The organism is Puerhibacterium sp. TATVAM-FAB25 (genome assembly GCF_046535855.1).
Lineage (GTDB): Bacteria > Actinomycetota > Actinomycetes > Actinomycetales > Cellulomonadaceae > Puerhibacterium > Puerhibacterium variabilis_A.
The window spans coordinates 1-56,355 of sequence record NZ_JAXUAK010000002.1; the positions used below are offsets into that span (position 1 = coordinate 1).

General features: G+C 74.3%; 52 protein-coding genes (1 of these 52 only partly in view). 26 read left to right on the forward strand and 26 right to left on the reverse strand.

Going from position 1 to position 56,355, the window contains the following annotated elements; all coding sequences use genetic code 11:
• Position 1: 1 nt before the first annotated feature.
• Complete coding sequence (locus tag U5M74_RS02325; RefSeq protein ID WP_410905789.1) at positions 2–379, reverse strand: Rv2175c family DNA-binding protein; 378 nt, start codon at positions 377–379, stop codon at positions 2–4.
• A 116-nt stretch (positions 380–495) separates the two neighbouring features.
• Here U5M74_RS02325 and U5M74_RS02330 point away from each other — a divergent pair, with 116 nt between their 5' ends.
• Positions 496–2,655, forward strand: a complete 2,160-nt coding sequence (locus U5M74_RS02330) for a protein kinase domain-containing protein (protein ID WP_410906367.1) — start codon at positions 496–498, stop codon at positions 2,653–2,655.
• A 63-nt stretch (positions 2,656–2,718) separates the two neighbouring features.
• Here the strand turns inward: U5M74_RS02330 and U5M74_RS02335 are convergent, their stop codons facing one another.
• From U5M74_RS02335 to U5M74_RS02345, 3 genes are all read right to left on the reverse strand, one after another.
• Positions 2,719–4,080, reverse strand: a complete 1,362-nt coding sequence (locus U5M74_RS02335) for a class II 3-deoxy-7-phosphoheptulonate synthase (RefSeq protein ID WP_410905791.1) — start codon at positions 4,078–4,080, stop codon at positions 2,719–2,721.
• Between the two features lie 147 nt (positions 4,081–4,227).
• On the reverse strand, positions 4,228–5,448 hold the full coding sequence (locus tag U5M74_RS02340; RefSeq protein WP_069983950.1) for a pyrophosphate--fructose-6-phosphate 1-phosphotransferase: 1,221 nt from the start codon (positions 5,446–5,448) through the stop codon (positions 4,228–4,230).
• Between the two features lie 174 nt (positions 5,449–5,622).
• On the reverse strand, positions 5,623–6,465 hold the full coding sequence (locus U5M74_RS02345) for a lysophospholipid acyltransferase family protein (RefSeq protein ID WP_410905793.1): 843 nt from the start codon (positions 6,463–6,465) through the stop codon (positions 5,623–5,625).
• Positions 6,466–6,541: 76 nt separating this feature from the next.
• On the opposite strand from U5M74_RS02345, the gene U5M74_RS02350 reads away from it, so the two are divergent.
• A complete protein-coding gene (locus U5M74_RS02350; protein WP_410905795.1) occupies positions 6,542–7,165 on the forward strand; it encodes a hypothetical protein in 624 nt (207 codons plus the stop codon).
• Positions 7,166–7,233: 68 nt separating this feature from the next.
• Here the strand turns inward: U5M74_RS02350 and U5M74_RS02355 are convergent, their stop codons facing one another.
• Complete coding sequence (locus U5M74_RS02355) at positions 7,234–8,178, reverse strand: ROK family glucokinase (RefSeq protein ID WP_410905797.1); 945 nt, start codon at positions 8,176–8,178, stop codon at positions 7,234–7,236.
• A gap of 303 nt (positions 8,179–8,481) precedes the next feature.
• Here U5M74_RS02355 and U5M74_RS02360 point away from each other — a divergent pair, with 303 nt between their 5' ends.
• The 3 genes from U5M74_RS02360 to U5M74_RS02370 are packed head-to-tail and all read left to right on the forward strand — an operon-like array spanning position 8,482 to position 12,462.
• A complete protein-coding gene (locus U5M74_RS02360; protein ID WP_410905799.1) occupies positions 8,482–10,305 on the forward strand; it encodes an AMP-dependent synthetase/ligase in 1,824 nt (607 codons plus the stop codon).
• A gap of 58 nt (positions 10,306–10,363) precedes the next feature.
• On the forward strand, positions 10,364–12,187 hold the full coding sequence (locus U5M74_RS02365; protein ID WP_410905801.1) for a DEDD exonuclease domain-containing protein: 1,824 nt from the start codon (positions 10,364–10,366) through the stop codon (positions 12,185–12,187).
• The gene (locus U5M74_RS02370; protein ID WP_410905803.1) at positions 12,181–12,462 is read left to right on the forward strand and encodes an Lrp/AsnC family transcriptional regulator; all 282 of its coding nucleotides are present in this window, start codon (positions 12,181–12,183) and stop codon (positions 12,460–12,462) included. The genes U5M74_RS02365 and U5M74_RS02370 overlap by 7 nt, the downstream gene beginning before the upstream one ends.
• A 158-nt stretch (positions 12,463–12,620) precedes the next feature.
• On the opposite strand, the gene trpD is transcribed toward U5M74_RS02370, so the two are convergent.
• Positions 12,621–13,643, reverse strand: coding sequence for an anthranilate phosphoribosyltransferase (gene trpD, locus U5M74_RS02375; RefSeq protein ID WP_410906369.1), 1,023 nt, complete (start codon positions 13,641–13,643; stop codon positions 12,621–12,623).
• A gap of 149 nt (positions 13,644–13,792) precedes the next feature.
• Positions 13,793–14,224: a hypothetical protein gene (locus U5M74_RS02380; protein ID WP_410905805.1), complete on the reverse strand. Its 432-nt coding sequence runs from the start codon at positions 14,222–14,224 to the stop codon at positions 13,793–13,795.
• 239 nt (positions 14,225–14,463) lie between these two features.
• Between U5M74_RS02380 and U5M74_RS02385 the strand changes: the two genes are divergently transcribed.
• The 6 genes from U5M74_RS02385 to U5M74_RS02410 all read left to right on the forward strand — a co-directional run bounded on the left by U5M74_RS02385 (position 14,464) and on the right by U5M74_RS02410 (position 21,056).
• Positions 14,464–15,111 carry a heme-copper oxidase subunit III gene (locus U5M74_RS02385; RefSeq protein WP_410905807.1) on the forward strand — a complete coding sequence of 216 codons (648 nt, stop codon included), beginning with the start codon at positions 14,464–14,466 and terminating at the stop codon, positions 15,109–15,111.
• A 70-nt stretch (positions 15,112–15,181) separates the two neighbouring features.
• Entirely contained in the window at positions 15,182–15,961 is a 780-nt protein-coding gene (locus tag U5M74_RS02390; RefSeq protein ID WP_410905809.1) for a c-type cytochrome, read from the forward strand.
• On the forward strand, positions 15,958–17,010 hold the full coding sequence (locus U5M74_RS02395) for a Rieske 2Fe-2S domain-containing protein (RefSeq protein WP_410905811.1): 1,053 nt from the start codon (positions 15,958–15,960) through the stop codon (positions 17,008–17,010). The genes U5M74_RS02390 and U5M74_RS02395 overlap by 4 nt, the downstream gene beginning before the upstream one ends.
• Positions 17,007–18,710 (forward strand): cytochrome b, encoded by a 1,704-nt coding sequence (locus tag U5M74_RS02400; RefSeq protein ID WP_069983666.1) that lies wholly within the window; start codon positions 17,007–17,009, stop codon positions 18,708–18,710. The genes U5M74_RS02395 and U5M74_RS02400 overlap by 4 nt, the downstream gene beginning before the upstream one ends.
• A 210-nt stretch (positions 18,711–18,920) precedes the next feature.
• Entirely contained in the window at positions 18,921–19,550 is a 630-nt protein-coding gene (locus U5M74_RS02405; protein ID WP_410905813.1) for a superoxide dismutase, read from the forward strand.
• Positions 19,551–19,916: 366 nt separating this feature from the next.
• The gene (locus U5M74_RS02410) at positions 19,917–21,056 is read left to right on the forward strand and encodes a pyridoxal phosphate-dependent aminotransferase (protein WP_410905815.1); all 1,140 of its coding nucleotides are present in this window, start codon (positions 19,917–19,919) and stop codon (positions 21,054–21,056) included.
• 96 nt (positions 21,057–21,152) lie between these two features.
• Here U5M74_RS02410 and U5M74_RS02415 read toward each other — a convergent pair whose 3' ends face one another.
• From U5M74_RS02415 to U5M74_RS02435, 5 genes are all read right to left on the reverse strand, one after another.
• Positions 21,153–21,554, reverse strand: a complete 402-nt coding sequence (locus U5M74_RS02415) for a cytochrome c oxidase subunit 4 (RefSeq protein WP_410905817.1) — start codon at positions 21,552–21,554, stop codon at positions 21,153–21,155.
• On the reverse strand, positions 21,551–23,383 hold the full coding sequence (gene ctaD, locus U5M74_RS02420) for a cytochrome c oxidase subunit I (RefSeq protein WP_410905819.1): 1,833 nt from the start codon (positions 23,381–23,383) through the stop codon (positions 21,551–21,553). Before ctaD ends, U5M74_RS02415 begins: the two co-directional genes overlap by 4 nt.
• Complete coding sequence (coxB, locus tag U5M74_RS02425) at positions 23,383–24,303, reverse strand: cytochrome c oxidase subunit II (RefSeq protein ID WP_410905821.1); 921 nt, start codon at positions 24,301–24,303, stop codon at positions 23,383–23,385. The genes ctaD and coxB overlap by 1 nt, the downstream gene beginning before the upstream one ends.
• 383 nt (positions 24,304–24,686) lie before the next feature.
• On the reverse strand, positions 24,687–25,037 hold the full coding sequence (gene erpA / locus U5M74_RS02430) for an iron-sulfur cluster insertion protein ErpA (RefSeq protein ID WP_069983660.1): 351 nt from the start codon (positions 25,035–25,037) through the stop codon (positions 24,687–24,689).
• 40 nt (positions 25,038–25,077) lie between these two features.
• Positions 25,078–25,692 carry a hypothetical protein gene (locus tag U5M74_RS02435; protein ID WP_410905823.1) on the reverse strand — a complete coding sequence of 205 codons (615 nt, stop codon included), beginning with the start codon at positions 25,690–25,692 and terminating at the stop codon, positions 25,078–25,080.
• A 116-nt stretch (positions 25,693–25,808) separates the two neighbouring features.
• On the opposite strand from U5M74_RS02435, the gene U5M74_RS02440 reads away from it, so the two are divergent.
• A complete protein-coding gene (locus U5M74_RS02440) occupies positions 25,809–26,354 on the forward strand; it encodes an acyl-CoA thioesterase (RefSeq protein ID WP_410905825.1) in 546 nt (181 codons plus the stop codon).
• Between the two features lie 80 nt (positions 26,355–26,434).
• Here the strand turns inward: U5M74_RS02440 and U5M74_RS02445 are convergent, their stop codons facing one another.
• Entirely contained in the window at positions 26,435–27,838 is a 1,404-nt protein-coding gene (locus U5M74_RS02445; RefSeq protein WP_410905827.1) for a M20/M25/M40 family metallo-hydrolase, read from the reverse strand.
• A gap of 106 nt (positions 27,839–27,944) precedes the next feature.
• Here U5M74_RS02445 and U5M74_RS02450 point away from each other — a divergent pair, with 106 nt between their 5' ends.
• Entirely contained in the window at positions 27,945–28,550 is a 606-nt protein-coding gene (locus U5M74_RS02450; RefSeq protein ID WP_410905829.1) for a DUF3043 domain-containing protein, read from the forward strand.
• Between the two features lie 109 nt (positions 28,551–28,659).
• Positions 28,660–29,673, forward strand: coding sequence for an aldo/keto reductase family protein (locus U5M74_RS02455; RefSeq protein WP_410905831.1), 1,014 nt, complete (start codon positions 28,660–28,662; stop codon positions 29,671–29,673).
• A 92-nt stretch (positions 29,674–29,765) separates the two neighbouring features.
• On the opposite strand, the gene U5M74_RS02460 is transcribed toward U5M74_RS02455, so the two are convergent.
• Complete coding sequence (locus U5M74_RS02460; RefSeq protein ID WP_410905833.1) at positions 29,766–30,410, reverse strand: YczE/YyaS/YitT family protein; 645 nt, start codon at positions 30,408–30,410, stop codon at positions 29,766–29,768.
• 62 nt (positions 30,411–30,472) lie between these two features.
• Here U5M74_RS02460 and U5M74_RS02465 point away from each other — a divergent pair, with 62 nt between their 5' ends.
• Positions 30,473–31,960: a PLP-dependent aminotransferase family protein gene (locus U5M74_RS02465; protein ID WP_410905835.1), complete on the forward strand. Its 1,488-nt coding sequence runs from the start codon at positions 30,473–30,475 to the stop codon at positions 31,958–31,960.
• A gap of 49 nt (positions 31,961–32,009) precedes the next feature.
• On the opposite strand, the gene U5M74_RS02470 is transcribed toward U5M74_RS02465, so the two are convergent.
• Genes U5M74_RS02470 through U5M74_RS02485 form a run of 4 tightly spaced genes read right to left on the reverse strand, consistent with a single transcriptional unit; the run spans position 32,010 to position 34,170 of the window.
• Entirely contained in the window at positions 32,010–32,225 is a 216-nt protein-coding gene (locus U5M74_RS02470; protein ID WP_410905837.1) for a hypothetical protein, read from the reverse strand.
• Complete coding sequence (locus tag U5M74_RS02475) at positions 32,222–33,304, reverse strand: quinone-dependent dihydroorotate dehydrogenase (RefSeq protein ID WP_410905839.1); 1,083 nt, start codon at positions 33,302–33,304, stop codon at positions 32,222–32,224. Before U5M74_RS02475 ends, U5M74_RS02470 begins: the two co-directional genes overlap by 4 nt.
• 3 nt (positions 33,305–33,307) lie before the next feature.
• Positions 33,308–33,814: a hypothetical protein gene (locus U5M74_RS02480; RefSeq protein WP_410905841.1), complete on the reverse strand. Its 507-nt coding sequence runs from the start codon at positions 33,812–33,814 to the stop codon at positions 33,308–33,310.
• Positions 33,811–34,170 (reverse strand): hypothetical protein, encoded by a 360-nt coding sequence (locus U5M74_RS02485; RefSeq protein ID WP_410905843.1) that lies wholly within the window; start codon positions 34,168–34,170, stop codon positions 33,811–33,813. The genes U5M74_RS02480 and U5M74_RS02485 overlap by 4 nt, the downstream gene beginning before the upstream one ends.
• A gap of 74 nt (positions 34,171–34,244) precedes the next feature.
• Here U5M74_RS02485 and U5M74_RS02490 point away from each other — a divergent pair, with 74 nt between their 5' ends.
• On the forward strand, positions 34,245–35,747 hold the full coding sequence (locus U5M74_RS02490) for a leucyl aminopeptidase (protein ID WP_410905845.1): 1,503 nt from the start codon (positions 34,245–34,247) through the stop codon (positions 35,745–35,747).
• Positions 35,748–35,819: 72 nt separating this feature from the next.
• Here U5M74_RS02490 and U5M74_RS02495 read toward each other — a convergent pair whose 3' ends face one another.
• Positions 35,820–36,587 (reverse strand): class I SAM-dependent methyltransferase, encoded by a 768-nt coding sequence (locus tag U5M74_RS02495; protein WP_410905847.1) that lies wholly within the window; start codon positions 36,585–36,587, stop codon positions 35,820–35,822.
• Between the two features lie 302 nt (positions 36,588–36,889).
• Between U5M74_RS02495 and sucB the strand changes: the two genes are divergently transcribed.
• The gene (sucB, locus tag U5M74_RS02500) at positions 36,890–38,767 is read left to right on the forward strand and encodes a 2-oxoglutarate dehydrogenase, E2 component, dihydrolipoamide succinyltransferase (protein ID WP_410905849.1); all 1,878 of its coding nucleotides are present in this window, start codon (positions 36,890–36,892) and stop codon (positions 38,765–38,767) included.
• Positions 38,768–38,898: 131 nt separating this feature from the next.
• On the opposite strand, the gene U5M74_RS02505 is transcribed toward sucB, so the two are convergent.
• From U5M74_RS02505 to U5M74_RS02515, 3 genes are all read right to left on the reverse strand, one after another.
• A complete protein-coding gene (locus U5M74_RS02505) occupies positions 38,899–40,344 on the reverse strand; it encodes a hypothetical protein (RefSeq protein WP_410905851.1) in 1,446 nt (481 codons plus the stop codon).
• Positions 40,345–40,441: 97 nt separating this feature from the next.
• On the reverse strand, positions 40,442–41,482 hold the full coding sequence (locus U5M74_RS02510; RefSeq protein WP_410905853.1) for a Gfo/Idh/MocA family protein: 1,041 nt from the start codon (positions 41,480–41,482) through the stop codon (positions 40,442–40,444).
• Positions 41,483–41,533: 51 nt separating this feature from the next.
• Positions 41,534–43,795 (reverse strand): MMPL family transporter, encoded by a 2,262-nt coding sequence (locus U5M74_RS02515; RefSeq protein WP_410905855.1) that lies wholly within the window; start codon positions 43,793–43,795, stop codon positions 41,534–41,536.
• Positions 43,796–43,831: 36 nt separating this feature from the next.
• Here U5M74_RS02515 and U5M74_RS02520 point away from each other — a divergent pair, with 36 nt between their 5' ends.
• The 4 genes from U5M74_RS02520 to U5M74_RS02535 all read left to right on the forward strand — a co-directional run bounded on the left by U5M74_RS02520 (position 43,832) and on the right by U5M74_RS02535 (position 46,980).
• Positions 43,832–44,383 carry a MarR family winged helix-turn-helix transcriptional regulator gene (locus U5M74_RS02520; RefSeq protein WP_410905857.1) on the forward strand — a complete coding sequence of 184 codons (552 nt, stop codon included), beginning with the start codon at positions 43,832–43,834 and terminating at the stop codon, positions 44,381–44,383.
• A gap of 20 nt (positions 44,384–44,403) precedes the next feature.
• On the forward strand, positions 44,404–45,093 hold the full coding sequence (gene lipB, locus U5M74_RS02525) for a lipoyl(octanoyl) transferase LipB (protein ID WP_410906371.1): 690 nt from the start codon (positions 44,404–44,406) through the stop codon (positions 45,091–45,093).
• A gap of 64 nt (positions 45,094–45,157) precedes the next feature.
• Entirely contained in the window at positions 45,158–46,159 is a 1,002-nt protein-coding gene (gene lipA, locus U5M74_RS02530) for a lipoyl synthase (protein WP_410905859.1), read from the forward strand.
• 98 nt (positions 46,160–46,257) lie between these two features.
• Positions 46,258–46,980 carry a DUF4191 domain-containing protein gene (locus tag U5M74_RS02535; protein WP_410905861.1) on the forward strand — a complete coding sequence of 241 codons (723 nt, stop codon included), beginning with the start codon at positions 46,258–46,260 and terminating at the stop codon, positions 46,978–46,980.
• An 88-nt stretch (positions 46,981–47,068) separates the two neighbouring features.
• Here U5M74_RS02535 and U5M74_RS02540 read toward each other — a convergent pair whose 3' ends face one another.
• Positions 47,069–47,524, reverse strand: coding sequence for an RDD family protein (locus U5M74_RS02540; protein WP_410905863.1), 456 nt, complete (start codon positions 47,522–47,524; stop codon positions 47,069–47,071).
• A 233-nt stretch (positions 47,525–47,757) separates the two neighbouring features.
• On the opposite strand from U5M74_RS02540, the gene glnA reads away from it, so the two are divergent.
• From glnA to U5M74_RS02555, 3 genes are all read left to right on the forward strand, one after another.
• The gene (glnA, locus tag U5M74_RS02545) at positions 47,758–49,182 is read left to right on the forward strand and encodes a type I glutamate--ammonia ligase (protein ID WP_410905865.1); all 1,425 of its coding nucleotides are present in this window, start codon (positions 47,758–47,760) and stop codon (positions 49,180–49,182) included.
• A gap of 176 nt (positions 49,183–49,358) precedes the next feature.
• Positions 49,359–49,784: a hypothetical protein gene (locus U5M74_RS02550; protein WP_410905867.1), complete on the forward strand. Its 426-nt coding sequence runs from the start codon at positions 49,359–49,361 to the stop codon at positions 49,782–49,784.
• Positions 49,781–51,268: a hypothetical protein gene (locus U5M74_RS02555; protein WP_410905869.1), complete on the forward strand. Its 1,488-nt coding sequence runs from the start codon at positions 49,781–49,783 to the stop codon at positions 51,266–51,268. Before U5M74_RS02550 ends, U5M74_RS02555 begins: the two co-directional genes overlap by 4 nt.
• Positions 51,269–51,797: 529 nt before the next feature.
• On the opposite strand, the gene U5M74_RS02560 is transcribed toward U5M74_RS02555, so the two are convergent.
• Complete coding sequence (locus U5M74_RS02560; RefSeq protein ID WP_410905871.1) at positions 51,798–53,351, reverse strand: ribbon-helix-helix protein, CopG family; 1,554 nt, start codon at positions 53,349–53,351, stop codon at positions 51,798–51,800.
• A 114-nt stretch (positions 53,352–53,465) separates the two neighbouring features.
• Here U5M74_RS02560 and U5M74_RS02565 point away from each other — a divergent pair, with 114 nt between their 5' ends.
• Both U5M74_RS02565 and U5M74_RS02570 read left to right on the forward strand, forming a co-directional pair.
• Positions 53,466–53,678 (forward strand): hypothetical protein, encoded by a 213-nt coding sequence (locus U5M74_RS02565; protein WP_410905873.1) that lies wholly within the window; start codon positions 53,466–53,468, stop codon positions 53,676–53,678.
• Between the two features lie 72 nt (positions 53,679–53,750).
• A complete protein-coding gene (locus U5M74_RS02570) occupies positions 53,751–54,851 on the forward strand; it encodes a hypothetical protein (RefSeq protein ID WP_410905875.1) in 1,101 nt (366 codons plus the stop codon).
• Positions 54,852–54,917: 66 nt separating this feature from the next.
• Here the strand turns inward: U5M74_RS02570 and U5M74_RS02575 are convergent, their stop codons facing one another.
• On the reverse strand, positions 54,918–55,529 hold the full coding sequence (locus tag U5M74_RS02575) for a hypothetical protein (RefSeq protein ID WP_410905877.1): 612 nt from the start codon (positions 55,527–55,529) through the stop codon (positions 54,918–54,920).
• Positions 55,530–56,142: 613 nt separating this feature from the next.
• A protein-coding gene (locus tag U5M74_RS02580) for a hypothetical protein (protein ID WP_410905879.1) crosses the window boundary here: on the reverse strand, positions 56,143–56,355 show its 3' portion. 36 nt of this gene lie beyond the right edge of the window; the window shows 213 of its 249 coding nt (coding positions 37–249); its start codon lies off the right edge, out of view; its stop codon occupies positions 56,143–56,145.

Here is a 56,355-nt window from a genome sequence, read left to right on the forward strand (position 1 = left end):
TCTAGCCCAGCGCCTGCGCCGCCCGGCGGACCTCCGCCTTGCGGCCGGCGCGCAGCGCCTCGACGGGCGTGCTGCCGAGCGCGTCGTTCGGGGCGAACAGCCACTCGACGATCTCCTCGTCCGGCAGCCCCTGGTCCGCGAGGACGAGCACGGTGCCGCGCAGCGACGGCAGCACCTGCTCGGCGCCGCCGTCCTCGGCCGGGACCAGGAACGCGGCGGGCACCTGGAAGACGGCTCGCTCGCCGCGGCGCACCCCGACGACGTACCGGTCGCGCACCAGGTTGCGGGCCTGGGAGAACCCGACGCCGATCCGGTCGGCGAGGTCGGGCAGGGGCAGCCACTCGGGGACGAGGGCGTCGAGGTCCGGGGTCGTGCTCACGGCCGCCAGCCTACGCGGCGGGCCGGGTCTCCCGGACGGCCCCCCGTGTCGCGCAGAATCGTCGGGCGCGGGTCATCCCCAGGCCGCACGCCGCCGCCTACACTCGCCCCGTGGCCATGGCGACGACCGATCCGCTCCTCGGCCGCCTGGTGGACGGGCGGTACGAGGTCCGCTCGCGCATCGCCCGGGGCGGCATGGCCATGGTGTACCTGGCCCACGACCGGCGCCTGGAGCGCGACGTCGCGCTGAAGGTGATGCACCCGCACCTGGCCGAGGGGGTCGAGGGCGCGGAGTTCGTCTCGCGCTTCCGCCGCGAGGCGCGCGCCGCCGCACGGCTCACCCACCCCGGCGTCGTCGCCGTCTACGACCAGGGGCTCGACGGCGACACGAGCTACCTGACGATGGAGTACGTGCCCGGCTCCACCCTGCGCCGCGAGCTGCGCACGCACGGGACGCTGTCCCTCCGGCGCACCCTGCAGATCCTCGGGCAGGTCCTGGGCGCGCTCGGCGCCGCCCACCGCAAGGGGCTGGTGCACCGCGACGTCAAGCCCGAGAACGTGCTCATCACCGCCGACGGCGAGCACGTCAAGGTCGCCGACTTCGGGCTGGCGCGGGCGGTCACCGAGGTGACCAGCACGACCACCGGGACGATCCTCGGCACCGTCGCCTACCTGGCGCCGGAGGTCATCGCCACGGGGGGCTGCGACGCGCGCACGGACCTGTACGCCGTCGGGATCCTCGCCTACGAGATGCTCACGGGCGCCCTCCCCCACGCCGGCAGCACGCCGATCCAGGTGGCGTTCCAGCACGTGCACGAGGACGTGCCGCCGCCCTCGGGGCGCGTGCCGCGGCTGCCGGCGGAGATCGACGCCCTGGTCGGCGCGCTGACCGCCCGCGACCCCGCGCGGCGCCCCGCCGACGGCGGCGCCGCGTTCGAGCTGGTGCGGCACCTGCTCCTGGTGCTCGACCCCGCCGTGCTCGACCGGCGCGCCGAGCCGCCGGCCCGGCCCGCGCCGGCGGCCGCCGACGACGGCCCGACCGGCGGCGGCCCGACCGGCGGCGGCCCGACCGGCGGCGGGGCCGACGCGGGCTCCGGCGGGACGTCCGACGGCGACGCGCTCGACGGCGCGCCCGAGGAGGCCGCCGCCGACTCCGGCGACCTGGACGACACCGGCGAGCTCGACGCCATCCCCGCCGGCGTCTTCGCCACCGCCACGCCCGGCGACGGGATCCACCTCACCGGCGAGCTCGCCGACGGCACGGCGACGGCGCGGCTCGTCGAGCACCGCACGGTCGCCCTGGCCGCGGCCGGCGCGGGCCCGGGCCCCGGCAAGGTCATGGAGGCGGCGGCAGACGGCGTCGCAGGAGACGGGCGCCCGCGCCGGCGCCGCGCCGTCGTCGCCTCGACCCTCGCGCTGCTCGTCGCGCTCGGCGGGGCCGGCACGGGGACGTGGTGGTGGTTCGAGGACGGTCCCGGGGCGTGGACGCGGGTGCCGTCCGGGGTCGAGGAGGTGCCGCTCGCCGACGCCCGGGAGCGGCTCGCCGCGCACCGGCTCGACGTCGAGACGGCGGAGGCCTACAGCGACGACGTGCCGGAGGGCGCCGTCGTGGAGGCGGTCCCCGCGGAGGGCGACCAGGTGCGCAAGGACGGCAGCGTGCGCCTCGTCGTGTCGCTCGGCGTGCGCATGCTCACGGTGCCCGACGGGCTCGCGGGACAGTCCCAGGAGGCGGCGACCGCCGCGCTCGCCGAGGCGGGCTTCACGGTGGCCGACCCGCAGCAGGACTGGAGCGACACGGTGCCGCGCGGCGACGTGCTGGCCGTCTCCGAGGACGCCGGTACCGAGGTGCCGCACCACCAGCCGGTGACCCTCACCGTGTCCGGCGGTCCGGCGCCCGTGACCGTCACCCAGCAGGTCGGCCGCGGCCGGGACGAGGCGAAGGCGTCGCTCGAGGAGCTCGGCCTGCGCGTGGAGTTCACCGACGACGAGCACTCGGAGTCGGTGCCGGCGGGCACCGTGCTGCGGCAGGACCCGGCCGACGGCACGCAGGCCCACCGCCTCGACACGGTGCGGCTGACCGTGTCGGCGGGCCCGCCGATCGTCCAGGTGCCCGACGTCGTCGGCATGCGCAGCGCGCAGGCGCGCCAGGCGCTCGAGTCCGCCGGGCTGAGGGTCGAGGAGAACCGCTACCTCGGCGGCCTCCTGGACACCGTGCGGTTCCAGGACGTCTCCGGCGAGACGCCCAAGGGCAGCACGGTCACCCTCACCGTGTGGTGACCCGCGCGGTGACCCCGCCCGGCGGCCTCTGTGCGCCGACCGCCGTGCCGTGGTCCGGCCGGCTCAGCGCCCCCGCAGCATGTCGGCGACCTGGAACGCCGTCTCCAGCGACTGCTGGTGGTTGAGCCGCGGGTCGACCAGCGTCTCGTAGCGCAGCGCGAGCCCGGCCTCGTCGATCTCCTCGCTGCCGCCGAGCACCTCGGTGACGTCGTCACCGGTGAGCTCCATGTGCAGGCCGCCGGGCACGGTGCCCAGCGCGCGGTGCACCTCGAAGAAGCCGCGCACCTCGTCCAGCACGTCGGTGAAGCGCCGCGTCTTGTACCCGGTCGCCGAGGTGATGGTGTTGCCGTGCATCGGGTCGGTCACCCAGGTGACGGCCACGCCGGCGGCGGTGACCTTCTCGACGAGGGCCGGCAGCACGTCCCGCACCCGGCCGGCGCCCATCCGGGCGACGAACGTCAGCCGGCCCGGGACGTTGCCCGGGTTGAGGCGGGCGGCCAGGCCCAGCGCGTCGTCGGGCGAGGTGGTCGGGCCGAGCTTCACGCCGACGGGGTTGGCCACCCGGGAGAGGAGGTCGACGTGCGCGCCGTCGAGCTGACGGGTGCGCTCCCCGATCCACAGGAAGTGCGCGCTGGTGTCGTAGGCGGCGCCCGTGCGGGCGTCCACGCGGGTCAGCGCCCGCTCGTAGTCGAGCACCAGCGCCTCGTGCGACAGGTACAGCTCGACGGTGCGCAGCGCGTCGAAGTCGGCGCCGCACGCCTCCATGAACCGGATCGCCTGGTCGATCTCCGTGGCCGTCGCCTCGTAGCGCGCGTAGGCGGGGTTGCGCATGAAGCCGCGGTTCCACTCGTGCACCTGCCGCAGGTCGGCGTAGCCGCCCTGGGTGAAGGCACGCACCACGTTCGCCGTCGCCGCGGAGATGCGGTACGCCTGCTCGAGCCGGGCCGGGTCGGGCGTGCGCGACTCCGGGGTGAACGCGTGCCCGTTGACCATGTCGCCGCGGTAGGCGGGCAGCGTGACGCCGTCGCGTGTCTCCTCGTCGGACGAGCGCGGCTTGGCGTACTGCCCCGCCATGCGGCCGATCTTCACCACGGGCGTGGCCGCGCCGTAGGTGAGGATCACGGCCATCTGCAGCAGGGTGCGGATCTTGTTGCGGATGCGCCCGGCGCTGGCCTCGGCGAACGTCTCCGCGCAGTCGCCGCCCTGCAGCACGAACGCCTCGCCCCGCCCGGCCGCGGCCAGCCGGGTGCGCAGCGTGTCGCACTCGGCGGGGACGACGAGCGGCGCCGCCTGCTCCAGCCGGCCGGCCGCGGCCGCGAGCGCCGCGGCGTCGGGCCACGTGGGCTGCTGGCGCGCGGGCAGGGTGCGGAAGTGGTCCAGGTCCGCGGCGAGCGCGGCGGACGGGGCGTCGACGGCGGTGCTCATGGTCCCCAGGTGACGGTCGAGGCGGCGGGTGAGGTGTCGGTGCGCGGTGCCAGGGGGCGGAGCGAGCTCTCTCGGCTCGGACGATTCGCTCGCTTCGCTCGCTCGGCTCTCGCCGGGAGAGCCCGCTCCGTCCCCCTGTCCGGTGCGTCAGTGCGCGGCGGCCGGCGTCAGCGGCTGGCCGATGGCCTCGAGGAGGTCACCGAACCATGGCTGCGAGACGTCGAACGCCTTGCCGCCGGCGATGCGCGGGAACGCGATGGCCTTGAGGCGGTCGCCGTCCTCCTCGTCGTGGCCGATGACGCCGGGCTCGCCGCGCAGGGCGCACTCGACGGCCAGGTCGGTCATCGACTTGATGAGGCGCAGGTCCTCGGCGTTCGGCGCCGCGGCGCGCGAGTAGTAGCCCGACTTCTGGACCATGACCTTCTCGGCGCCGAGCTTCTCGGCGAACTGCTTGGCGAACCACTGGCCGGGGTTGATCTCGTCGAGGCGCACGTGCCCGAACGGGTCGCGGGCGACCTCCTGGCCGGACGCCTCGAGCTGCTCGACGATCTCGTGCATGCCGGCACCCTCCGACAGGAAGATGTTGACGTTGCCGATCTCGTCCATGACGCCCCGCAGGCGCGCGGCCTCGGCGTCGATGTCCAGCGCCAGCTCGGGCAGGAACACCGCGTGGATGTCCCAGCGCTCCTTGCTCAGGCCCAGCGACGGCACCCACTCCTGGCGGTCGAGCCACTTGCGGTACTCCGCGGCGGCGGCGGCGGTGAGCCAGCCGCAGTGCCGGCCCATCACCTCGTGCACGATGAGCATGCGGGGGCCCGAGCGGTGCTCGCCGATGATGTTGGCGGCGAAGCCCGCCGCCTCCTCGGCGGCGGTCCAGGCGCCCAGCGACTGCCGGATCGGCACCACGTCGTTGTCGATGGTCTTCGGCAGGCCGACGACGGTGAGCTCGTAGCCGTTGTCGTGCAGGTAGGCGGCGAGGTCGGCCGCGGTGGTGTTGGTGTCGTCGCCGCCGATGGTGTGCAGCACGTCGACGCCGTCGGCCTTGAGCTGCTCGGCCGCCACGTGCAGCGGGTCCTGACCCTCCTGCACCAGCCCGCGCTTGACGGCGTCGGCGACGTTGGTGAGCTTGACGCGTGAGTTGCCGATCGGCGACCCGCCGAACCGGTGCAGGATGCCGGCCTTCTTGCGGCCCTCCTCGTCGACGACGATCTTGTTGCCCGTCAGCAGGCCGTGGTAGCCGTGCTGGTAGGCGATGATCTCGATCGACGGGTCGAGCTCGTTGTAGCGCTCGATGAGCCCGCCCACGGCGGAGGACAGGCACGGGGCGAAGCCACCGGCGGTGAGCAGGGCCACGCGACGAACCGACATGACAGGACACCTCTCTGGCAGGGGTACGGGCAGGTGATCACGCAGGGCGACCACACGGGTGACCACACGGGGTGATCGGGTACGGCCTGACCCGATCCTATGGCCCGTCGGACCAGGTGCGGCCGGGCGGGCGACGAGTGAGACGCCGGCCCGGGCCAGGGCCGCGCGCCGCGCTCACGACGCGGCGGCGTCGTCCTGCGCCGGCGTCCCGGCCGGGTCCTCGGCCCGCCCGGCCGACCCCTCCTCGGGAGCCTTCTCCGCCGCCTTGTCGCCGGCCTTGTCGCCGGCCTTGTCGGCCGCCTTCTCCGCGGCCTTCTCCGCGGCCTTCTCCGCGGCCTTCTCTGCGGCCTTCTCGGCCGCGATCCGCGCCTTGGCGGTGGCGGCGTAGACGTCCACGTACTCCTGCTCGCTCAGCCGCAGGATCGCGTACATGATCTCGTCGGTGACCGACCGCAGCACGAACCGGTCGTTCTCCATCCCGCGGTACCGCGAGAAGTCGAGCGGCTCGCCGATCACCACCCCGATCGGCAGCGGCTTGGGGACCACGCGGCCCAGCGGCTGCGCGACGTTCGTGCCGACCATCGCGACGGGCACCACCGGCGCGCCGGACTCCAGCGCCAGGCGGGCGACGCCCGTCTTGCCGCGGTAGAGCCGCCCGTCGGGGCTGCGGGTGCCCTCGGGGTAGATGCCGAACAGCCCGCCCTCGGACAGCACGCGCAAGCCCGTGCGCAGCGCCGCCTCGCTCGCCTTGCCGCCGGAGCGGTCCACCGGGATCGTGCCCACGCCCCGCATGAACCCCGCGACCAGCCGTCCCTTGAGGCCCCCGCCGGTGAAGTAGTCCGACTTGCCGAGGAACTGCACCTGCCGCTCCAGGACGATCGGCAGCACGAAGGAGTCGATGACCGCCAGGTGGTTGCTCGCCAGGATCGCCCCGCCCTTGGCCGGCACGTGCTCGACCCCGCGCGTCCACGGCCGGAAGAACAGCTTGAGCAGCGGCCCGGCCAGGACGTGCCTCATGAGCCAGTAGTACAACCGGTCCTCCTCGTCGGGGTCCTGCGGCGGTCGAGGTCCACTGAACTCTAGAGTGTGGCCTATGGCCCCTTCGAACACGCCGGACGGCGCCGGCCGCGACGACGAGGCCGGCCTCGGGCACGACGCCGGCGCCGGGCGCCCCGACGACCGGCCCGCGGAGCGGCCCGACGGCACGCCGGGGCAGCGGCCCGACGGCACGCCGGGGCAACGGCCCGACGGCCCGGAGGGCGAGCTCGGGGACCAGGAGGTCGAGGCCCGCTGGGAGGACATCGTCGCGCAGCTCGGGCGCCTCGAGGCGCCCGACGTCCGGTCCGGCGCCGGCCCGGGCGGCGAGCCGCGGGACGGCGACCGTGACGCCCCCGCGCAGCGTCCGCCGGGCCCCCGCGACCACCCGACCACTCCCGAGGTGGAGGCGCTGGAGGAGGCCGAGGGCCACTTCACGCCGCCGGAGCCGCCCCCGGTCCTGGCCTCGCGCGACCGGCTGCTCGTGGTGGCGTGGGCCGGGGCGACGGGCGTCCCGCTGCTGGCGGTCCTCGCGCTGCTCGTGCGCGCGTTCGTGCGGCTGCCCACCCCGGCGTGGCTGGGCGGCGCCGCCGTCGTCGTCTTCGTCGCGTCGGTGGCCGTGCTGCTCTGGCGCATGCCGCACCACCGGGACCCGGGCGACGGGCCGGGCGCCGTCGTCTGACCGGCGCCCGCCCGGGGCGCCGGGCCGGCGCCGGCTCAGTGCCGTGTCAGCGCCGCGTCAGCGCTCTGTCAGCGCCGCGCGAGGTCCGCGGCGCCCACGATCCCGGCCTCGTTGCCGTGCTCGGCGAGCTCGATCTGCGCCACCGGCCGGTGGCCGAGCGCCGACAGCTGCGCCTCGAAGCCCTTGCGGATCGGCGTGAGCAGCAGGTCCCCGGCCTCGGCGACACCGCCGCCGACGACGATGAGCTCGGGGTCGAGCAGCGCGGTCACGGACGCGGCGCCCTCCCCGATCCAGCGCCCGAGGTTCGCCAGCAGGTCGAGGGCGAGCCCGTCGCCCTCCTGCGCCGCCTGGGTGATCTGAGGGCCCTTGAGCTTCTCGCGGTCGCCGCCGGACAGCTCGAGCAGGCGCGCGGCCCGGTGCGGCTGGGCGACGACGGCGGCGCGCGCGTCGCGCACGAGCGCGCTGCCCGAGGCGTACTGCTCCCAGCAGCCCTCGTGCCCGCACCCGCAGTAGTGGCCGCCCGGGACGACGCGCATGTGCCCGACCTCGGCGGCGACGCCCCACTTGCCGCGCACCAGCTCGCGGTCGACGACGATCGCGCCGCCCAGGCCCGTGCCGATCGTCAGCATGAGCATGTCGGTCGCCTCGCGCCCGGCGCCGAAGCGGAACTCGGCCCAGCCGGCGGCGTTGGCGTCGTTCTCGACGACGACGGGCACGTCGAGGTCGAGCAGCGCCCGCAGCTTCGCGGCCAGCGGGTACTCGCGCCAGGCGATGTTGGGCGCGAATAGCACCGACGTGCGGTCCGGGCTGACGAAGCCGGCGGCCGCGACGCCGATGGCGCCGACCACGTAGTCCTTGGCGAGCTCGGCGCACGCGTCGGCGATGGCCCGGTCGATGCTCGCGACGTCGTCGGCCTCGGTCTCGCGTCGGACCTGGGCGAGGATCCGACCCGCCTCGTCCACGACACCGACGGCGATCTTCGTGCCGCCGATGTCGACCCCGATCGCATGCATCCGCTCGACCTCACGTTCGTCTTGGGACCGCCGTGCTGCGCGGCGGCGCTGTCCGCTGCGGGTCGTCACCGCCCCGAGCGCGCGCCCAGCCTATCGACCGCCGGGGGTGCCTGTGCTGTGATGTCGTCCTGACGGACGCCGGTGCGCTCCCGAGGCCCCCGCCGAGATCACCACGGGGTCCCGGCGGGCGACGACCGGGTCCGGCGGCGCGGCGCGCCGGCGCGGCGGGTGATCCGTGTCACCGCCGCGACTGAGACCGAGTATCGTTGCGGCCACGGACCGGACCTGCCACTGGAGTCAGTCATGGACGAGATCAGCACCCCCCTGCGCGTCGAGCTGCCGGCGACGTCGAACCTCAACGACATCGTCACCGACCGCCTCGCGAGCGCGCCCGACGCCGTCCTCGCCGAGGTGCCGAACGCCGACGGGGTGTGGGAGCCGGTCACCGTCGCAGAGTTCGACGCGCAGGTCGTGGCCGTCGCCAAGGGTCTCGTCGCCAAGGGCGTCCAGCCGGGCGACCCCGTCGCCATCATGTCCCGCACGCGCTACGAGTGGACCCTGCTCGACTTCGCGATCTGGGCCGCCGGCGCGGTCCCGGTGCCCGTCTACGAGACGTCGAGCGCCGAGCAGGTGCAGTGGATCCTCACCGACGCCGGCGTGACCGTGCTGTTCGCCGAGTCCCCGGAGCACGCCGCCGTCGTCGAGCAGGTCCGCGCCGACGCCCCGGCGTGCCGCGAGGTGCTCGTCATCGACGACGGCGGCATCGACGCCGTCGTCGAGGCGGGCCGCGACGTGCCCGACGAGGAGGTCGCCCGCCGCCGCGGGCTGGCGTCGCTCGACGACCTCGCGACGATCATCTACACCTCCGGCACCACCGGCCGGCCCAAGGGCGTGGAGCTGACGCACCGCAACTTCGCGGCGCTGGCGCGCAACGCCGTCGCGTTCGTCCCCGTGGTGTTCACCGAGGGCGGGCGCACCCTGCTGTTCCTGCCGCTCGCGCACGTGTTCGCCCGCTTCATCGAGGTGCTCGCCCTGGCCAGCGGCACCGTCCTGGGCCATGCGCCGGACATCAAGACGCTCACCGCCGACCTCGCCGCGTTCCGGCCCACCTACCTCCTGGCCGTGCCGCGGGTGTTCGAGAAGGTCTACAACACCGCCGAGCAGAAGGCCGCCACCGAGGGCAAGGGCAAGATCTTCCACTGGGCCGCCGCGACGGCGATCGCCTGGTCGCGGGCCCTGGACACGCCGTCGGGCCCGTCGCTGTGGCTCACCCTGCAGCACAAGGTCGCCGACGCCCTGGTGTACGGCAAGCTCAAGGCCGTGCTGGGCGGCCAGGCCGAGCACGCCGTCTCGGGCGGCGGCCCCCTCGGCGAGCGGCTGGGCCACTTCTACCGCGGGATCGGGCTGAAGATCCTCGAGGGGTACGGCCTGACGGAGTCCACGGCGCCGACGAGCGTCAACCTGCCCGAGCGCACCAAGATCGGCACCGTCGGCCTGCAGCTGCCCGGCTGCGCCGCGAAGATCGCGCCCGACGGCGAGATCCTGCTCCGCGGCCACCACATCTTCCGGGGCTACCACGGCAACCCGGAGGCCACGCGCGAGGCCTTCGACGGCGAGTGGTTCCGCACCGGCGACCTGGGCTCGCTCGACGACGACGGGTTCCTGCGGATCACGGGCCGCAAGAAGGAGATCATCGTCACCGCCGGCGGCAAGAACGTGGCGCCCGCCGTGCTGGAGGACCGCATCCGGGCCCACGCGCTGGTCAGCCAGTGCGTCGTCGTCGGCGACAACAAGCCGTTCATCGGCGCGCTCGTCACCCTCGACCCCGAGGGCCTGCCGGGGTGGCTCGCGATGCACGGCAAGCCCGCGATGACCGTGGACCAGGCGGCGACCGACCCCGACGTGCTCGCGGCGCTGGACGCCGCGGTGACGCGGGCCAACGCGGCCGTCTCCCGGGCCGAGTCGATCCGCAAGTTCACGGTGCTCACCTGCGACTTCACCGTCGAGAACGGGTACCTGACGCCGTCGCTCAAGGTGAAGCGGTCCCTGGTGCTCAAGGACTACGCGCAGGACGTCGAGCGGCTCTACGCCCCCGGGGACGCCCGCGAGGCGCTGCACACGCTCTGAGCCGGGTCGCCGGCCGGGCCGGCGGACGTGTCGGTGGCGCCTCGTAGCGTCCGAGGCCATGACGAGCACCACCGACGCGTCCCGCACGGGACGGCGGCCGGTGATCCAGCCCTCCTTCGAGGACCTGGGCACCCCGCTGCAGGACGTCACCTTCGTCGTCGTCGACCTCGAGACCACCGGCACCCGCACGGCCGACGCCGGCATCACGGAGATCGGTGCGGTGAAGGTCCGCGGCGGCGAGGTGCTCGGGGAGTTCCAGTCGCTGGTCAACCCCGGCCGGCCCGTGCCGGCGTTCGTCGCCCGGCTGACCGGCATCACCACGGCGATGGTGGCCACCGCTCCCCCGGTCTCGCTGGTGCTGCCGAGCTTCCTCGAGTGGGCGCGCGGCGCCGTGCTGGTGGCGCACAACGCGCCGTTCGACGTCGGCTTCCTGCGGGCGGCGTGCGAGCAGCTCGGCTACGCCTGGCCGGGTTTTTCCGTGGTCGACACGGTGCCGCTGGCCCGGCGGGTGGTCACGCGCGACGAGGCGCCGAACCACAAGCTCTCGACGCTCGCCGCGCTGTTCCGCGCCCACGTGACCCCGGAGCACCGGGCGCTCGCCGACGCGCGCGCCACCGTGGACGTGCTGCACGCGCTGCTCGCCCGCCTCGGCCCGCTCGGGGTCACCCACCTCGAGGACCTGGCGTCCGCCGCCGACCCCGTGCCGCAGGACGTGCGCCGCAAGCGCCACCTGGCCGACGGCCTGCCCGAGGCGCCCGGCGTCTACCTGTTCCGGGGGCCGCAGGACGAGGTGCTGTACGTCGGCACCTCCACGAACATCCGCAAGCGCGTGCGGTCGTACTTCACGGCCGCCGAGAAGCGCCGCCGCATGACCGAGATGGTGCGCATCGCGCACGCCGTCACGCCGGTGGTCTGTGCGACGCCGCTGGAGGCCGCCGTGCGCGAGCTGCGGCTCATCGCCGAGCACGCGCCCCGGTACAACCGCCGTTCCAAGCACCCGGAGCGGCAGTCGTGGGTGCGCCTGACCGACGAGGCCTACCCCCGGCTGTCGGTGGTGCGCGACGTGCGGCCCGGTGCGGCGCACATCGGCCCGTTCACGTCCCGCCGCACCGCGCAGGAGGCGGTCGACGCGCTGCACGACGCCCTGCCGCTGCGGCAGTGCACCGCACGCCTGCCGCTGGTGTCCCGCACCCCCGGGAGCCCGTGCGCGCTGGCGGGGATGGGCCGGTGCTCCGCGCCGTGCACCGCCGCCGAGGCGCCCGACGCCGCCTACGCCGCCGTCGCGTCCGCCGCCGCCGACGCCCTCGAGCGCGACCCGTCCGCCGTCGTGCGGGCCCTCGCCGGGCGCATCGCCCGGCTCGCCGCCGAGGAGCGGTTCGAGGAGGCCGGCCAGGTCACCGCGCGGCTGCGGTCCTACGTCCAGGGCGCGGGGCGCGCGCAGCGGCTCGCGCCGCTCGCGCGCTGCGCGGAGCTGGTCGCGGCCCGCCCGACCGCCGCCGGCGGGTGGGAGCTCGTCGTCGTGCGCCACGGCCGGCTCGCCGGGACCGCCGTGACCGGGCGCGACGAGGACCCGCTGCCCGTCGTGGACGCGCTGCGCGCGACCGCCGAGGCGGTCGCCGCGCCGTGCCCGCCGGCGCCCGCGTGCCACCCGGAGGAGGCGGCGCTCGTCATCGCCTGGCTGGAGAGCCCCGGCGTGCGGCTCGTGCACGCCTCCGAGCCGTGGGCAGTGCCCGTGCGCTCCGCGCTCGCGCACGCCGGCCTGGACGACGTCTCCGGGGAGGTGCGGGCCCGCGTGGGCGCCGCGACGGCGGGCCTGCCGGAGGAGCCGGTGGTGGGGCCGGTGGTGGGGCCGGGGCCGCTGGCTAGCATGTCCCCATGCTGACGGCGATCGTGCTCATCGACACCGAACCGGACCGGATCCCCGAGGTGGCGGCCGAGGTGGCCAACCTCAAGGGCGTCAGCGAGGTCTACTCGGTGACCGGCAAGGCGGACCTGGTAGCCATGGTGCGCGTGCGCCAGCACGAGGAGCTCGCCGACGCGATCGCCGACGGCATCTCGAAGGTTCCCGGCGTCGTGCGCACGGAGACGCTCATCGCGTTTCGCGCGTACTCGAACGTCGACCTCGCGCAGGCGTTCGCGCTCGGCCTCGACGACTGACGGCGCCCCGGCGGCCGCGTCCCGCCGACCGGCCGCACTGCCACTCGGTGCGCTGGCCGGGACCGCTGGCCGGGACCGCTGACCGGGACCGCTGACCGGGACCGCTGACCGGGACCGCTGACCGGCGACGGCGGCGCGCCCGCCGCCGGTCCGAGGTGTCAGCGCGCCGACGCGGTGCGCCAGCGCTCGAGCACCGCGGCGGCCGCGCCGTCGTCCACGCTGCGCCCGGCGTGCTCGAGGCCCGCGGCGAGCCGCTCGGCGAGGCTCCCGCGCCCGGTGCCCGGCAGCGTCGCGTCGGCGACGAGCGCGGCCGCGGCGTTCAGCAGCACCGTCTCGCGCACCGGGCCGCGGTCGGCGCCCGAGAGCACGTCCCGGGCGACGCCCGCGTTGTGCGCCGCGTCGCCGCCGCGCAGGTCGGCCACCTCGATGCGCCGCAGCCCCAGCTCGGCGGCGGCGTCCAGCCGGGTCTCGGTCACCGCGCCGCCCCGGACCTCCCAGACGGTGGCCCCGCCGGTCGCGGCGAGCTCGTCGAGCCCGTCGTCGCCGCGGAACACGAGGGCGTCGGTGCCCTGCTCGGCGAACACGCCGGCCATCAGCGGGGCCATGCGCGCGTCGGCGCAGCCGACCGCCGTCGCCTGCGGGCGCACCGGGTTGGTCAGCGGGCCCAGGAAGTTGAACGCCGTGGCGACGGCCAGCTCCTTGCGCGCGACGGCGGCGTGCCGCATCGACGGGTGGAACACCTGGGCGAAGCAGAAGGTGATGCCGGCCTCGCCGGCGATCTGCGCCACCCGGCGCGGCGGGTGGTCGAGGCGGATGCCGAGCGCCTCCAGCACGTCGGCCGAGCCGGACGAGCTGGTCGCCGCGCGGTTGCCGTGCTTGACGACCCGCACGCCCGTGCCCGCGACGACCACGGCCGCCATGGTGGAGATGTTCACCGTGTGGGCGCGGTCGCCGCCGGTGCCGACGATGTCGACCGCGCGGCCCTCGTGCTCCAGCGGCGTCGCGTGCTCGACCATGGAGCGGGCCAGGCCGGCGAGCTCGTCGACCGTCTCGCCCTTGGCGCGCAGGCCCATGAGGAACCCCGCGAGCCGGGCGGGCGCCACCTCGCCGGCCATCACCTCGTCCATCGCCCAGGCCGCCTGCTCCGCGGTGAGGTCGCGGCCGGCGACGAGCTGGTTCATGACGACGGGCCACGAGAGGTCGGACGGCGTGGGCGCGGCGCTCGGGCGTGCGGCGGTCGGCTGGGACAACGCGGGTCCTTCCCTCGGGGGTGTCGGGTCGCGCACGCCGTCGGCGGCCCGCGCGCCCGCCCCGACGGCGGGGGCGCCGGTCAGGACAGGAGCGCGGCCACGGCGCGCTGCAGCTCGAGGGCGTCGAGGGGCCGGGGCACCACGGCGTCCGCGAGCGACCACGATGCTAGCCAAGCGTCCTGCGCACGGCCGGTGAGGACCAGGATCGGCGGGCACTCGTAGACCTCGTTCTTGAGCTGGCGGGCCAGCCCCATGCCGCCCGCCTTGTCCGCCTCGCCGTCGAGCACGAGCAGGTCCCAGCCGGCGCCGTCCGCCGCGGCGACGACAGCGGCCGGCGTGGCGACCTCGAGCCAGTCGATCCGCGGCGCGTGCGCGCGCAGCCGGGGCCCGACGGCGAGCCGCACCTGCTCGCGCACCGAGCGGTCGTCGCTGTACAGCAGGACCCGCGGCCCGTCCGCGGCGGCCGGCTCGCCGGGCTCCGGGGCGACCGCCGTCGTGCTCGTCTCCGTCATCCCGACCTCCTCGTCGCGGACGGTGCCGCCGCCCGCCGGGCGGCCGCGGTTTGCTGGCATCGTGGCACACAGGTGTCAGGACGAGAAGGGCCGCCGCGTGGTCTTTTACTGGCACTCTCCCGCCGGGTGTCAGCATCGTGGGGCGCAACCGCGAGAAACCGCCAAATCAGCCGAACTTTCCCTGCTGCCAGGCCGTTTCCGGTGCCTCACCTGTCGGCGGAGTCGGCCATAATGGCTGCGTGTCCACGACCGCAACGGCTGCTGCCCCCACCGCCCACCAGCACGTGAGCGTCAACCGTCCGAACCCCGTGTCGGTCGGGACGATCGTCTGGCTGGCCAGCGAGCTGATGTTCTTCGCCGGCCTGTTCGCCATGTACTTCACCGTGCGCTCCGTGATGCCGACGGAGGAGTGGGCTGCCCAGGCGGACAAGCTCAACCTCACGTTCGCCTTCCTCAACTCCACGGTGCTGGTGCTGTCCTCCGTGACGTGCCAGATGGGCGTCTGGGCCGCCGAGCGGTTCCAGCCGGTCCGCACCGGCTCGCTCGTGAACGTCAAGCGCTGGGGCATGCACGAGTGGATCACCCTGACCTACCTCATGGGCGCCTTCTTCATCGCCGGCCAGATCTTCGAGTACGCCGAGCTGGTGCACGAGGGCCTCACCATCTCCTCCAGCCCGTACGGCTCGGTCTTCTACCTCACGACCGGATTCCACGGCCTGCACGTCGTCGGCGGCCTGATCGCCTTCCTCTTCCTGCTGGGCCGCTCGTTCGCCGCCCGCCGGTTCGGCCACCACGAGGCCACCACGGCGATCGTCACGTCCTACTACTGGCACTTCGTCGACGTCGTGTGGATCGCGCTCTTCTGCGTCATCTACCTCCTGAAGTGACCTCCGTCGGGCGGCGAGGCCGCTGCCGGACGAACCCACCCCACCAACGCCACGAGACGAGGTTCATTTCGTGAAGGCACTCGCCGCCCGCAGGCACCACCGGGCCGCCCCGGTCGTGCTCCTGCTGCTGGCGCTGCTGGTCACGGGCGGCGTCTACGCCGTTCTCGCACCGAGCTCGGCCACGGCCGAGACCGCCAGCACCGCGGACATCGAGACCGGCAACAAGCTGTTCCAGGCGAACTGCGCCACGTGCCACGGCCCCAACGCCGAGGGCACGTCCGAGGCGCCGTCGCTCGTCGGCGTGGGCGCCGCGGCCGTCGACTTCCAGGTCTCTACCGGCCGCATGCCCATGCAGATGAACGGACCGCAGGCGGCAGCCAAGCCGCCGCAGTTCGACGAGGAGCAGACCGCCGCGCTCGCCGCGTACGTCGCCTCGCTCGGCGCCGGCCCGGCCATCCCCACCGACGAGCAGGTCGACCCGGCCCTCGGCGACCCCTCGAACGGCCTCGAGGTGTTCCGCACGAACTGCGCGATGTGCCACAACGCCATCGGCGCCGGCGGTGCGCTCTCGGAGGGCAAGTACGCGCCCTCCCTCGAGGACACCTCGCCCCGCAACATCTACCAGGCCATGCTGACCGGCCCCCAGTCGATGCCGGTGTTCAACGACGCCAACATCACCCCCGAGGACAAGCGCGACGTCATCGCCTACCTCGAGGACCAGAAGGCGGGCTCCGCCGGTGGTTTCGCGCTCGGCGGCATCGGCCCGGTGGCCGAGGGCCTGTGGGCCTGGATCATCGGCATCGGCCTCCTGATCGCCGGCTCGGTCTGGATCGGAGCCAAGTCCTCGTGAGCGAGAGCAAGAACCCCGTGAACAACTCTTCCGACATCCAGCGGGCCGCCGGGTCGAGCGACCTCGTCCCGAGCGACCGCTTCCCGGACCCGGGCGTCCCGGAGCACAAGCCGCGCCTGACCGACACCGACCCGAAGGCGGCCAAGCGCTCCGAGCGGATCGTCGCCGGCCTGTTCGGCATCTCGTGCGTCGCCACGATCGCGACGCTCGTCGCCTACTTCGCCGTCCGCCCGGACGGCACCACCGAGGGCACGCGCCTGTCGACGCAGCTGCTCGGCATCGGCCTCGGCATCTCGCTCCTCGGCATCGCCATCGCGACGATCCACTGGGCCAAGTCGCTGATGTCCCACCACGAGTACATCGACCAGCGCCACCCGGTCGAGACGTCCCCCGAGGACCGCGAGGTCGCCGTCGCCGCCCTCCAGCAGGGTGCCAACGACTCGGGCATCGCGCGCCGCGGCCTGCTCAAGGGCGCCGTGGTCTCGGCCCTCGCCCTCTTCCCGCTGACGATCGCCGTGCCGCTCGTCAGCTCCGTCGGCGGCGACTGGAACGTCGACAAGTTCCGCCACACCCTCTGGGAGCGCGGCCGCCGCCTGGCGTACGACCCCAGCGGCCGCCTCATCAAGGCTGCCGACCTCACCATCGGCTCGGTCGCGCACGTCATCCCCGACGTGCCCGAAGAGGAGCGCCGCTCCCACGAGTGGATCACGGAGAAGGCCAAGGCCGTCGTCCTCCTCGTCCGGCTCGACCCGGCGGACCTGAAGTCCGATCACCGCGAGGGTGCCTCGTACGACGGCATCGTCGCCTACTCGAAGATCTGCACGCACGTCGGGTGCCCCGTGGCCCTGTACGAGCAGCAGACCCACCACCTGCTGTGCCCCTGCCACCAGTCGACGTTCGACATCTCGGACGGCGCCAAGGTGGTCTTCGGCCCCGCGAAGCGCCCGCTGCCCCAGCTGCCGATCACGGTCGACGACGAGGGCTACCTCGTGGCTGAGGACGACTTCGACGAGCCGATCGGCCCGAGCTACTGGGAGCGCCTCAAGTGAGCACCACGACTGCGAGCAAGCGCCCTGCCGCGCCGACGACGCGGGCGGGCAAGGCCGCGGACTACCTCGACCAGCGGACGTCCGTCGGCGTGGCCGTCAAGGAGTTCGCGCGCAAGATCTTCCCGGACCACTGGTCCTTCATGCTCGGGGAGATCGCGCTCTTCTCCTTCGTCGTCCTGCTGATCACGGGTGTGTTCATCGCCCTGTTCTTCCAGCCCTCCATGGCGCTGGTCACCTACCACGGCGACGGGCCCGCGCAGCTCCAGGGCCAGCTCATGTCCGTGGCCTTCGAGTCGACCGTCGACCTGTCGTTCGAGGTCCGCGGCGGCCTGCTGATGCGCCAGATCCACCACTGGGCGGCGCTGATCTTCATGGCGTCGATCGTCGTGCACATGATGCGCGTCTTCTTCACCGGCGCCTTCCGCAAGCCGCGCGAGCTCAACTGGCTCGTCGGCTGCCTGCTGATGATCCTCGGCCTGCTGGCCGGCTTCTCCGGCTACTCCCTGCCCGACGACGTGCTCTCCGGCAACGGCCTGCGCATCGCGGACGGCGTGGTCAAGTCGATCCCGGTGATCGGCTCGTACCTGTCGTACTTCATCTTCGGCGGCGAGTTCCCGGGCGAGCACATCATCGCCCGCCTGTTCACGGTGCACATCCTGCTGATCCCGGCGCTGCTGCTCGCGCTCATCGGCCTGCACCTGTTCCTCATGGTCCTGCACAAGCACACACAGTTCCCGGGCGGCGGCCGCACCGACAAGAACGTGGTCGGCTACCCGATGTTCCCCGTCTACATCGCCAAGATGGGCGGCAACTTCTTCCTGGTCTTCGCCGTGCTGGCGCTCATGGGCGGCACGATGTCGATCAACAACATCTGGAACTACGGGCCGTACGACCCCTCCCCCGTGTCGGCCGGCGCGCAGCCCGACTGGTACATGCTGTTCCTCGAGGGCTCGCTCCGCCTGATGCCAGGCTTCACGGAGTTCGTGACGTGGGGCGACTACACGGTGTCGCTCAACGTCCTGATCCCTGCCGTCGTGGTCCCCGGCATCCTGTTCACGTTCCTCTTCGTCTACCCGTTCGTCGAGGCCAAGGTGACGGGCGACCACCGCGAGCACCACGTGCTCGACCGGCCGCGCAACGTGCCGGTGCGCACCGGCCTGGGCGTCGCCTTCCTGACGGCGTTCATCATCCTGGCTGTCGCGGGCTCGAACGACCTGCTGGCGATCTTCTTCGACCTGTCGATCAACGCCATCACCTGGGTGCTGCGCGTGCTGATCTTCGTGGGCCCGTGGTTCGCGTTCTGGATCACCAAGCGCATCTGCCTCGGCCTGCAGCGCAAGGACCGCGAGCTGGTGCTCCACGGGCACGAGTCGGGCCGCATCGTCCGCTTCGCGAACGGCGAGTACATCGAGGTCCACACCCCGCTCAGCGACGAGGAGCGCTGGCTGCGCGTCAACTACGAGGCGCACCGCCCGCTCGAGATCGCGCCCGCCACGGACGCCCGCGGCGTCAAGCGCAAGGGCTACAAGAACGACCGCCGCTGGCAGAAGCTGTCGCGGTTCTTCTTCGAGGACCGCGTCGAGCCGGTGACGCCCGCCGAGCTCGCGGCCGCGCACTCGCACGGCGAGCACGACGCCCTCGAGGCCGCGCCCGCCGCGGCCCCGGCGGTGACCGCGGGCAGCGCTCGCCGGGCCCGCTGACCGCGCCGAGCAGCACGACGGTGACCCGCGTCACGGTTTTCCCGCTTGTGGGAAGCCGGGGCGCGGGTCATCGTCGTCCTTGGTGACCTGGCCGTCCACGACGGCCCCCCGCCGTGCGCCCCGCCCCGACCCGGGCACGCCCGGGCCCGGACGACGGCGCCCCCCGCCCGGCCGCCACCGTGACGGCCGGCCTGATCCAGGAGGAAGTTGATGGCTGTCTACACGCTCCCTGACCTGTCCTACGACTACGGCGCGCTCGAGCCCCACATCTCGGGCCGGATCATGGAGCTGCACCACTCCAAGCACCACCAGGCGTACGTCACCGGTGCCAACACCGCTCTGGAGAAGCTGGAGGAGGCCCGCGACAAGGGCGACCTCGCGGCGGTCAACCTGCACGAGAAGAACCTCGCGTTCAACCTCGGCGGCCACGTCAACCACTCGGCGTTCTGGACGAACCTCTCCCCCGAGGGCGGCGGCGAGCCGACCGGCGACATCGCCGCGGCCATCGCCGAGGACTTCGGCTCGTTCGAGAAGTTCAAGGCCCACTTCGCGGCCGTCGCCGCCGGTGTGCAGGGCTCGGGCTGGGCCATCCTCGCCTGGGACTCCATCGGCCAGAAGCTGATCATCGTGCAGCTCTACGACCAGCAGAGCAACATCGCGCTGGGCCTCGTGCCGATCGTCCTGCTCGACTGCTGGGAGCACGCGTACTACCTGGACTACCAGAACGTGCGCGCCGACTACGTCTCGGCGTGGTGGAACGTCGTCAACTGGGCCGACGCGGAGGAGCGCCTCGCGCGCGCCAAGTCGCAGACCGCCGGCCTGATCGTCCCCACGGTCTGAGCCTCGGTCTGAGCTCTGAGCTCTGAGCCGACGCGCCCGTCAGGTGCCGACGCCTGACGCGCGACCGGCGTCAGCACGACGAGGGCCCGGGTCCGGCGAGCACCAGCTCGCCGGGCCCGGGCCCTCGTCGTCCCCCGGGAGGTCCGTACGCGCCGCGGACGTCCCGCAGAGCGACCGGCGCGCCCGGCACCCCTCCGAGGCCGAGGGACGCCCGCCCACGGCCTGCACGCGGCCGTGCGCGACCCCGGGTCGGGCCTGCCCGGCGCCGTCCGCCGGGCGCTCGCGCGCCTCGCCCCGGCCCGCGGACAGCCGCCCCGGTCACGGCGCCGCAACCGCCGCGACACACGCCGCGGCTAGCGTGCCGCCATGCCGCGCATCGCCGCCCACGTCGGTCTCGTCCCGCCCTCCGGCATCCGCCGCGTCTTCGAGGCCGCCCTCGCGATGGACGACGTCGTGAACCTCGCCGTGGGCGAGCCGCACCTGCCGGTCGCGCCCCACGTGGTCGAGGCCGCCCGGGCCGCCTGGGCGGCGGGGCTCGTGGACTACGGCCCCAACGGCGGCATCGCGCCGCTGCGCGCGGCCGTGGCAGCCAAGCTGGCCCGCGACAACGCCATGGCGGTGGACCCGGCCCAGGTCTGGGTTACCGTCGGTGCCACCCAGGCGCTGCACCAGGCCCTCGGCATGGTGCTGGACGCGGGCGACGAGGTGCTGGTGCCCGACCCGGGCTACACCGTGTTCTCGATGGCGCCGCGGACGCTGGGCGCCGTCCCGGTCCCCTACCCGCTGCGGCCGGAGGACGGGTTCCGCCCCGACCCGGACGCGCTGCGGCGGCTGATCACCCCGCGCACGCGCGCGCTCGTCGTGAACTCGCCCTCCAACCCGCTCGGCGTCGTGCTGCCGGAGGAGGACCTGCGGGCGCTGCTCACGGTGGCCCGCGAGGCCGACCTGTGGGTGGTGTCCGACGAGGTGTACGAGCACTTCGCGGACGAGCCGCACACGTCGCTCGGCGCGCTCGACCCGGACGGCCGCGTGCTCAGCGTCTACTCGCTGTCCAAGTCGTACGCGATGACGGGCGCCCGCGTCGGCTACCTCGTCGCCCCGCCGGCGTTCACCGACGTGCTGCCGCACCTGCAGGAGGCGACGATCAGCTGCGTCGCCATGCCGGACCAGCACGCCGCGCTGGCCGCGCTGACCGGGCCGCAGGACGCCGTCGCGCGGGCCGCGGCGACGTACCGCACCCACCGCGAGCTGGCGTGCCGCACGCTCGACGAGGCGGGCGTGCGGCACCACCGGCCGCGAGGCGCCTTCTACCTGTGGGTGGACGTCTCCCACGCCAGCGGCGGCGATGTGGACGCCTGGTGCCTCGACCTGCTGCGCACCGAGCGGGTGGCGGTCGCGCCCGGCTCGGCGTTCGGCCGCTCCGGGGAGGGCTGGGTGCGCGTCAACCTCGCCGTCGAGCCCGAGCACCTGGTGCGGGGGCTGAAGGCCCTGCCGTCCCCGGCCTGAGCCTCCGCCGGCCCGCCGGACGCGGGGCGGCGCCGGCGGACGCGGAAGGGCCCCGCACCGGAGATCCGGTGCGGGGCCCTTCGCTGCGAGCGGTGCTCAATGGGCGTGCTGCCCGCGGCTGAACTCGAAGACCCAGCCGACCAGCGCGATGACGCCGATCATGAAGCCGATGTACACGACCCACCAGCCCACGGCCAGGCCGAGGAACCCGGTCGCGGCGGCGAGGCCGACCATCAGCGGCCACCAGCTCCAGGGGGCGTACACGCCCTGGTCGCCAGCGCCGTCCTCGATGTCGCCGGCCTCGTCGTCCTCCGGACGCGGGTCGATGCGGCGGGCCGTCAGCGCCAGGTAGGCACCGACCATCGCCATCAGGCCGCCCACCAGCGGGATCCCGAGGAACCCGACCGGCTCCTGCCACTCGGTGAGCAAGCCGTAGATGACTCCCACGAGCAGGAAGAACGGCGTCAGCCAGAGGAAGAGCTTGATCTCGATCTTCACTTGCCGGTCTCCTCGTCGGTACGGGGCTCGCCCACGACCTGGGTCGTGGTCTGCTGGCGCTCCGGGTACTGCTGGCCGACGCGCTCCTGGGCCAGCGGCTGCTGACCGCGACGGTCGGCCTCGCCGTAGACCTTGTCCAGGACGCCCGGGTACAGGTCCGGGTGCTCCATGGCGGCCACCTCGGGGTGGTGCAGGTCGAACGCCGGGGACTCCGAGCGGACGCGCGGCAGCGACGTGAAGTTGTGCCGCGGCGGCGGGCAGGACGTGGCCCACTCGAGCGAGCGGCCGTAGCCCCACGGGTCGTCGACCGTGACCTTCGGCGCGTTGCGCCAGGTCGAGTAGACGTTCCAGAAGAACGGCAGCATCGAGGCCGCGGTGAGGAACGCGCCGACCGTCGAGACCTGGTTCTCCCAGGTGAAGCCGTCGTTCTGCATGTAGTCCGCGTAGCGGCGCGGCATGCCCTCGACGCCCAGCCAGTGCTGGATGAGGAACGTGGTGTGGAAGCCGACGAACAGCATCCAGAAGTGCACCTTGCCGAGGCGCTCGTCGAGCATGCGCCCGGTGAACTTCGGCCACCAGAAGTAGAAGCCGGCGAACATCGCGAACACCACGGTGCCGAACACGACGTAGTGGAAGTGCGCCACGACGAAGTAGGAGTCGGACAGCTGGAAGTCCAGCGCCGGGCTCGACAGGATGATGCCGGTCAGGCCACCGAAGAGGAACGTCACCAGGAAGCCGATGCTCCACAGCATGGGCGTCTCGAAGGTGAGCTTGCCCCGCCACATGGTGCCGATCCAGTTGTAGAACTTCACGCCCGTCGGCACGGCGATGAGCATCGTCGTGAAGGCGAAGAACGGCAGCAGGACCGCACCGGTGACGTACATGTGGTGCGCCCACACCGTCACCGAGAGCGCCGCGATCGCGATGGTCGCGTAGACCAGGCCCTTGTAGCCGAAGATCGGCTTGCGGCTGAACACCGGCAGGATCTCGGTCACGATGCCGAAGAACGGCAGCGCGATGATGTACACCTCGGGGTGGCCGAAGAACCAGAACAGGTGCTGCCAGAGGATGGCGCCGCCGTTCTCTGGGTTGAACACCTGGGCACCGAGGGTGCGGTCCGCGCCGAGGGCGAACAGCGCAGCGGCCAGCGGCGGGAACGCCATCAGCACCAGCAGGCTGGTGACGAGGGTGTTCCAGGTGAAGATCGGCATCCGGAACATCGTCATGCCGGGCATGCGCATGGTGATGATCGTGGTGATGAAGTTGACGGCGCCGAGGATGGTGCCGAAGCCGGACATCGCCAGGCCGAAGACCCAGAGGTCACCGCCGAGGCCCGGGCTGAACGTGGTGTTCGACAGCGGCGCGTAGGCGAACCAGCCGAACGACGCGGCGCCCTGCGGCGTGAAGATGCCCGCGGCGGCGATGAGGCTGCCGAAGGAGTAGAGCCAGTACGCGAGCATGTTGAGCCGCGGGAAGGCGACGTCGGGGGCGCCGATCTGCAGCGGCATGATCACGTTGGCGAAGCCCGAGAACAGCGGCGTCGCGAACATGAGCAGCATGATCGTGCCGTGCATCGTGAAGAGCTGGTTGTACTGCTCCTTGCTCTGCACCAGCTGGATGCCGGGCTCGAAGAGCTCCGCGCGGATGAGCAGCGCGAGGATGCCGCCGATGCAGAACCACAGCACCGACGTGATCAGGTACATGTACCCGATCGTCTTGTGGTCGGTGGAGGTGATCCACTTGACGACGGTCCGGCCGAGGGTCTGACGCCGGGGGGCCAGCCCGGGGACGAGCTCCGCCGCCGGGGCGTGGGAGGTGGTGGTGGCCATCAGCGCTCGTTCTCCTCGAGGTTCAGGTCGTCGGTCGGCGGCGGGTCCTGGTGGCGGTTGAGCTCGAGCCCGAGCTCACCGGTCTGGCCGGCGGCACGCAGGTCTTCCATGTGCGCGTCGTACTCCTCCTGCGACACGACCTTGACGTTGAAGAGCATGCCGGAGTGGAACTCGCCGCAGAGCTCGGCGCACTTGCCGGCGTACGTGCCCTCACGCGTCGGGGTCACCTCGAACACGTTGGTGCGGCCCGGGATCATGTCCTCCTTGTAGAGGAACGCCGGGATCCAGAACGAGTGGATGACGTCGCGCGCGTCGAGCTGGAACTGGACGGTCTGGTCGACCGGCAGGTACAGCGTGGGCAGCTCGGTGGACGTGCCGGCGGCCTCGTCGACCTCGTCCTCCTCCGTCTGCCCGCCGACGTCGATCAGGTGCTGACCGGTGTCGTACACGCCGTCGTCGAGGTAGTTGAAGTCCCAGCTCCACTGCTTGCCGATGACCTGGATGTTCACGTCCGGCTCGGCGCTCGTGCTCTGGATCTCCGACATGTCACGGTCGGTGTAGTAGAAGAGCACCAGGACCATGAGGATCGGCACGGCGGTGTACATCAGCTCGAGCGGCAGGTGGTACCGCGTCTGGACCGGCAGCTGGTGGTCGTTCTTGCGCTTCCGGTAGGCGGCGATGCACCAGAGCATCAGCCCCCAGGTCACGATGCCCACGATGAGGGCGGCGATCCACGAGCCGACCCAGAGGTTGGTGATGCGCTCGGTGTGGTTGGTCACCTCCCCGTCGTCGTAACCGGGCAGGTACCCGCGCTTGACAGAGTCGCTCGCGCAGCCGGAGGCCAGCAGGGCGACGGCGCCGGCGATCGCCGACGCGCGCCAGATGGCCCGCCTGGTGCGGGTGGGGGGCTTCGAGTGCAAGGGAGGCCTTTCACGTCTCGTCCCGCGCGTCGTGCTGGCACGGCGCATGGCGGAACCTTCGTCCTCGATACGTCGCAGCCTAGCGCGACTGGCGCCCGCAGAACGCCGTTTCGGAGTGGTCCTGACGTGACGAAGTGCCGCCCGGCGCCACCATCCGGCCTGGTCACGACACTGCGGCGCCTCGTGTCAGATCGATGCTCCCGCACGGACCGTCGGGCCGCGCCGCGCCCTCGCGCGCGCCGGCCGGCCGCGCCGGCCCCGCGGCACCCCTGTGACGCATCGCACGCGGTTCGCGGGCGCCCCGGCTCGGCCCCGGAGACAGCACGGGCCCGGTCCCGGAGCAGTGCTCCGGGACCGGGCCCGTGCGTGGTTCGGGGCCGCCGTCAGGCGAACGAGCCGCCGCAGGCGCAGGAGCTCGCGGCGTTGGGGTTGTCGATCGTGAACCCCTGCTTCTCGATGGAGTCGGCGAAGTCGATCGTGGCGCCCTCGAGGTACGGGACGCTCATCTTGTCGACCACGACCTCGACGCCGTCGAAGTCGCGCACGGCGTCCCCGTCGAGCAGCCGCTCGTCGAAGTACAGCTGGTAGATCAGGCCGGAGCAGCCGCCGGGCTGCACCGCGACGCGCAACCGCAGGTCGTCACGCCCCTCCTGCTCCAGGAGGTTGCGCACCTTGGTCGCGGCGACGTCGGTGAGGTTCACGCCGTGGGTGGCGGTCTCGAGAGTGTCGGTCATGCTTCCTCCAACAACGGGGTCGGTGACGCTCTTCCCGATCCTAAGCGCGCGAGCCGTCGTGCGGGAGCGGCCGTCCGCCGTGAGGCGCCTCTCCCTCCCGCCAGCGCGGTGCCCACGTGGCCGCGGCGCGGGCGACCTGCTCGGCCCGGGCCACGGGGCCGTCTCCCGCGGGGCCGACCTCGTGCACCCCGCTCAGCCCGGCGGCGGACCACTCGCGCCGCGCCGCCTCGGAGCGGCGGGCGAGCACGACGACGGGCAGGGCGAGCGGCGCGGCCACCGCGACGACGTCGGCCAGCGGCGGGCCGTGCAGGCCCCGGGCGTCGAGCCGCTCGAGGTGGACGACGACGAGGTCGGCGGCCGCGAGGGGGGCCGCCCACGCGGGCAGCGGGCGCGCCGGCGGTACCTCGGCGCCGGGGCGGCGCAGCAGCGCCGACACCGGCACGAGCACCGGGGCCGGCCCGGCGTCCCGCCCGGCGTCCGGCCCGGCGTCCGGCCCCTGTGCTCCGGGCGGGCGCCCGTCGGCGGGCGAGGCCCCTGCGGCGGGCGGCGCGGGCGGCAGGACGCCCGCCTCCACGGTGCCCGCTCCCCCGGCCCGCCACGCGGCGGCGAGCCCCGCGGCGGTGCGGGGGTCGGCGGCCAGCAGCAGCGCGTGCACGGGTCGATCGTGGCACAGCGCCCCGCGCCGCGGCGGGCCGACGAGGCGCGCGCGCCGGGGCACCCGGTCCCGGTCGGGTTCCTGGTACCGCCGGTCGCGGGTAGTACCCTGCCCGCGTGACGCGAACACTGCAGCTCGCCCTGGCGTCCTACCGGCCGCGCCGGCCCGTCCCGGGCCAGGGGGTCCTCGACCCGTCGGTCACCACGATGCGGGTGCACCCGCTGGACCTGGACCTGTACATGCACGTCAACAACGGCGTGTACCTGCAGATGATGGACGTGGCGCGCGCCAACTACATCGCCGACCTCGACGGCTACCGCCGCATGGGCGACCGGCGCTGGTACCCCGTCGTGGCGGCGTCCACCGTCAAGTACCGGCGCTCCCTGCGGCTGTGGGACCGGTTCACCATCACCACCCGCCTGCTGGGCTGGGACCCGCGCGTGGTCTACCTCGAGCAGGTCTTCGCCAAGGACGGCGAGCAGTACGCGACCGCCTGGGTGGCCGCGCGCTTCCTGGGACCGCACGGGGAGCGCGTGCCGGCGCCCGACGTCGTCGCCCTCATGGGCGGCGACGCCCTCGAGCACCGTCCCGAGCTGCCGGCCGAGGTCGCCGCCTGGGCGCGCTCGGTGGACGTGGCGCACCGCGACACGCTGCCGCGCTGAGCGACCCGCTCGGACCGCGGACGCCGCGGGGCGGCCTCACCGTGCGGCGAGGCCGCCCCGCGGCGTCGGCGGTCCCGGGGTCAGAGCCCCTCGGCGACCCTGCGCAGCAGCAGCGCCTCGGCGAGCACGACCTTGCGCAGCTCGCCCAGGTGCACCGACTCGTCCGCGCCGTGCGCCCGGGAGTCGGGGTCCTCGACGCCCGTCACCAGGATCGCGGCGTCGGGGAACACCTCGAGCAGGTCGGCGATGAACGGGATGGAGCCGCCCACGCCGATGTCGACCGGCTCGGTGCCCCACGCGGCGGTGAACGCCGCGCGGGCCGCGCGCATCGCCGCCGTGTCGCCCGGCGCGAGGAACGGCTTGCCCGCCTCCCAGCGCGTCCAGGTGACCCGGGCGCCCGCCGGCGCGTGCGCGGCCAGGTGGTCGGCCAGGGCGCGGTCGGCCGCGGCGGGGTCCTGCCCCGGCGCGAGCCGCAGCGAGAGCTTCGCGCGGGAGCGCGGCGCGATCGTGTTCGACGCGTGCGCCACGGAGACGGCGTCGATGCCGATGACGCTCAGCGCGGGCTTGGTCCACAGCCGGCCCGCGATGGTGCCCTCGCCGGCGAGGGCGAGGCCGTCGAGCACGGTGGCGTCGGCGCGGAACTGCGCCTCGTCGTAGTCGACCTCCGGCTCCGGGGCGACCGCGAGCCCCTCGACGGCGACGTTGCCCGCCTCGTCGTGCAGCGTGGCGAGCAGGCGCGCGAGCTGGACGTTCGCGTCGAGGACCGGCCCGCCGAACATGCCGGAGTGCCCGGCGTGCTCGAGCACCTCGACCTCGACGACGCCGTCGACGAGGCCGCGCAGCGACGTCGTGAGCGCCGGGGTGCCGACCTTCCAGTTGGTGGAGTCGGCGACGACGATGACGTCCGCGCGCAGCAGCTCGCGGTGGTCGGTGAGGAACTGGTGGAACGACGGCGAGCCGGACTCCTCCTCGCCCTCGACGAACACCGTGACGCCCACGGGCGTCTCGTCGCCCGCCGCGGCGAGCCCGCCGAGCGCGCGCAGGGCGCCGACGTGCGCCGCGATGCCCGCCTTGTCGTCCGCGGCGCCGCGGCCGTAGAGGCGCTCGCCGACCTGCACCGGCTGGAACGGGTCGGTGGTCCAGCCCTCCCCCGGCGGCTGCACGTCGTGGTGCGCGTAGAGCAGCACCGCCGGGGCGCCGGCGGGCGCGGGGCGGCGGGCGACGACGGCGGGCGCGCCGGGCGTGCCGTCGGGCCGGGCCGAGCGCAGGATCTGCACCTCGGGCAGCCCGGCGTCGCGCAGCAGCGCGGCGACGGCCTCGGCGGAGGCCTCGACGTGGGCCTGGTCGAAGGCCGCCGCGGAGACGCTCGGGACGCGCACGAGGTCCTCGAGGTCGGCCTGCAGGGCGGGGAACAGCGCCTCGACGCGCTCGCGCAGCGCGTCGACGTCGTCCCTGGTGGTGTCGTCGGTGGTCGTGTCGGTCACGGGGACACGCTACCGGCGGCCGACGCCGTCCGGCCGCCCTGCCGCCCGCCGTCCGGGCGCCGGTAGGGCGGCCCGCGACGCGCCCGCGCTCGACTACCCTGGGAGCGTGTTCTCCCGCAACAAGGCCGCCACGCCCGCGGCGCCCGACCCCGTGACCGAGGCCGCGAAGATCGAGCAGACCGGCGCGCCGTCGAGCGGCAAGGGCCGCCCCACGCCCCGGCGCAGCGAGGCCGAGGCCCGCAACCGGCGCCCGCTGGTGCCGGCCGACCGCAAGGGCGCGGCCAAGGCCGCGCGCGAGCGCCAGCGCGAGGAGCGCGCCCGCCAGTACAAGGCGATGCAGGAGGGCGACGAGCGCTACATGCCGCCGCGCGACAAGGGCGCGCAGCGGCGGTACGTGCGCGACTACGTCGACGCCCGCTGGAACATCGCGGAGTTCTTCCTGCCGGTCGCGCTCGTGTTCGTGCTGGTGAACTTCGCCGTCACGCAGCTGCCCGTGCTGGCGTTGTACGTGCTCATCGCGCTGTACGCCGTCGTCCTGATCGCGATCGGCGACTCGGTCCTCATGTGGCAGCGCCTCAAGCGCAGGCTGCAGGCGCGGTTCGGCATCGTGGAGCGCGGCACCGCCATGTACGCGATCATGCGCGCGTTCCAGATCCGCCGGTCGCGCATGCCGAAGCCGACGCACAAGAAGCACGGCGTCTGGCCCGAGTGACCCGCCCGCGGGCGCGGCCCGGCCGACGGCAGGGCCGACGGCCGGGCCGGGCTCGCCGGCCGTGACCCTGAGGCTGCGGGTCGAAACGATCCGAGGCTAGGGTGACGCCATGGTCACCTACCGCTACCTCGGCAACAGCGGCCTCAAGATCACCGAGATCACGTTCGGCAACTGGCTCACCCACGGGGGCCAGGTCGAGAACGAGACGGCGATCAAGTCCGTCCACGCGGCGCTCGACGCCGGCATCACCTCCTTCGACACGGCCGACGTCTACATGAACGGCAAGGCGGAGGAGGTCCTCGGCGAGGCGCTGCGGGGCCAGCGCCGGGAATCTGTCGAGGTGTTCACCAAGGTCTACTGGCCCACCGGCCCCGGCGGCGCCAACGACTCGGGCCTGTCCCGCAAGCACATCATGGAGTCGATCGACGGCTCGCTGCGTCGGCTCGGCACCGACTACGTCGACCTCTACCAGGCCCACCGGTACGACACCGAGACGCCGCTCGAGGAGACGATGCAGGCGTTCGCCGACGTCGTGCGCCAGGGCAAGGCCCTGTACATCGGCGTCAGCGAGTGGACCGCCGACCAGCTGCGCGCCGGGCACGCCCTGGCCAAGGAGCTCGGCATCCACCTCATCTCGTCCCAGCCGCAGTACTCGATGCTGTGGCGCGTCATCGAGCCGGAGGTCGTGCCTGCCTCCGAGGAGCTCGGCGTCTCCCAGATCGTCTGGTCGCCGATGGCGCAGGGCGTGCTGTCCGGCAAGTACCTGCCCGGCAAGGACGCCCCGGCCGGCTCCCGCGCCGCGGACAAGAACGCCTCCACCGGCGGCATCCAGCGGTTCCTCACCGACGACGTCCTCACCCGCGTCCAGCAGCTCAAGCCGGTCGCCGACGAGCTCGGCCTCACCCAGGCGCAGCTGGCCATCGCGTGGGTGCTGCAGAACCGCAACGTCGCCGCGGCGCTCGTGGGCGCCTCGCGACCGGAGCAGGTGGCGGAGAACGTCAAGGCCTCCGGCGTCGAGATCCCCGCCGAGCTCATGACCCGCATCGACGAGATCCTCGGCGACGTGGTGGTGCGCGACGCGGCCAAGACGGCCGAGAACGCCCCCAAGACCCGCCCGAGCTGACGGCCCGACCGGTCCGCCGCAGCATCGACGACGGCCCGTCCTCCTCGCGGAGGGCGGGCCGTCGTCGTGCGGGGAGCCGGCGCGGGCGGCGGTCAGCGCACGGCCGGCGCCGGCGCGGCGGGCACCGCTCGCCGCGTGGCGTCCGCGATGCCGGCCGGCGCGAGCCAGCGGGCCGCGACCTGCACCACGGGGCCCACGCCGAGCGCGTAGACCACGGTGGCCCAGCCGAACGTGCCGCCGAGCGCCCAGCCGAGGGCGACGACGGACACCTCGATGAGCGTCTTGACCCACCGCACCGACCACCCCGTGCGGCCGACGAGGCCGGTCATCAGGCCGTCGCGCGGGCCCGGGCCGAACCGCGCCCCGATGTACGCCGCCGTGGCGGCGCCGTTGACCAGCACGCCGCCCAGGGCGAGCGCCACGCGCGCCGCCGTGCCGGGGTCGGGCAGCGTGGCCTCGAGCAGCGCGAGGAACGGGTCGACCGAGACGCCGATGACCACGACGTTGGCCACGGTGCCCACCCCGGGCCGCTGCCGCAGCGGGATCCACGCCAGCAGCACCAGCAGGCTCGACGCGACGACGACGGCGCCGAACGGCAGCCCCGTGCGCCGCACCACGCCCTGGTGCAGCACGTCCCAGGGCATCCCGCCGAACCCGGCGTGCAGCAGCATCGCCATCGACAGGGCGAAGGCCAGGAGGCCGAGGACGAGCTGGAGGGAGCGGCGCCACAGGTGCATGGCGACCATCCTCGTCGAAGATTGGCATGGAGATCCATAGCCAATCCGCGCACACTGGCCTCATGACCCCACCGGTGCACCGCCAGCTCTCCCCCGCCGGCGCCGTCCGGCTGCTCGGCGCGTGGCACGCGGGCGGCCCCGCGTACGCCGCCCTGGCCGACGCCCTGCGCGCCGCCGTCCTGGCCGGGACGCTGCCCCCGCACACCCGGCTGCCGAGCGAGCGGGAGCTGGCCGCCGCCCTCGGCGTCTCGCGCACGACGACGACCGCCGCGTACCACCGGCTGCGGGACCTGGGGTTCGCCGCGAGCCGCACCGGCTCCGGGACGGTCACCGTGCTGCCCCGCCCGGCGCCCGTCGCCGGTCCCGCGGGCACCCGGGAGCGCGCCGGCGACGCCCCCGTGCCCGACCCGCCGCCCGGCGCCGGACGCGCGGACCTGGTCGACCTGTCCCAGGCGACGCCGCCCGCGCCGCCGCAGCTGCACGCCGCGTACGCCCGGGCGCTCGAGGCGCTGCCGGACTACCTGGCCTCGGGCGGCTACGAGCCGCTGGGGGTGCCCGCGCTGCGGGCGGCGGTCGCCCGCCGCTGCACCGAGCGCGGCACGCCCACGACGCCCGACCAGGTGCTGGTCACCACCGGCGCCCAGCACGCGCTGGCGCTGCTGGCGGGCACGTTCCTGCGGCCGCGGGACGTGGCCCTCACGCAGTCGCCCACGTACGTCCACGCGGTGCAGGCGCTGCGCGACGCCGGGGCCCGCGTGGCCGGCGTGCCGGTGCCGCCGGCCGACGGGCCGCGCGCCGCGCCGTTCGACGTCGAGCTCCTGGAGTCGACGGTGCGGCGGCTGCGCCCGCGGCTGGTCTACCTCGTACCGGACTTCCACAACCCCACCGGCCGGTCGCTCACCCCGGCCGAGCGGGTCGCGGTCCGGCACGTCGCCGACCGGCACGGCGTGACGGTCGTGGCGGACGAGACGCTCAGCGAGCTGGCGCTCGACGGTCCGGGCGGCGGGCCCGCCGGCGACGACGACGTGCCGCCGCCCCTGGCTGGCGACGGGGCGTCGCCGCACGTGGTGACGGTGGGCTCGGCGTCGAAGGCGTTCTGGGGCGGCCTGCGGATCGGCTGGGTGCGCGCGCACCCCGACGTGCTCGCCCAGCTCGCCCGCACGCGGGCCGCCGTGGACATCGCCAGCCCGCTGCTCGAGCAGCTCGCCGTCGCCGAGCTGCTCGGCGTCCGGGCACAGGTGCTCGCAGGGCGGCGGGCGCTGCTGCGCGAGCGGCGCGACACGCTCGTCGCCGCCCTGCGCGAGCACCTGCCGGCGTGGACGGTCGCGGCGCCGCCCGGCGGGCTGTGCGTGTGGGCCGGGCTGGGGCGCCCGCTGGCGCAGGCCTTCGCCGCCGCGGCGGCGGCCGAGGGCGTGCTCGTCAACGCGGGACCGACCCTGACACCCGACGGCGGGAGCGCCGACCGGGTCCGGCTGACGTTCACCCGTGACCCGGCCGAGCTGGAGCGGGCGGTGCCCCGCCTCGCGCGGGCGTGGGCGCGGGTGTCCTGACGTGCCGGCCCGGCCGGAGGTCAGGCGCGGGGTCGGGCGGGCGCGGCCGTCACGCCGGGAACCGGACGGCCGGCCCCGCGGGCTCCCCACGGTGGAGCAGCTGCGCCCGCGCCACCCCGGCCCCGGCCAGGGCGCGCCAGTGCTCCCCCAGCCACTGCTCGGCGTCGAACTGCACCGTGAACACCGGGCTGAGCGTGCCCGACGCCGGGCGGTCGGCGGCGTCGGTCAGCGCCCACTCCCACTCGGGGCGCACGACGCCGCTCACGCCGGTGCGCCCTGCGCGGTGCGGCGGGCGTCGGCGGCCAGCGCACGGTTCAGCCGTGAGGGCCACAGCGGGCCCTCGTAGACGAACCCCGTGTAGCCCTGGACCAGGTCCGCGCCGGCGCGCAGGTACGCCCGGGCGTCGTCCGCCGTGGTGATGCCGCCGCACCCGATGATTGCCGGGCCCGCGCCGAGGCGGGCGCGCAGGCGGGTGACCACCTCGAGGCCGCGGCCGAGCAGCGGCGGGCCGGACAGACCGCCGGGCCCGAGCTCGTGCCGGACCGTCGTGTTCACGGCCGCGACCCCGTCCAGGCCGAGCTCGAGCGCGAGGTCGGCCGCGGCGTCGACGTCCTCGTCGGCCAGGTCGGGGGCGATCTTCACCAGCAGCGGCACGCGCGCCACCCCGGCTTCGCCGGTCGCAGCGTCGGCGGCCTCGCGGGCGGCGGTGAGGATCGGCCGCAGCTCGGCGGTGGTCTGCAGGTCGCGCAGGCCGGGGGTGTTCGGCGACGAGACGTTCACGACGAGGTAGTCGGCGTAGGGCGCCAGCTCGCGGGCGCAGGCGGCGTAGTCGTCCGCGGCGCGCTCGGCCGGCGTCGTCTTGTTCTTGCCGATGTTCACGCCGACCCGCACGGCGCGGCCCGCGGCGGTGCTGCGCAGCCCGCGCAGCCGGTCCGCCGCCGCGGCGGCGCCCTCGTTGTTGAAGCCCATGCGATTGCGCAGCCCGCGCAGCCCGAGCTCGCGGAACATGCGCGGCGCCTCGTTGCCCGGCTGGGGGCGCGGCGTCACGGTGCCGATCTCGACGAAGCCGAACCCGAGCATGGTCAGCCCGCGCACGGCGCGGGCGTCCTTGTCGAACCCGCCCGCGAGCCCGAACGGCGCCGGGAAGGTGCGGCCGAGCACCTCGACGCTGCCGGGGCCGCCGGCCCCGCGCCCGAGGTAGGGGGCGAGCGCGCCCTGGGCGACGTCGCGCAGCACCGGGGTGCGTCCCGCGAGCTCGATGGCCCGGAAGGCCAGCCCGTGCGCCCGCTCGGGGTCCATGCCCCGGAAGACGGCGTCGAAGAAGAGGTGGTACGGCGTCGGCACGGATCAGTCCTCGGTCGTCGGGGCGGGGCGGGGCGGGGTGTCGGTCGGGGCACCGGTCGGGGCGGCGGTCTTGCGGTCGGCGGTGTCGCCGCGGCGGCGCCACAGCCACCACAGCCCCACGAACGGCAGGAGGAGCGGCACGTACCCGTAGCCCTGCCCGAAGCCGGACCACACCGTGGTCTCGCCGAAGACGTCCGGCGAGGTCAGCGACAGCGCGCCCACGGTGACGACGCCCACCGCCTCGATGGTCACCGCCACCCAGGCGACCGTGCGCCAGGCGCCGCGGCCCTTCGCCAGCGCGACCGTGGCGACCACGTAGACGACCGCCGAGAAGGTGGACAGGGAGTACGCGACCGGCGCCTCGGAGAACTTGGTCGCCAGCTCGTACGACGAGCGGCCGATCGCCGCGAACGCCAGGATCCCGTAGACCGTCACCAGCACGCGCCCGAAGCCGCGCCCGGTGCCCCGGCCCGGCCGCGCCGCGGCCCGCTGGTCGAGGACGTCGTTCATGCCGCACCCCAGATCTGCCACAACCGCCACTCGAGGAACCCGACCGTCAGCGCGGCCACGGCCAGGACGACCGAGGACCAGCGCGTGCGCTCGGCGAAGGCCCACGCCGCGGCGACGGGCAGCAGCACCAGGGCCGTGGCGTAGTAGCCCCAGAACAGCGCACCGTCCACCGACCGGCCGCCCGCCGTGAGCTGCACGGCCGCGACGACCCCCTGGACGACCAGGACGGCCTCCACGGCCGCCGCGCCGAACAGCTGCTTGAGGATGACGGCGCGGTCTCGGACCACGAACACGAGGGCCCATCCCGCGAGCGCCAGGCACAGGGCGACCGCGAGGACCAGCAGGGGGACGACCACGGCCCCGAGACTACCGGCCCTCGGACGGCCGCCCGCCGCGCGAGGCGCGCGGGGCGCGGCGATAGCATCGCGGCGTGGCTGACCTCACTCTCACCGCCAAGAACCCCACCTCCGTCAAGGCCGACGCCCTCGTGGTCGGCACGTGCTCGACGTCCGACGGCCTGGCCGTCGTGGCCGACCAGCTCCCCCAGGACCTGGTGCGCCAGCTCGAGACGCTCGCCCCGCAGCTCGGCCTGACCGGCGCCCCCGACGAGGTCCGCAGGCTGCCCGCCGGCCCCGGCGTCCAGGCGGGCGTGCTCGTGCTCACCGGCCTCGGCGAGCGGCAGGCCGACGGCACGTTCGGCGCGGAGACGCTGCGCCGCGCGGCCGGCGCCGCCCTGCGCGGGCTCGCGGGCACCGCCTCCGCCGTCGTCGCGCTGCCGACCGCCGACGAGGACGACCTGGCCGCCGTCGCCGAGGGCGCCCTGCTCGGCGCCTACGCCTTCACCCGCTACCGCGCCGGCGAGGCCGCCGCGAAGGCCGCCCCGGTGCGCAGCGTCGAGATCGCCACCCCGTTCGCCCGCAGCGCGCGGGCGAAGGCCGTCGTCGAGCGCGCCCAGGTGCTGGCCGACGCCGTGCACGGCACGCGCGACCTCGTCAACACCGCCCCCAACGACCTGTACCCGGCGACGTTCGCCGACGCGGCCCGCTCCGCCGTCAAGGAGCTGGGCGCCAAGGGCGTCAAGGTCACCGTCCTGGACGAGAAGCAGCTCGCCTCGGGTGGCTACGGCGGCATCCTGGCCGTCGGGCAGGGCTCGGCCCGGCCGCCGCGCCTGGTGAAGCTGTCGTACACGCCGTCGAAGCCGGCCACCCGCGTGGCGCTGGTGGGCAAGGGCATCACGTTCGACACCGGCGGCATCTCGCTCAAGCCGCCGGCCGGCATGCCCGCGATGACCTCCGACATGTCGGGCGCGGCCGCGGTGCTGCACACGGTGCTGGCCGCCGCGCGTCTGGGCCTGCCCGTGGCCGTGACCGGCTACCTGTGCCTGGCCGAGAACATGCCGGGCGGCAACGCTCAGCGCCCCGGCGACGTCATCACCATGAAGGGCGGCAAGACCGTCGAGGTGACCAACACCGACGCCGAGGGCCGCCTCGTGATGGGCGACGGCCTCGTCGCCGCCGTCGAGGAGGGCCACGACGTCGTGCTCGACATCGCGACCCTCACCGGCGCGCAGGTGGTGGCGCTCGGCAACCGCGTCTCGGGCGTGCTCGGCACCGACGAGGTCCGCGACGCGGTCAAGGCCGCGGCCGACGCCGTGGGCGAGCAGTTCTGGCCGATGCCGATGCCGGAGGAGCTCAAGGCCAACCTGAAGTCCAAGGTCGCGGACATGGTCAACTCCGCCAGCGACCGGGCCGGCGGCATGCTGTTCGCCGCGGTGTTCCTCAAGGAGTTCGTCGGCTCGACGCCGTGGGCGCACCTGGACATCGCGGGCCCCGCGTACAACGAGAAGGGCGCCTTCGGCTACACCCCGGCCGGCGGCACCGGCGTGGGCGTGCGCACCCTGCTCGGTTTCCTGGAGGCGGCGGGCGCCCGCTGACGGCGTCCCGCGCACGACGACGACGGCGCCGCTCCCCGCACGGGGGCGGCGCCGTCGTCGTGGTGCGGCGCCTCAGACGGGCGTGCGGCCCACCGCCCAGCGGAACGCGTTGACCAGGCGGTAGCCGCCGTCCGCGGTCCGGAACGGGCGCGCGGCGTCGAGGACGGCAGCACGCAGCCCGGCGAGCACCGGCTCGTCCTCGCCGAGGAGGATGCCCGCCACGAGCGCGTCGTCGTCCGGCGCCGTCCACGGCACTGGCGCGAGGCCGGCGTCGACCACGTCGAACCCGGCGTGCTCGAGCGCGGCCTCGAGGCCGCCCGGCAGGCGCAGCGGCCCGTCGGTGGGCGGGTCGTCGTCCAGCGCCGCGGCGACGGCCCGCTCCACGGCGTCGACGTCGTTGCGCGCCCGCTCGGCCCAGCCCGCCAGGGCGAGCGCCCCGCCGGGCACCAGGACGCGGGCGGCCTCGTCGAGCGCCTCCTCCGGGTCGGCGAGCTGCAGCGCGTTGACCGCCGTGACGACGTCGAACGCGCCGTCGGCGAAGGGCAGGTCCTCGAACGGGGCGCACACCACGTCGGCGTCCGGGGCGCGCCGGCGGGCGAGCCGCACCATCCCGGGTGCCGGGTCGACGCCGGCAGGCCGCGCGCCGCCGGCGGCGAGCCGCTCCAGCAGCTCGCCGGTGCCGCACCCGACGTCGAGCACGCGGCTGCCCGGCCGGACGCCGGCCGCGGCGAGCAGCGGGTCCCACACGGGCCGCGCGAAGGTGCCCCAGGCCCGGGCCCAGCCCTCGGCGACCGTCGACCAGGGGTCCGCCGGGCCGGGCGGGTCGGGTGGTTCCGTCATGCCCCGACGGTAGCCGCGCCCACGCCCCCGGTGCTCGCCCGCAGCGCCTGCCGGGCGCTCGCCGGGCGCCCGCCGGGCGCCCAACTGGGCCGCCCACCTGCGGCACCGTCGCGCCCGGCTCGCTACCCTGTGCGTGCCGGGTGCGCCGCCGCGCCGAGCACGGACCTTGTACCCAGCGTCACAGCGGTGTGGCGGACGACTGAATGGGAAGCCGTCGCCGGAAGTGACAAGATGACACGCAGTGCCCGCGTGCACCAGGCCCGCCGCGCCTGACCGATCGATCGAAGGAGACCCCACAGGTCATGTCTGAGAACGTGCAGCTGCCCGCCCTGGGCGAGTCCGTCACCGAGGGCACCGTCACCCGCTGGCTCAAGCAGGTCGGCGACACGGTCGAGGTCGACGAGCCGCTGCTCGAGGTCTCCACCGACAAGGTCGACACCGAGATCCCCTCGCCGATCGCGGGCGTGCTCGAGCAGATCCTGGTCGAGGAGGACGACACCGTCGAGGTGGGCGCCACCCTGGCCGTGATCGGCGACGGCTCCGGCGGCGGAGCCGCCTCCGGCACGCCCGCCGCCGAGCAGGCCCCGGCCGAGCCGACCCCCGCCCAGGCGGAGGAGCCGGCCGCCGAGACCGCCCCCGGCCCGGAGGCGTCGCAGGAGTCCGCGCCCGCCGAGCAGCCCCGCGAGCAGCCGGCGCCGCAGGCGGAGTCCGCCCCGACCGGTGGTGGCGAGGGCACCGAGGTCACGCTCCCCGCGCTCGGCGAGTCCGTCACCGAGGGCACCGTGACGCGCTGGCTCAAGCAGGTCGGCGACACCGTCGAGGTCGACGAGGCCCTGCTCGAGGTCTCCACCGACAAGGTCGACACCGAGATCCCGTCGCCGGTCGCCGGCACGGTGCAGCAGATCCTGGTCGACGAGGACGACACGGTCGAGGTCGGCGCCGTGCTGGCGATCGTGGGCTCCGGCGCCGCCGCGCCGGCCGAGGCCGCCCCGGCCCCCACGGAGCAGCCCGCCGCGGTGCAGCCCGCCGCCGAGCAGCCCGCCGCCGAACAGCCGGCCGCCGAGCAGGCGCCGGCGCCCTCGGAGCCGGCCGACACCTCGGAGCAGCCGCAGGCCCCGCAGCAGCAGGCCCCGCAGCAGCAGGGCACGCAGGAGCAGGGCACGCAGGAGCAGGCCGCGGCCCCGGCCGCGCAGCCCGCCCCGGCGCAGCCCGCCCCGGCGCAGGAGGCCCCGAAGCAGGAGACCGGCAAGTCCTACCTGACCCCGCTCGTGCGCAAGCTCGCCGCGGAGAAGGGCGTGGACATCTCGACGGTCACCGGCACCGGCGTCGGCGGCCGCGTCCGCAAGGAGGACGTGCTCGCCGCGGCCGAGAAGGCCGCCCAGCCGGCTCCGGCCGCCGCCCCGGCCGAGGCCCCCGCGGCGCCGAGGACCGCCTCCACCGTGCCGCCGGTCTCGCCGCTGCGCGGCACCACCGAGAAGATGTCCCGCCTGCGCAAGATCGTGGCGGAGCGCATGGTCGAGGCCCTGCAGACGCAGGCCCAGCTCACCACGGTGGTCGAGGTCGACGTCACGAAGGTCGCCAGGCTGCGCGCGAAGGCGAAGGAGTCGTTCAAGGCCCGCGAGGGTGCGAACCTCACCTTCCTGCCCTTCTACACGCTGGCCGCCGTCGAGGCGCTCAAGGCGTTCCCGAAGATCAACGCCTCGATCGACGTCGAGAAGGGCGAGGTCACCTACCACGGCTCGGAGAACGTCGGCATCGCCGTCGACACCGAGCGCGGCCTCGTGGTGCCGGTCATCAAGAACGCCGGCGACCTGAACCTGGCCGGCCTCGCGCGGCAGATCGGCGACCTCGGCGCCCGCACCCGGGCGAACAAGGTCACGCCGGACGAGCTGTCGGGCGGCACCTTCACCATCACCAACACCGGCTCGGGCGGCGCGCTCATCGACACGCCGATCGTCCCGGTGGGCCAGGTCGCCATCCTCGGCACCGGCACGCTGACCAAGCGCCCGGCCGTGGTGACCGGTCCGGACGGCGAGGACGTCATCGCGATCCGCCAGTTCGCGCACCTGTTCCTGTCGTACGACCACCGCCTGGTCGACGGCGCGGACGCCGCCCGCTTCCTCACGGCCATCAAGGCCCGCATCGAGGAGGGCGCGTTCGAGTCCGAGGTCGGCCTCTGACGGTCGGCTGACCGCGCCGGCCCGGCTCAGGCCGCCGGCACGACGCCCGCACGACGACGGCGCCCGGTCCCCTGGTGGGGCCGGGCGCCGTCGTCGTCCCCGCGACGCCGTCGCAGCGGCGCGCAGCACCGTCAGGACACCGCGGCCACGCGCCACCCTGCCGCCGTCCAGCGCAGCACGAGCGTGGCGGTGCGGCGCTCGGACGCCGGCACCTGCGTCACGTCCCCGTCCGCGCCGCGCTGCTGGTGCGCCTCGACCTCGTACTCGACGCGCACGGCCGCGTCGGCGCCCGTGCCGCCGCCGTCGTCGGCGGCGTCGGCGGTGGCGTGCGCGCCGGGACCGGGGGCCACGACCTCGGCCCGGTGCACGGTCGCGCGCGGCCGCACCGGACGCGGCCCCTCGGCGGCGAGCCGGTCGCGCAGCGCCGCGTCCGCGACGTACGCGTCCGAGCCGGGCGCGGCGACCGCGCCGACGTCGCCCACCGCGCCCGCGAGCAGGTCGAGCCGGCGCTGCGTGAGCGCCGCCGCGGCGTCCGCCGGCCGCGCCTCGTCCCGGGTGGGGTCCGCCGCGACGGCCCGCGCCGGGTCGCCGCCACGACCCGCGTCGGCGCTGTGCGGCGCCGACGACACCGTCGGCCCCGCCGGCCCCGCCGACGGCCCGCCCTCCCCCACCGGTCCGGGACGCAGCTCCAGCAGGGCGCCGGTCAGCACGCCCGCGACCAGCGCCGCGCCCCCGAGCGCCACCGGCAGCCGCAGGCGACGGCTCCCCGCCCGGGAGGGCCGGGCACCGGCACGCGGCGCACGCCGGGTGGCGGCACGCCGGGTGGCGGCACGCCGGGTGGCGGCCCGCCGCGGGCGTCGCCGCGCCGGCGCGGGTGCGGGCCCGCGGGCAGCGGCCCGCGCCTCGGTGAGCGCGGCGGCGACGAGGGTGGCCGGGTCGGGCAGCCGCAGCGGGGCCGGCGGGCAAGCCTCGTGCACCCGGGCGGCCAGGGTGCCCGCCTCGGGCCGCAGGTGCGGGTCCTCGTGCCGGGCGGCCCGCAGCGCCGCGCGCAGCGCCTCGGCGTCGTCCGCCGCGCCGGCACGGTCGCCGACCGCGGCGGCGAGGGCACGCACGTCGTCGGCGGGCGACCAGCCCTCGGGCGGGAGCGCGGCCCGCGGGCGCAGCGCGGCGACGCCGTCGGGCCGGACCACGACGTCCCCGGCTGCGAGGGGGCCGTGCGCGATCCCGGCGGAGTGCAGCGCGGCGAGCGCCTGCGCCACCGCGACGAGCACCCCCGCCGACTCCGCAGCGGTGAGCCGACCGCGGGCGGCCAGGACGGTGGGCAGGTCGGCGGCGTCACCGCGGGCGTAGCGCACGTCGAGGGCGCCGGGGCGCACGGCGGCCGCGTCGCGCACCGCCACCAGGTGCGGGTGCTCGAGCCCCACGAGTGCCTCGACCCGCGCAACGAGCACGGCGCGGGCGGTCGCGTCCACCGGCACGGGCACCACCACGACGCCCGGCAGCGCCGCCAGGGCGCCGTCCGGCGTGCCGCCCGGGCCGGCCGGCTCGTGCTGCGCGCCGGGGTCGAGAGGGGTCATGCCGCCCATTCGACACCGCCGCGCGCGACCGCGTGGCCCGTCGTCCACAGGCCCGGGCCGGGCGGGCCCGTGGGCGGCGGGGCGCCGGCGGCGCGCGTCAGACGGCGACCGTGCGCTTCTCCCTCGCCGCCACGCGGGCGGCATCGAGCACCTCGGCGGTGCGCACGGCGTCGGCCGGGTCGACGGGGACCTCGCCGTCGCCCCGCAGCCACGCCCCGAGCGCGCGGTAGAAGTCGGCGTGGCCCCCGGGCGCCTGCGGCACCGCCTCGCGCTCGCGCCCGTGCGTCAGCCAGCCGAGCGTGCCCTCGGGCGCCTCGGCGTCGAAGAGCTCGAACGGCGAGGCGTCCTGCTCGAACGTGGTCACGACGTACGCCCCGGCGCCGCCGAGCACGCGGGTGCGCGGCCCGGGCGCGCCGACCACGGACCCGGCCCACAGGCGGGAGACCACCTCGCGCCCGGACGCCGCCACGCCGCCGCCCGGGGCGTGGGTCAGGACCAGGAACACGTCGTCCTCGGTCGGCGTGGTGAGCCGGCGGGTCTGCGCCCACACGCTGGTGACGCGGCCGAACAGCCGGGTGGCGGAGTCCACCAGGTGCGGGCCGAGATCGAGCAGCAGGCCGCCGCCGGCCGGGTCGTTCTCCTTCCACCGCTGCTGCGGGCGCGGGCGCCAGCGCTCCCAGCGGCGTTCGAAGGTGTGCACCTCCCCCAGCCCGCCGCCGCGCAGCAGCGCCTCGAGGGTCAGCTGCTCGGGGTCCCAGCGCCGGTTGTGGAACACGGTGAACGGCGTGCCGGTGGCCGCGGCCTCGGCGACGACGGCGCGCGCCTCGTGCGCGTCCACCCCGATCGGCTTGTCGAGCACGAACGGGACGCCCGCACGGGCCAGCGCCGCGCCGTGCTCGGCGTGCAGCGCCGTCGGGCTCGTCACCACCACGACGTCGTACGTGCCGCGGGCGGCGACCAGGGCCAGCAGGTCGTCGTGGAACCGGACGCCGGGCCAGTCGGACGCCGCCTGCTGGCGCCGGCCCAGGTCCCGCGTCACCACGGCGGCCACCGTGTGGCCCGCCTCCCGCACCAGGCGGGAGTGGATGCCCCGCCCCGCTCCTCCGTACCCCACGATCGCGATCCGTAGCGCTGTCATGGGCCCCATCGTGTCAGGCGCCCGCCGGGGTGCCGGTCCCGGCCGGCGCCGTCAGGCCTCGGCCTCGGACCGCCGCGCGAGCCGCCCGGGCCACCAGACGACGCGGCCGAGGTCGTGGGCCAGCGCCGGCACGAGCAGGCTGCGCACCACGAGCGTGTCCAGCAGCACGCCGAACGCGACGATGAAGGCGAGCTGCGCGAGGAACAGCAGCGGGATGACGCCCAGGGCCGCGAACGTGGCCGCGAGGACCACGCCCGCCGAGGTGATGACCGACCCGGTGATCGCCAGCCCGCGCAGCACGCCGGGGCGCGGTCCCACGATCCCGGCCTCCTCCCGCACGCGGCTCATGAGGAAGATCGAGTAGTCGACGCCCAGCGCCACGAGGAAGCAGAACCCGTAGAGCGGCACGGCGGGGTCCGCGCCCGGGAAGCCGAGCACTTGGTCGAACACGAGCGCGGCGACGCCCAGCGTGGCGCCGAAGGACAGCACGTTCGCCGCGACCAGCAGCACGGCCGCCACGACCGAGCGCAGCAGCGCCACGAGGATCAGCAGGATGACGGCCAGCACCGCCGGCACGATGACCCGCAGGTCGCGCTGCCCGGCCAGCTGGGTGTCGAGCCGCTCGGCGGCCGCTCCCCCGACCAGCGCGTCCGGCGCCGCGGCGTGCACCGCCTCGCGCAGCGCCTCGACCGTGCGCACGGCCTCCTGGGAGTCGGACGGCGCGGTGGTGGTCACGTCCACGCGCACGGTGCCGTCGACGACGCGCGGCGGCCCCTGCGCGGGCGCGCCCGGCGCCGCGGCCGGCTCCTCGGCCACCGGCGTCACGGCGGAGACCCCGTCGGTGCCCTCCGCTGCGGCGACGACCGCGTCGAGGTCGGCCTCCGGCGCCACCACGACGGCGGGCTGGGCCGAGACCCCGGCGAAGTGGCGCTGCAGCGCCTCCTCGCCGTCGACCGAGTCGACCTGGCCGAGGAAGACGTCGGCCTCGCTCGTGCCCTCGGCGTCGAACGTGGGCACGAACGCCGCGGCACCCGCGAGCGCCACCGTGCAGGCCACCCAGACCACCCGGTCGCGGCGGCCCACCGTGCGGGCCACGCGCGACCACAGGCGGTGCCCCTCCACCTCGTCGACCGCGCCCGCCGGCGCCGCGGCACCCGCGGCACCGCCCGGGTCGCCGACCGGCGCGACGTAGCGCGGCATCCGCGGCCAGAACAGCGCCCGCGAGCGCCGCCCGGCGATCACGAGCAGCGCGGGCAGCAAGGTCAGCGCGGCGAGCAGGGCGGCCGCGATGCCGATCGCGGCCACGGGCCCGAGGCTGCGGTTCGAGGACAGGTCGGACAGCAGCAGGCACAGCAGCCCCGCCGCGACGGTGGCGGCGCTGGCCACGATCGGCTCGAAGGACGCGCGCCAGGCGCGCCAGACGGCGGTGCGCGGGTCCGCCACGCGGCGCAGCTCCTCGCGGTAGCGGGCGACCACGAGCAGCGAGTAGTCCACGGCGGCGCCCACGACGAGGATGGAGAGGATCCCCTGCGACTGGCCGTTGAGCACCAGCACCCCGGCGTCGGCGAGGAGGTAGACCACGAGCCCCGCCAGGGCGAGCGCCAGCACGGCGGTGAGGATGACGAGGAACGGCAGCACCGGCGATCGGTAGACGAGCGCGAGGATGACCAGCACCGCGCCGAGCGCGACGAGCAGCAGCAGGGTGTCGATGCCCCCGAACGCCGTGGACAGGTCGGCGACGAAGCCGGCAGGGCCGCTGACCCACGCCTGCGCCCCGGTCCCGGCGAGGCCACCGTCCTCGGCCGGTGCCGCGGCGAGCTCGCGCAGGGCGGCGACGGCGAGGCTGCCGAGGCGCTCCTCCTCCGGGCCGACGCGCTCGCCGGACCTCTCGGCGTCGAGCGGCACGACGACGAGCGCCGCCTGGCCGTCCTCGGACGGCACGGCCACGGGGTCCTCCACGAGCAGCTCGCCCACGGTCGCCGGGCCCTCGTCGCCCGCGCCCTCGAGCGGCGCGTCGGCCAGCCCGGCGGCGAACGCCTGCACGGCTCGCCGGGCGTCGGCGTCGAGCTCCGCGCCGCCCTCGGACTCCACGACGACGAGGGCGGGCAGCGACTCGCCGTCGTCGAACCCCGCCGCCGCGGCCGCCGCGCGGGTGGACTCCGCGTCGGACGGCAGGAACGCCGCGGCGTCGTTGGTCTGGACGGACGCGAGCCGGCCCTGCGCGGGGCCGCCGACCGCCCCGACCGCCAACCAGGCGACGAGGGCTGCCAGGATGAGCAGGCCCGACCAGAGGCCCCGGGAATTCCTCAGCATGCTGAGTATTATTGGAGAGGTCAGGAGGACCGGCAAGTGGACGAGACGTTCCCCGGCGGGGCGGTGCCCGACCCCGTCTCGACCGACCCCGCGCAGTGGCCGCTGGGCCGGCTGCTGTTCGCGGTCGCGCACCGGGTCGAGCAGGAGTGGAACGCCTATCTGGGGGCCTGGGACCTCAACCACGCGGCGTTCCCGGTGCTGCTGCACCTGCTGGCCGGCCCGCGCACCCAGCGGGAGCTGGCGGCGGCGTCGAACGTGCGCGAGCAGACGATGAGCCGGGTCGTGGCCCGGCTGGAGCGCCAGGGCTACGTGGAGCGCGCGGACGACCCCGCCGACCGCCGGCGCCGGTCGGTGGTGGTGACCGCGGCGGGCCGGGAGGTGGCGCTCCAGGCGGCGCGGCTGGCGCCGGCGGACCGCATCGTCACGCGGGGGCTCGACGACGCCCAGCGCCTCCAGCTGCGCGCGGCGCTGCTGGCCATGCTCGACGCCCGGCGCGGCGACGCCGAGGACGGAGCCGACGGCGCCGAGGTCGACGGGGCCGGGACCGGCGGGGCCGGGACCGGCGGCGTCGGGGCCGACGGGGTCTAGCCTCTGTGCTCGTGGGGACGATGACGATCGAGCACCTGGCCGGGCACGTCGAGTACCACGAGGGCTGGGCGCTGCAGCGCCGCACCCACGCCGCGGTGAGCGCCGGGGACCGCGGGCCGGTCGCCTACCTGCTCGAGCACGCGGGCGTGTACACCGCCGGGCGCCGCACCCGCCGGGACGAGTACCCCACCGACGGCACGCCCGTGGTGGACGTGGACCGCGGCGGCAAGATCACCTGGCACGGCCCCGGCCAGCTCGTCGCCTACCCGATCGCACGGCTCGTCTCCCCCGTCGACGTCGTGGAGTACGTGCGCACGCTCGAGGCGGCCGTCATGGACGTGTGCGCCCGCCTCGGCGTCGCGACGGTCCGGGTCGAGGGCCGCAGCGGCGTGTGGCTCCCGGCCGACGCCGCCCGGCGCGAGCGGAAGGTCTGCGCCATCGGCGCGCGGGTGGCCCGCGGCGTCACCATGCACGGGCTCGCGCTCAACTGCGACCCCGACCTGGGCGCGTTCGGCCGGATCGTGCCGTGCGGCATCGACGACGCCGACGTCACCTCGCTCAGCGTCGAGCTCGGCCGCGACGTCTCCGTCGCCGAGGTGCGCCCGCTGCTGGCCGACGCCCTGCAGCGCCACCTGGCGCCCCTGGTGAGCGAGGTCACGCCCGCCGCCGCGGGCGACGCGTCGCCGCAGGCGGCGGCCGTCGTAGGGTGAGCGCGTCCGCGCGGGTGGGGACCGCTCCCGCCCCGAGACGACCGAGGGGACGCAGGGGAACACCGTGACGATCGCACCCGAGGGCCGCCGCATGCTGCGCGTCGAGGCCCGCAACGCCGCCACGCCGATCGAGAAGAAGCCCGAGTGGATCAAGACGCGGGCGGTGATGGGCCCCGAGTACCGCGACCTCAAGGGGCTCGTGCGCGCCGAGGGCCTGCACACGGTGTGCGAGGAGGCCGGCTGCCCCAACATCTTCGAGTGCTGGGAGGACCGCGAGGCCACGTTCCTCATCGGCGGCGACCAGTGCACGCGGCGCTGCGACTTCTGCCAGATCGACACGGGCAAGCCGGCGGCGTTCGACGCCGACGAGCCGCGTCGCGTCGCGGAGTCGGTGCGGGCGATGGGGCTGCGGTACTCGACCGTCACCGGCGTCGCGCGCGACGACCTGGCCGACGGCGGCGCCTGGCTCTACGCCGAGACCGTGCGGCAGATCCACGCCCTCAACCCGGGCACCGGCGTCGAGCTGCTCATCCCCGACTTCAACGCCGTGCCCGAGCTGCTCGACGAGGTCAACGGCTCGCGCCCCGAGGTGCTCGCGCACAACCTCGAGACCGTGCCGCGGATCTTCCGGCAGATCCGCCCGGGCTTCCGGTACGAGCGCTCGCTGTCGGTGCTCACCCGGGCGCGCGAGGCGGGCCTGGTCACCAAGTCCAACCTCATCCTCGGCATGGGCGAGACGCTCGACGAGGCCGTCGACGCCCTGCGCGACCTGCACGAGGCCGGCTGCGACCTCGTGACGATCACCCAGTACCTGCGCCCCTCGCTGCGCCACCACCCGGTGGACCGCTGGGTGCGCCCGGAGGAGTTCGTCGAGCTGTCGCAGGCGGCCGAGGAGATCGGGTTCCTCGGCGTCATGGCCGGCCCGCTCGTGCGGTCCTCCTACCGCGCCGGCCGCCTGTGGGGCCAGGCCATGACGAAGCGCGGCATCCCGATCCCGCCCGCGCTGGCACACCTCGCCGAGCCGACGACGTCGCGCCAGGAGGCGGCGAGCCTGCTCGCCCGCTGAGCCGCCCGACAGCCACCCGACAGCCACCCGGCAGCCCCGCCGACCGGTCCTGCGCCGTCCCCGCTCGGCCGCCCGAAAGCCCACTAGAATCGGTGACCATGGCCCGCACCTCGAACGCGTCCCCGGACGCCACCACGCCGAAGAAGCCGAAGAAGCAGCGCTGGTACCACCAGGTCTGGGCCGCGTACCAGATGACGCGGCGCCAGGACCCCTCGGTCACCTGGCTGATCCTCGGCGTCTTCGTCGCCGTCCTGCTGGTGGGCCTGATCGTCGGCCTGCTCATCGGCCACCCGGTCTACGTGACGCTCGTGGCGCTGCCGTTCGCGTTCCTGGCCGGCATGTTCACCCTCACCCGCCGCGCCGAGCGCGCCGCCTACACCCAGATCGAGGGCCAGCCGGGCGCCGCGCGCGCCGCGCTCGGCACCGTCCGCGGCGGGTGGACGTTCGACGACGAGCCGGTCGCGGTCAACCCGCGCACCCAGGACTTCGTCTTCCGCGGCGTCGGGCGTCCGGGCGTCGTGCTCGTCTCCGAGGGCCCGGCGCACCGCGTGACCCGCCTGCTGGAGGACGAGCGCCGGCGCGTCGCCCGCGTGGTGCCGAACGTGCCGATCACCCTCATCCAGGTGGGCAACGAGGAGGGCCAGGTGCCGCTGACCAAGGTGGCCCGCGCGGTCACCCGCCTGCGCCCCAAGCTGACACGCCCCGAGGCGGCCGAGGTGGGCAAGCGCCTCAAGGCCCTGACCACCAACAAGCTGCCCATCCCCAAGGGCGTCGACCCGTTCCGGGCCCGCCCCGACCGCAAGGGGATGCGCGGTCGCTGACCGGAGTCGGCACGACGGCGGAGGGCCGGCACGCTGCACGCGTGCCGGCCCTCCGCCGTCCCTGCGGCGAGTGATCAGCGGCGGGTGATCAGCGGCGGGTGATCACCGTGCCGGCGGCGCGGTCGTGCAGGCCGCGGCCGTCGCCGTCCCAGACCACCGCGGGGATCACCAGGCACAGCAACACGGTGCGCACCGCCGAGCGCCAAAAGCCCACGAACGCGCCCTCGACCGTCCCGGTGCCCGGCGCGCCCAGCACGCGGACCTGCAGCCCCAGCAGCCGGTGGCCGATGGTGTAGCCGACGGAGCCGACCAGCACGATGTTCATGGCCGCGAGCACGAGCAGGGGCACGAAGTCGTTGCCGCCCGGCACCAGGGCGGAGATCGCCAGCGCGATCGCCCAGTCGACCGCCAGCGCGACGACGCGCCGCCCGAGCGAGGCCATCGAGCCGCTGCCCTCGCGCGGCAGCCCGAGCCGGTCGTCGCCGCCCCCGCCGGGCGTCGCCCCGCCGTCGAGCCACGAACCGATGTCCTCGCGCGATGCCATCCCCCCAGGCTAGGCGCGTCAGGGGCGCCCCCGCCGCCGTCTCGCATGACGGACGGCGGCGTCCGCCGGTCGGCCGCCTTACCGACGGCGCGGCGCGGCCCCGTGCCGCGGATCTTCACCTGCGGGCGCCGCCGGTAACACGGCGGAAACATTCCCGGCACCGCCGGGTAACCCCGCGCGCCTACGTTCGTCGCAGCCGACTGACCGGCCCCGGACGACCAAGGAGCGCATGGATGTTCAACAACGCCGAGGAGGCCATCGCCTTCACCCGCAACGAAGGGGTGGAGTTCATCGATGTCCGGTTCGTGGACCTGCCGGGCGTCTGGCAGCACTTCAACATCCCGGTGTCGCAGTTCGGTGCGGACTCGTTCACCGACGGCCTGATGTTCGACGGCTCGTCGATCCGCGGCTTCCAGGCCATCCACGAGTCCGACATGAAGCTCGTCCCGGACGTCAAGACGGCCTTCATCGACCCGTTCCGCAAGCGCAAGACGCTGGTCATGAACTTCTCGATCGTGGACCCGTTCACGGACGAGCCCTACTCGCGCGACCCGCGCACCATCGCCGCCAAGGCCGAGGCCTACCTCGCCTCCACCGGCATCGCGGACACCGCGTTCTTCGCCCCGGAGGCGGAGTTCTACGTCTTCGACGACGTCAAGTTCATCACCAACCAGCACGAGAGCTACTACTCGATCGACTCCGTCGAGGCCGCGTGGAACACCGGCCGCGAGGAGGAGGGTGGCAACCTCGGCTACAAGACCCGCTACAAGGGCGGCTACTTCCCCGTCTCGCCGTCGGACCGCTTCGCGGACCTGCGCGACGACATGGTCGACGTGCTGGGCCAGGTCGGCCTCGACGTCGAGCGCGCGCACCACGAGGTGGGCACCGCCGGCCAGCAGGAGATCAACTACCGCTTCAACACGCTGCTGCACGCGGCCGACGACCTGATGAAGTTCAAGTACGTCATCCGCAACGTCGCGTTCAACGCGGGCAAGTCGGTCACGTTCATGCCGAAGCCCATCTTCGGTGACAACGGCTCGGGCATGCACTCGCACCAGTCGCTGTGGCAGAACGGCGACCCGCTGTTCTACGACGAGAAGGGCTACGGCGGCCTGTCGGACGTCGCTCGCTGGTACATCGGCGGCCTGCTCAAGCACGCCCCGTCGCTGCTGGCCTTCACCAACCCGTCGGTGAACTCGTACCGCCGCCTGGTGCCGGGCTACGAGGCCCCGGTCAACCTGGTCTACTCGGCCCGCAACCGCTCGGCCTGCATCCGCATCCCGGTCACGGGCTCGTCCCCGAAGGCCAAGCGCGTCGAGTTCCGCGTGCCGGACCCGTCGGCCAACCCGTACCTGGCCTTCTCGGCGCAGCTGCTCGCCGGCATCGACGGCATCAAGAACCGCATCGAGCCGGCCGCGCCGATCGACAAGGACCTCTACGAGCTGCCCCCCGAGGAGCACGCCCAGATCGCGCAGGTCCCGGCCTCGCTCGACGCGGTGCTCGACAACCTCGAGGCCGACCACGAGTTCCTCACGCAGGGCGACGTGTTCTCCGAGGACCTCATCGCGACCTGGATCGACTACAAGCGTCGCAACGAGGTGGACCCGGTCCGCCTGCGCCCGACGCCGCACGAGTTCGAGCTGTACTACGACATCTGACAGCTGGCGCCCACGGCCGCGACCGTGAGGCTCTGACCTGCGCAGACGGCACCCCCGTCGCCCTCGTGGCGGCGGGGGTGCCACACGTTTTGCCACAACTTCCGCCCCGTCCTGTGGCACCGGCCCCGGGGCGTGCGGCGATTGCCGCCCCCGGACGGCTCCGGACGTTCCGGGTCATGAACGCCCGCACCGCTCCCCTGCCCCCGGCCGACCTGGCCGACCCGATCTGGACCATCGAGCACCTCGCCCTGGCCCTGCGGCTTCAGGCCCGCGCCACCCGCGCCGTGGTCGCCCGCCCCGGCTTCCCGGCCCCCATCCGGCTCACCGCCTCGCCCAAGGCCCGGTCGTACTGGCTGCGCGAGCAGGTCCTGGCCTACCTGACCGGCCTCTCCGGCACCGCCCCCGCCACCGCCCCTGCTCCGACCGATGTGCCCACGGCTGGGCCCGCCACGGCGGTGCCGGCGACCCGCCCGGGCCCGGCCCGCCGGATTCCCACCGTGCGGCCGGCGCCCGTCCCGACGCCCGTCCCGACCGAGGACGACCAGGAGGCCGCCGCCCGGGCCGAGCTGGCCGCGCTGCGCGCCGCGGCGATGGGGGCGTGACCGCCATGGCCACCCGCACCCCCGGCGTCCCGGTCGGCGAGCACGTCAGGCTGCTCGAGCCGACCGCGGCCAAGCCCTACTACCGCCTGGTGTACACCGACGCCAACGGCAAGCGTCACTACCCCAGCGGCGGCGCCAAGCTCAGTAAGGCGCTGCAGCGAGCCAAGGAGCTCGACGCCTGGCTCTCCGGCGTCGCCGACGCCACGTCGCGCACCCTGGGCGACCTGGTCGCCGCGTACGTCGCCACCGCCCGCGGGCGGCACCGGGACAAGCACGGCTACCTCACCGGCCGCGACTGGAGCACCAACCACCACACGACGGTCCGGCGGAACCTCACCCGGGCCGTCCAGGACCTGGAGACGACCCCGGTGGGTGCGCTAGACCGGGCCGCGGTCGACCACCTGCGCAGCGCGTGCGGCACCCACACGATGGTCAAGCAGCTGACCAGCCAGGTGCGGATGTTCCTGCGCTGGCTGCACGAGCAGGGCGCCATCTCCGACGCCCAGCTGGCGCTGCTGCCGGAGTGGCACGCCCGGGACGTGGCCCCCCGGTTCGCCCAGCCCGAGCCGCGCCCGGCGCGGGTGCGTACCGCCCGGATGCACGGCCAGTCCGACAACTTCGTCGCCGACGTCGACTGCGCCGGCCACCCCGCAATCGACCGCTTCGCCACCGAGCTGCAGCACCTGGCCCGGTGGGGAGAGCTCGCCGTGCAGTGCGCCCCCGCCACCGGGCTACGGATCGGCGAGCAGTTCCAGCTGACCGCCTACGACTTCGAGGAGCTGGCGGACGGCCTGTGGGTCCGGGTGGACTGGCAGTGGCACACGGGCCCGACCCGCCGCGCCCTGCCCAAGACCGGCAAGCGCCGCCGCGTGCCGGTGGCGGACGTCACCCGCTCCGGTTACCCGCTGGGCACGGCGCTGCGCCGCCGCATTACGGAGGCAAAGGCGGAGCAGGCCGCCGGCACCAATCCCGAGGCACTGCTGTTCCCCGCCCCGGAGGGTGGGATGTGGTGGCCCGGCGCGCTCAACGAGCTCCTCGTCAAGGCCGCGGTTGCCGCCGGCTGGAGCCACACCGTCGTGCCGGAACTGCGCACCCTGCGCAACGGCCGAAAGGACCTCGTCCCAGTGACACAGATGGACCTGACGTGGCACTCGCTGCGCCACCGGTTCGCGCGCGACATGATCGACTGGGCGGAGCTCACCCCCGGCCAGCTGATGGCCGTCGGCGGGTGGGACAGCCTCGACGTCGTCAACACCCGCTACTACCAATCGGGCCAGGAGCACACCGAGTCTGCGGCCGCAAAGATGCGGCGCGCCCCGGCGACGGAGGACACCGGCTTCGCGCCGCTGCGTACGTGGCCGGCACCGCGGGGCACCCGGGTCACGCGCGCCCCGCGGACCAACGGGAGGCCGATGACCCAGCGCAGCGCTGCCGCCTACGACGGTGAGTCCCCACGGGCCCGTCGACAACGGAAGAACACGTGAGGCTTGCGGCGGCGTCGGGCGCCGGAGGCCACAGTTCCTTCAGGGCTCGGCGTCTTCTGGAGGGCTCGCGGGGGCAGTGCTACCCCCACGGCGCCCGCCCCACCGGGACCCGATTTCGGGTTTGCTGCCACACCGGGTCCACTCGCCGAACCCGGCCGGTGCCCGCCGTTGGTGTGGCAGCCGCAGTTAGGATGCTTCCACTGCCAGGCGATGTTGCTGACGGTCTCTAAGGTCGCCCGGACCTGCGGCCCACAGCCGACGGTGAGCGCGACAACGGCGACCCACCATGGGGCGGCGCCAACAGTGGCGCCTACCCCGATGACGCCCGCGCAGCCGGTGGTCAGCCAACCCCTCGCGTCCTCCATCTCGTTCACTCCTGCCAGTCATGCCGCTCGATCCCTTCACCCCTTCCTGGGTCTGACGACTCGCGCGACAGTCCTGCCGGCGTACCTCGAGGCCCGTAGAGGGTGGTAAATCTCGTTCTGGACGACCTTGCATCCCTCACAGAAGGTTCGGTCTACGGTCAATGTCACAGGTCGCTGTCGGTGGGCGTGGTCGCGCCCAGGAAGAACGCCTTCTTTGAGGCGAACTCCATGTCGGCCTCAAGGATGCGCGTGGTGATGCGGCTCATCGCCTCGGTCAGAAAGGCAACCCGATCTGCGCTGTGCCCTTCCTCGAGAGCCTGCGGAACAGAGCCCATCTCCCAGATCCACTGGGCCCGGCGGGCGACGAACCGCAGGTGATGCCTCCGCGCAAGCCGCTCGAAGCGCTTGAGGTCCGAGGCGGCCGCCAACATCTCGACATACTCGTCGTTCTCGAGCCGGCGCTCGGCCCACTTCAGCGTGCTGGCGACGCGCTCCTCGTTCAGCTTGTTGGCCATCGCCATCAGGTTGTCGCGCTCCTGCTCGGTGATGAAGCCGAGCGCGTGAGCAACGGGGGCTGGAACGCCGACATGCGGGTAGTCCAGCTGGTGGAGAACGGTCTCGAGAAGCCGCTCCGGAGTTAGCCGTTCACCACCCTGAACGACCGCGGCGAAGCCCGGGATCGGGTCGCCGTGCACGTCGAGCGGCCAGTACGCGGTCCGGGACCGCCAAGCCAGCGTCGCTACTCGGCCGCCGGCGGCATGTGCCAGCAGCGGGGCGGGGACGGGCTCAAGGTGACCGAACGCGTGAATCCGCCAATCCAACGGGAGCTTGAGGTTCCAGCCGGGCGGCACGATGTTCACCTCCCCGCTTGCCTTGGGGGTCGTAGCCCACCCGCCCAGCGCCTCTAGGGAAACGTTGCGCTTGGCCCGCCAGACGGCGGCACCGCCGCGTCCGTCGACGTTCGACTGGCGGTGCGGGAGGCCGTCGGTGAGCCAGGCGGTGGAGAAGTCAGCGCGGCGCACTGCTGCGAGCAGGTCCACGAACGCCTCGGTCTGGTCGTAGAGCATGTCCACGTTCTCGACCACGTCCGTTCTGGGCTGGTCGTAGATCCGGCGCAGCAGGTGTTCGGCGACCTCGAAGCGCCACGGGTGATGCCAAGCGACGTCTTCTTCAGTGAGGATCGATACCAGGTCGGCAACTTCGCTGCCCCAAATCGCGCGCCGCTCCGCTGGAGTCAGCGTCGCCGCCACCGTGAGGCGCCACAGCCCGAGCGCCGTGCGCTGCGGCAGCATGCGCGGCAGGCCGTCGAGCCCCGGGAGGCGTATGGGCTCAGCTAGCTCGATTGCGGTCATCACGATATCGGTGAGGGGGCGACCGGCGTAGTCATGGTGCCCGTGGCGGGGTGACTGGCCGGGGAGCAGGAATGCGTGCTCAAGGGCGGCGATCTTGAGCGTGTCCGCGACCCGGAGCCGGAGGTGCCGGCGGGGGTCCTCGCGGTTCCGCCCGGGACGCACGCGCGGAAGTCGAAGCACGGTGGTCAAGTGTGTGAGGCGCTCGTCGGGGGCGCGAGCGCTCTGGACCCGGATGTAGTTCGCCAAGAGATCCCGCATGGTTGCGTCGCGCGACTTCTCAGCTTCGGCCGCCGCGCGGTCGAGCGCGTCGATTGCCTCCCGTGGCACCCGCACGCTGGTCTGTCGGGCTGGCAGTACAGGCGCCATGCTTCCGACGCTACTGCACTTTGTGCGGGCTGCCTGGTACGCCCACCGGACCGGCGACCGGGTGTCGACCGCGAGCGGGGATCCCGACACGGCCAGGTCTGACACCATGACGCCATGCCGAAGCTGTCGCAGCCGCTCCTTGAGGTCACCTGGAGACACACCGGCGAGACGGGCAAGATCCACTACCGCGTGCGGAGACCAAACGGCTCCAGTCACCACCTGATCCCGCGTGAGGAACACGCGTTGTACGAGGTGCTGGAACAGCACCTCGCGGCGATCGGCTACACCGGCCCCAAGACGGCCACCAAAGGGGCCGACCAGCACTGAGCCGCGGACCGCGAAGAATCATCCGATGGCAGGCTGTCGCGGTGGAGCGGCACTGGACGTCTAGGGGAGTGTGTGAAGCTCAAGCAGGAAGCTCGGGTCCTTCGCCGGAAGGCGCTTTCGTCGCTGACGGTCGCTACGACGGCGTTCAACTCACCGGTGGACGAGGGTCGGGTCACCCAGGTGCTGCTCAGCCTTCAGCACTGCTTCGAGATGCTCCTGAAGGCCGCACTCGTGCAGAACGGCGTCCGCGTCTTCGACAAGCAGCTCGGACGGTCCATCGGCTTCGAGGCCTGTATCCGGCAGGCGCTCAATCACCCCACGATCCGGCTCACCGATGCCGAGGCGGGCACCCTGCGCGCCATCGACGCCATGAGGGATGACGAGCAGCACTGGTTCAACGAGGTGAGCGAGCAGTTGCTCTACCTTCACGCCCGGGCCGGCATCACGCTCGTCGACGATCTCCTGCAGCGCGTCTTCGGGGAACACCTCGCAGACCACCTCCCCTCCCGCGTGCTTCCTCTCTCCGTCGACCCGCCCCGCGACCTTGCCATCCTCATCGACGAGGAGTACACGCAGGTCGCCACCCTGCTCGCGCCAGGCCGGCGAGCCAGCCACGAGGCGCGGGCGCGCATCCGCACGTTGCTGGCGATGGAGGCCCACGTCGAGCCAGAGACCCAGGTGTCGTCGAAGGACGTCGACCGCGTCGAGAAGGGCATCAAGGCCGGCCAATCGCGCACCGAGGTGTTCCCCCGCCTCGACAAGGTCGCCACGCGCGTCAGGGGCTCCGGCGTCACCCTGACCGTGCACTTCACCAAGAAGGCGGGCGCGCCGGTCAGATACGTCTCCGACGAGTCGTCACCCGCTGCCGCGATCCGCGAGGTTGATCTCGCGCGCAAGTTCTACCTCTCCGCCAGCGACCTCGCAGCGAAGGTCGGTCTGACGGGGCCCCGGAGCACTGCACTCCGGCGACATCTAGGCATCGACCAGGACCCAGGCGCCTGCCACGTCTTCGTCTTCGACTCCCAGCGCATCCCACGGTTCTCCGACAACGCCTACCGGGCGATGAAGGAGGCGAGCGAACAACTGGACATGGCAGCAGTGTGGGACGCCCACAAGCCCGCTGGCCGACGGTCGACGCCGCGGCCGTGCGCAGTCGAAGGCTGCGCGGCGTAGCAGATTCCGGCGCCTCCCGGGTGCCGACCGAGGGCGGGGACGCGCTGAGCCGTCCCCGCCCGGGCCCTACTCGGTGACCCACCGCCGGGACAGAACTTCTTGGAGATCGGCGATCTCGGCCACGGTCTCGTACAGCACCGCAGCTTCCACCTCCAGCTCGTGGGCGGAAGTCAGCACCACCGTGACCTCCGACCCTGTGTCGCCCGGCGGCTGGCGCCGCGCGAGCCCATCGGCTTCGGCGGCGAGCGCGTCCGCGAGGTCGAGCTCTCCGGTCAGGACAACCTCCGCTCGCATGGTGGCGTTCGCCAGCTCCCCTCCGTCGTAGGAGTCCACGTGGTGGAGCGAGAGAGACCAGTCCAGGGGAACGACCTCGCTCACCCATGGGTCACGGAGCAGCAATGGCGCACCCGGCGGCGTGGGCATCCCGTAGGGCGCCAGGGACTCGTTGAGGAGGTCCTCAAGAAGGCCCGTGAGCACTCCGCCCACGAGCTCATCGGCGCTGGGCGGTGCATCGATCCACCCTTGGTCGGACGCTGCCGCGAACGGCGGCTTCGGGGGGGCGGCCGGCGGAACGGCGGCTGCGCCGGCGAGCACGGCGCGGCGGGCCGTCGTGTAGTTCACGCCGTGAGCGCTCATATAGGCCCGGATCTTGTCCTTCAGGCCCCTGTTCTTGGTCATGCGATCTCCGATTCCGGCCACAGCCCACGCCCGCGGCCAGCAGGGATTCACCGACCATCAGGAAAGGTGCACGAGTCGCATCGGACCCTTGTCCTCGTCGCCGGGGTGCCCGCGTGGGGAGCGTTCCGGCTCGGAGAGCGGCTGGTGCATCAGCCGCTGTCAGCATACCGGGCCCGGTGGATGGCGCTGATCCGATGGCCGCCGTCCCGCACGAGGTCGACAGCGCGATGAGCGACCTCTCGCGCCTAGGCGCGCGGACGCCCCCGTGAAGTCAGTCGCCGGGGCGGTCAGCGCCTTGCTGGCGCGTTCGGCGTCCACGATCGTCGGCTGCGTCAGCAACTGGTCTTTTTCGCCTCGACCACCACGGCCACCGACGCGGTGCGGAGCTCGAGGTCGGTGCGACCCAACTGGTCGCCACCTTGAGTGCAACTTCGAGGCCATCGACGTCGCCGGGGAGGCCCAGCCGGCGCCACAGTGCCACGGCATGGGAGTGTTCGATGGCCCAGCACAGGGCCATTGGTAAGGTCCACCTCCCCGCGGCGAGGAGATCGGATACCGAGGTCGCATCCCGGCCGTAGCGGCTAAACGCCATCGGACGCTACTGCACCTCCGCCTAGGTGACAGTCCCGTCGTCGGCCACGAGCGCGAGGTCGACGCTGAGCAGGTCCCGGATGACCCACGGCACGCGGGTGGCCGCTGCCGCCATGGACGGTGGCACGACGGCGGCGAAGCGGGTCTCCTCGTCGCGGCTCGCCATCCGTCGAAGCAGCTGGCCGTAGAGCGTGTCGACGTCCAGGCCCGGCCTGGTGGTGTAGCCCTTCACCTC

Coding starts and splice junctions, on each gene's coding strand:
- U5M74_RS02330 (WP_410906367.1), top strand. CDS start 496: ATGGCGACGACCGATCCGCTCCTCGGCCGCCTGGTGGACGGGCGGTAC.
- U5M74_RS02335 (WP_410905791.1), bottom strand. CDS start 4,080: ATGAGCACCGCCGTCGACGCCCCGTCCGCCGCGCTCGCCGCGGACCTG.
- U5M74_RS02340 (WP_069983950.1), bottom strand. CDS start 5,448: ATGTCGGTTCGTCGCGTGGCCCTGCTCACCGCCGGTGGCTTCGCCCCG.
- U5M74_RS02345 (WP_410905793.1), bottom strand. CDS start 6,465: ATGAGGCACGTCCTGGCCGGGCCGCTGCTCAAGCTGTTCTTCCGGCCG.
- U5M74_RS02350 (WP_410905795.1), top strand. CDS start 6,542: ATGGCCCCTTCGAACACGCCGGACGGCGCCGGCCGCGACGACGAGGCC.
- U5M74_RS02355 (WP_410905797.1), bottom strand. CDS start 8,178: ATGCATGCGATCGGGGTCGACATCGGCGGCACGAAGATCGCCGTCGGT.
- U5M74_RS02360 (WP_410905799.1), top strand. CDS start 8,482: ATGGACGAGATCAGCACCCCCCTGCGCGTCGAGCTGCCGGCGACGTCG.
- U5M74_RS02365 (WP_410905801.1), top strand. CDS start 10,364: ATGACGAGCACCACCGACGCGTCCCGCACGGGACGGCGGCCGGTGATC.
- U5M74_RS02370 (WP_410905803.1), top strand. CDS start 12,181: ATGCTGACGGCGATCGTGCTCATCGACACCGAACCGGACCGGATCCCC.
- trpD (WP_410906369.1), bottom strand. CDS start 13,643: ATGAACCAGCTCGTCGCCGGCCGCGACCTCACCGCGGAGCAGGCGGCC.
- U5M74_RS02380 (WP_410905805.1), bottom strand. CDS start 14,224: ATGACGGAGACGAGCACGACGGCGGTCGCCCCGGAGCCCGGCGAGCCG.
- U5M74_RS02405 (WP_410905813.1), top strand. CDS start 18,921: ATGGCTGTCTACACGCTCCCTGACCTGTCCTACGACTACGGCGCGCTC.
- U5M74_RS02410 (WP_410905815.1), top strand. CDS start 19,917: ATGCCGCGCATCGCCGCCCACGTCGGTCTCGTCCCGCCCTCCGGCATC.
- ctaD (WP_410905819.1), bottom strand. CDS start 23,383: ATGGCCACCACCACCTCCCACGCCCCGGCGGCGGAGCTCGTCCCCGGG.
- erpA (WP_069983660.1), bottom strand. CDS start 25,037: ATGACCGACACTCTCGAGACCGCCACCCACGGCGTGAACCTCACCGAC.
- U5M74_RS02455 (WP_410905831.1), top strand. CDS start 28,660: ATGGTCACCTACCGCTACCTCGGCAACAGCGGCCTCAAGATCACCGAG.
- U5M74_RS02460 (WP_410905833.1), bottom strand. CDS start 30,410: ATGCACCTGTGGCGCCGCTCCCTCCAGCTCGTCCTCGGCCTCCTGGCC.
- U5M74_RS02465 (WP_410905835.1), top strand. CDS start 30,473: ATGACCCCACCGGTGCACCGCCAGCTCTCCCCCGCCGGCGCCGTCCGG.
- U5M74_RS02480 (WP_410905841.1), bottom strand. CDS start 33,814: ATGAACGACGTCCTCGACCAGCGGGCCGCGGCGCGGCCGGGCCGGGGC.
- U5M74_RS02495 (WP_410905847.1), bottom strand. CDS start 36,587: ATGACGGAACCACCCGACCCGCCCGGCCCGGCGGACCCCTGGTCGACG.
- sucB (WP_410905849.1), top strand. CDS start 36,890: ATGTCTGAGAACGTGCAGCTGCCCGCCCTGGGCGAGTCCGTCACCGAG.
- U5M74_RS02505 (WP_410905851.1), bottom strand. CDS start 40,344: ATGACCCCTCTCGACCCCGGCGCGCAGCACGAGCCGGCCGGCCCGGGC.
- U5M74_RS02510 (WP_410905853.1), bottom strand. CDS start 41,482: ATGACAGCGCTACGGATCGCGATCGTGGGGTACGGAGGAGCGGGGCGG.
- U5M74_RS02515 (WP_410905855.1), bottom strand. CDS start 43,795: ATGCTGAGGAATTCCCGGGGCCTCTGGTCGGGCCTGCTCATCCTGGCA.
- lipB (WP_410906371.1), top strand. CDS start 44,404: ATGACGATCGAGCACCTGGCCGGGCACGTCGAGTACCACGAGGGCTGG.
- U5M74_RS02535 (WP_410905861.1), top strand. CDS start 46,258: ATGGCCCGCACCTCGAACGCGTCCCCGGACGCCACCACGCCGAAGAAG.
- U5M74_RS02540 (WP_410905863.1), bottom strand. CDS start 47,524: ATGGCATCGCGCGAGGACATCGGTTCGTGGCTCGACGGCGGGGCGACG.
- glnA (WP_410905865.1), top strand. CDS start 47,758: ATGTTCAACAACGCCGAGGAGGCCATCGCCTTCACCCGCAACGAAGGG.
- U5M74_RS02550 (WP_410905867.1), top strand. CDS start 49,359: ATGAACGCCCGCACCGCTCCCCTGCCCCCGGCCGACCTGGCCGACCCG.
- U5M74_RS02560 (WP_410905871.1), bottom strand. CDS start 53,351: ATGGCGCCTGTACTGCCAGCCCGACAGACCAGCGTGCGGGTGCCACGG.
- U5M74_RS02565 (WP_410905873.1), top strand. CDS start 53,466: ATGCCGAAGCTGTCGCAGCCGCTCCTTGAGGTCACCTGGAGACACACC.
- U5M74_RS02575 (WP_410905877.1), bottom strand. CDS start 55,529: ATGACCAAGAACAGGGGCCTGAAGGACAAGATCCGGGCCTATATGAGC.